Here is a 57,671-nt window from a genome sequence, read left to right on the forward strand (position 1 = left end):
GTTTTTCAATTAAATCAATTTTGAAATTATATGTAGAATTGATGATACAATTTTGATAACAATTGATTTAAAACAGTATAAATCGTTTTAGTTGATGAGTGAATATAGGTAATATTTTACTTAGAAATAGAAACAAAATGAAGAAATATTGATACAAATTGATTGAAAGGTGCTTCCCAAAATCGTTCATATTTGGTGCATAATAATTCAGGTAGCAAAAAACTACTTGATTAGTAACTAACCAAATAACCTAAATTTTATGAAAAAAACTTTATCCTCTTCCGGAGGGGAAGCTATGAATTCTTCGTGGCGTTCGCCTCAGAAAAACGGTTTTAAGAAGTATAATTTTTCCCTCATAGGAAGCTGCCTCTTAATTTTAATCTGTACAATTAATTTCCAAGCCTTTGCTCAAACCGTTATTACCGGAACCGTAGCTGACGAAAAGGGCGAAAAAATTTCAGGAGCAAGTGTTAAAGTGAAAAATGCCTCAACAGTTACCAGCACTAACGAAAATGGTGAATTTAGAATAACCGTTCAGGATAAAAATGCAACATTAGTTGTTGCATTTGTGGGTTATAACTCATTAGAATATCCATTAAATGGTTCGAATACGCTTCGTGTTAGATTGGTTCCATCTACCAGCGATTTAAATGATGTGATTGTGGTCGGTTACGGTACACAGAAAAGAGAATCGATTACAGGTGCAGTGTCTACAATTACCAGTAAGGATTTTGAGCGTGTACATGGCGGTTCTACTGTTAGTACAGGCTTGGCGGGTAAATTGCCTGGTGTATCGTTCAGAATGCCCGATGGCAGACCTGGCGCAAGTGCTAATATTCAGATTAGAAACATGGGCGATCCGCTTTATGTTATTGATGGAATACAGCAAGATGCCGGACAGTTTAATAATATTTCGCCCAACGACATTGAAAGTATAACGGTTTTAAAAGACGCTTCTGCTGCTATTTACGGTAGTCGTTCGGCAAATGGTGTAATCATTGTAACCACCAAACGCGGTACAAACAGTACCAGAAATACCTTTAGCGTTGATGCTTATACCGGATGGCAAAACTGGGTTCGCTTTCCGGAAACAACCGACGCCTATACGTATATGTTAGGTAAAGCAACCGCAGAATTAAATGGTACGGGAACTACAGCCATTACCCAAGCTGAGCTTGATAAATGGAGAGCCGGAACGGAATATGGATATCAAAGCCAAAACTGGAAGGATATTATCATTGCGCCAAATGCACCGCAATACTCGGTTAACTTAAATGCTTCTGGAGGTACCGATAAATTAACCTATTACATTTCTGCAACCCGTTTAGATCAAAAAGGTGTTTATGGAACAGCGAGAGAATTTGAGTTTAACAGAACCAATATCCAGAGTAATGTTTCGGCAAAAATTACCGACCGTTTTAAGGTAAGTATGTTAATGAATGGCAGGATTGAAACCAGAGACCAACCAGGTGTACCAGGAGGTGATGATTATTTTGCTGCAAGATTTGCATTATTGCGTAATCGCCCAACAGAGCAAGCATACGCGAATGGAAATCCACTTTACCCAAATGATATTGGACACAATACCGAGCAATTTGCTGTACAAAGCAAAGCTTTAACAGGTTATTGGCGTTCTGATTGGCGTGTGTTGCAAACCAATTTAACTGCCGATTATGACACCCCAATTAAAGGTTTAAGTTTAAAAGGTTTATACTCTTACTATATTGCAGATAATGTAATTAATGGTCACGAATATACTTACGATGTTTATACCTATCGCCCTGAAACGGGTATTTACGAAAAGAAAGTAGGTAGTTCAAATCCGTATCGCGAGCGTAGAAATGAGAAAGTGATAACCAATACTTATCAGCTTCATGCTAATTACAACCGTACTTTTGGTAAGCATACTGTTGGCGCATTACTATTAGCAGAGCGATTGGATCGTTTCCGTACTTACACTTTTCAACATGCGGTTCCGAAAACAAATGTTTTGCCGGTGCTACAATTTGCTGATTTAGATGGTCAGGATTATACCGACCAACAACAGGAAGAAGCTCGTATTGGTTACGTTACCCGTATTAATTACAACTTCGACAATAAATATTACTTCGAATTTTCTGGAAGACGAGATGCATCATGGAAATTTTCTCCTGATCGTCGTGTAGGTTATTTTCCTTCAGCATCAGTTGGATGGAGAATCAGTCAGGAAAATTTCATGAAGAAGTTATTAGGTGAAAACAGCATCTTAACGGACTTCAAGTTCAGAGGTTCATACGGTGTTTTGGGCGATGATAACATTAATATCGATCCTTTCGCTTACTTACCAGGTTACACTTATAATGTTGGTACGGCTATTTTAGACGGACAGACTATTGTTACTTCGAGAGATAAAGGACCGATAATTAATAATTTAAGTTGGTTTAAAAGTAAAATAGCAGATGTTGGTGCCGATTTCTCTTTGTTTGGAGGAAAACTTAGTGGTTCTGCTGATTACTTTTATCGTAAACGTACAGGTTTAAGGGGTACAAAAAATGATATTTTGGTGCCTGTAGAGCTTGGTTATAATTTAAGTGATGAAAACATCAACAGCGATGCGCAATATGGTGGAGAGTTTATGCTTAGCTATAGAAACAAAATTGGCGAGTTAAATTATAACGTTAGCGGTAATGCAGCGCTTTCTAGAAGTAAATTTTTAGATTCTTACAAGCCACGTTTCAACAACTCGATAGATCAATATCGTAATTCTAGAGAAAATAGATATAACAATATTTTCTGGGGTTATGAGGTTACAGGACAATTTCAGAGCATAGAAGAAATTAACAATTCGAAGATAAATATGGATGGACGAGGTAACCGCACCTTGCTTCCCGGAGATTTAATTTATAAAGATCAGAATGGCGATGGTGTTATAGATGGTTTGGATGAACGCCCGATTGGTTATACCACTACTGGTCAGCCGAATTTAATGTTTGGGTTCTCCATCGGGTTATCTTATAAAGGATTTGATTTTGTAGCCGATTTTTCTGGTGGTTCAATGTATTCATGGAATCAAAACTGGGAGCAGAGATGGCCATTCCAAAATGGTGGTGCATTGCTTCAAAACTTTGCTGATGATAGCTGGCACAGGGCTAATCCGTACGATTTAAATAGTCAATGGTTGCCAGGAAAATATCCGGCACTTAGATATAACGACAATTCGTTGAGTAATTACAATAAGAATTCTACTTTTTGGTTGCATAACGTTACTTATTTAAGAGCAAGAACAATCGAATTTGGTTACACCATTCCTAAAAAATGGTCGGAGAAAATTAAAATCCAAAATGCCAGAGTTTATGTAAATGGTTACAACCTATTCTCATTAGATAATTTAAAAAGCTACGGTGTAGACCCAGAAATTGCTGATGATAACGGATTACAATATCCACAGAATAAGTTTATTAACGTAGGTTTTAAATTATCTCTATAAACTTCAAATCGAATACAATGAAAAAATTTATATATACATTATCAACCGTTGCCCTGTTATCCTTTTCGCAATCGTGCAAAAAAGATTCAGAGTTTTTAAACAAGCAGCCCACAAATACATTAAGTGTAGATGCAACCTGGAAAGATGCCAATCTTGTACTTTCTGTAATGGGCGATTTGTATGATCGTTTTCCAGATTTTCAAAGAGTAGAATCCTGGTGGTTATATGCCGATTTTGATGAAGGTTTCGGCTCTGCCGGAGGCGATTATTTCCGCCATCAAAATATAGAATATAATTACGACTCCTGGAATTACTGGGATTATGGTTATATCCGCGATTTAAACTTATTTATCAAACGAGGCTCAGAACCAAATGCATTATCGGCAACTGATAGAGATCGGTTTATCGCCGAAGCAAGATTTATCCGTGCCGGAGTTTATTTTGAAATGGTTAAAAGAATGGGCGGCGTGCCGATTATAACCGAAGTTTTAGAATATGATTATAGTGGCGATCCAACTTACCTACAACGTGCTCGTGCTAAAGAATCAGAAGTTTATGATTTCGTAATTTCTGAGCTTGAAGCAATTAAAGGCATATTGCCAAATGCGGCTAATGTACAAAGTCGTGCAAGTAAAGCAGCCGCATTAGCAATGGAATCCAGAGCTGCACTTTATGCCGCATCTATTGCAAAATATGGCGCATCTACACCTTCGGTTTCTTTGGCAGGTGGAGAAGTTGGAATTGCAGCAAGTTTAGCACCAGCTTACTACAAAAAATCTCTTGATGCTGCGAAGGAAATTATTGCTGATGGCAAGTATGCTTTGTACAATAAAAATCCAAATTTATCTGAGAACTTCGCTTCTTTATTTACCGATAAGGGTAATAATACTGAGATGATTTTTGTTAAGGATTTCAAACTTAAAACAAATAAGGTTCATGGTTATACTATTGATAATCAACCAAGATCATCAGCAGAAGAACAGCAAGGCGGAAGGTTAAATCCATCGTTAAATCTTGTTCAATCATTTGAGAAATTAGATAATACTTTTGCTTCTCTACCAAATGTAGATGCTGCGGGCAATACGCTGTATTACACCAATATCGGCGATATTTTTACAGGTAGAGATGCCAGATTAGCTGGAACTGTTATTTTACCTGGTTCGCAGTTTAAAGGTAAAACCGTTGATATTTGGGCTGGTTATCAACTTGCTAACGGGACAACAGTTACCGGTGATAATTTCGGACAGATTAAAACGAATGTTTTACCCGGAAACGCTGGTGCTGTACAGGTTGTTGGTGGCGATGGACCAATCGATGGACTTGAATTTAGTGCTCAGTCTGGTTTCTACGTTCGTAAATTTTTAGATCCTGCTGCAGGTTCTGGCCAAATCGGAACAAGAAGTGAAGTTTGGTGGGTACGTTATCGCTATGCTGAAGTATTACTAAATGCTGCAGAAGCAAGTTTTGAAATGGGAGATTTAGCGGCAGCAGCTTCTTATCTAAAACCAGTTAGAGACCGAGCTGGATTAACGACTGCACTTTCAGGCACTCAAATTACTTTTGACCGTATTGTACATGAACGCAAAGTAGAATTGGCTTTTGAAGGACACGAACTTTGGGATATGAAAAGATGGAGATTAGCCGATAAAGTATGGAATGGTAATGCAATGAGCACAGCCGATTTTACAAATGCATCTAATATTGGTTCGTCTACTAAACAAAGCACACAGGTTTACGGTTTGTGGCCGTACAAATATTATAACCCTGGAGATGCAAATCACAATAAATATGTTTTTAAGGTTGTTAAACCAAGTCGTGTTACGGCGGCACACCGTTTCCGTTTAGGAAATTATTATTCATTTATCAATCAGGATATCATCAACAGAAATCCGAAGATTGTTAGAAATCCAAATCAATAATATGTTACCAAGATATATAGATATGAAAACCAGATATTTTTTAGCCATAGCACTATTGGTTGCAGTGTTTGTTAGTTCTTGTAAAAAAGATAACTATGATGCACCGGAGGTTGATTTTAACGGAAGGCTTGTGTACAAAGGGGAGGCCATTAATGTACAATATGGGAACGTGAATTTCGAATTGTGGCAACCGGGTTTTGGGAATAATGGAGCAATTAATGTAAACGTTAATCAAGAGGGTGGTTTTTCATCAAAACTGTTTAACGGTAACTACAAACTTGTTTTTTCAGCGAATCAAGGTCCGTTTTTGTGGCCTAAAAATGCAGCAGGCAGGCAAGATACGATTCAGATAAATCTCAACGGAAGTAAAACAATGGATATCGAAATCGTACCTTATTACATGATTAGAAATGGCGTTTTAACTGCTGCCGCAGGAAAAGTGAACGCAAGCTGCAGGCTCGAAAAAATTATTACCGATGCCAATGCCCGAAATATTGAAAGTGTTAGCCTTTATGTTAATAAAACACAGTTTGTAGACGGTACGAATAGCCTTGCAACACAAACATTAACCGGAACAGCAATAGCCGATTTGAATAATTTAGCTATGGTGGTTAATATACCAACAATTGTGCCTACTCAGAATTATGTTTTTGCACGAATTGGTGTAAAAATAGCCGGAGTAGAAGATTTAATATTTACACCCGTTTCCAAATTAACATTTTAGTTTTCTCATTTGACCATCCGGTATTGCGTATAATTTGCAGATTTAGCGGTTGCAAACAATCACAAATTCGGATGGTCATTTTTAATTTTAAAATATCTGTTAAAAAGATAAGCGCTATTTCTGTGCCTTTTATTTAACTCAGATGAAAATTTTCATTGCACATTTTAGAACGGTATTTTTTATTCAATAATTAATTAGTGTTTAAATAAAGCAAATTAAGGGCGTTTTATATTGATACGTAATGTTGAAATTTTGAAACAATGCAAGTCGATATTCCGTGCAAAAAAGCTTTGTTTTGAAAAGTGATGTTTTTTTATTCATCAAGCAAAATGTGATACAATCTGAGTATCTCCAAAACCAAATAATTATGAGCCACTATCCATCGCTACCCGTTAGTCGAAAACCAAAAATCATATCAATCAGCTAAAAACTGAACATCTAAAAATCTCATTCAATTCATTCTTATACACAACACAATGAAAATCAAAAATTATTTATTAGCTGCCATATTTTTATTATCGGGCGCTGGTATTGCTTCCGCACAAAAAGCTAAAAAAGAACCAGGTAAAATTTGGTCGGTAGAAAAGGCTAACGAGTGGTATAAAAATCACAAATGGTTAACGGGTGCAAACTACATTCCTGCAAATGCTATTAATCAATTGGAAATGTGGCAGGCAGATACTTTTAGTCCTGATTTAATTGATAAGGAATTGGGCTGGGCTGAGGGTTTAGGCTTTAATACGTTAAGGGTGTTTTTATATAGTAAAGCTTATAAACAAGACCCCGAGGGGTTTTTGAAACGTGTTGATCAGTTTTTAACCATCACAGAGAAACATAAAATTACCCCAATGTTTGTGTTTTTTGATGATTGCTGGAATAAAACCTCTGAAATTGGAAAGCAACCTGCCCCAAAAACGGGCATTCACAATTCGGGTTGGTTACAAGATCCGGGAGATCCGGCATCAAAGGAAGAAGCAAATTTCGCAGAACTTGAAGTTTATGTAAAAGCAGTTTTAAACAGATTTGCTAACGATAAACGCATTTTACTTTGGGATTTATACAACGAGCCAGGTAATAGCGGCAAACTCGAAACCACGATTCCACTTTTAAACAAAACTATTGAATGGGCTAGGGCTGTAAATCCAAGTCAGCCGATTAGCATTGGCTTATGGAACTGGGGTTATGAGAAGTTAAACAAAATTCAAATTGCGAATTCTGATATTGTAACTTACCATAATTATGAGGCTCCAGAATGGCATCAACGTACAATTGATTTATTAAAGTCAATCGGCCGACCGCTTATTTGTACTGAATACATGGCTAGAAGTCGGAACAGCAGATTTGCGAACATCCTGCCATTGCTTAAAAAAGAGAATGTTGGCGCAATTAACTGGGGTTTTGTTGATGGTAAAACAAATACAAAATTTGCATGGGATACGCCTTTAGCAGATGGGAGTGCGCCTATTGAATGGTTTCACGAAATTTTTAACCAAGATGGTACGCCTTACCGTAAGGACGAAACTGATTTAATTAAAAAATTAAACGGAAAATAGTTGATTTGAAATAGCCATGTTTCTAAACATATATTATAGTAACTTGGCTATTTCATATTAGCATTAAAAACAAAATATCTACCTATGAAATTTAATATTTTAGCCGGATTATCATTAGTTATGTTGGCTTGGGGCTGCAGTTCGGGCACAAGCGAGAAATCATCTTTAGATTCTACAGATAGAAGCACGCAACTATCTTTAGTTGCCGATTCATTTAAAAGCACTTTAGATGGAAAGCAAACCGCACTTTATGTGTTGAAGAACAAAAATGGAATGGAAGCCACTTTTACAAATTACGGCGGTCGTTTGGTGAGTTTAAATGTTCCGGATTCGGCAGGTAAATTTGTTGATGTAGTGGTTGGTTTCAAAAGTTTAAATGATTACATAAATTCAACCGAGCCCTATTTCGGTGCAACAATTGGTCGTTTTGGTAATCGCATAGCGAAAGGAAAATTTGTGTTAGATGGTAAAACCTATACTTTATTTACCAATAATGGAGTGAATACACTTCACGGCGGTAAAAAAGGATTTCAGGATGTGGTTTGGGATGCAAATCAACCAAACCCACAAACTTTGGTATTAACTTACAAAGCTAAAGATATGGAGGAGGGTTTTCCGGGCAATATGGATATAAAAGTAACCTATGCTTTAACTGGTGATAATGAGTTAAAGATGGATTATGAGGCAACAACCGATAAAAAGACAGTTGTAAACTTAACTAATCATGCATTTTTCAACTTGAATGGAGAGGGAAGTGGCAGCATTTTAAAGCATAAAGTTGAAATTTTTGCTAACGAATATACGCCTGTTGATTCAACATTAATCCCTTTGGGAAAAATTGCTACGGTTAGCGGAACGCCTTTCGATTTCAGAAAATCAACCACAATTGGCGAAAGGATCGAAGCTAAAAACGAGCAACTTACTTTTGGCAAAGGTTACGATCATAATTATGTTTTGAATAAAACCAAAGCTTTAGGCATGTACCATGCAGCAACTGTTAAAGGTGATTTATCAGGCGTTGTAATGGATGTTTACACGCAAGAACCAGGTTTGCAGTTTTACAGCGGCAACTTTATGCAAAGCAAAAACACATTTAAAACTGGTAGCAAAGATGATTTCAGAACGGCTTTCGCAATGGAAACACAACATTTTCCTGATGCTCCAAATCAACCAGCTTTTCCATCGACAGTTTTAGAGCCAGGCAAAACTTACAAAACCAGTTCGATTTATAAATTTTCTAAGTAAATCAAATAGATATTATCCAGGTGCTTTTAAAAATTCAAGATAATTTTAAAGAAATATTTGGTGGCGATGCCATTGTAGTGCGTTCTCCAGGCCGTATAAATTTAATAGGAGAACACACCGATTATAACGGTGGTTTTGTTTTACCTGCCGCTATTGATAAATATGCTTATGTAGCGATTGCCAAACGAAGCGACAACATAATAAAATTGTTTGCCGAAAGCTATCAAGAATACCATGAAACTAATATTTCTACTGTAAAAACATCAGAAAAAGGTTGGCCAAATTATGTATTGGGCGTTGCCGATCAGTTTATTAAAAAAGGTGTTGAACTCGGGGGCTTTAATCTTTATCTGGTTGGTGATATTCCTACCGGAGCAGGTTTGTCGTCATCGGCGGCTGTAGAATGTGCCACGGCTTATGCTTTAGCTAAATTATTTGATATACAAATTGAGTCGATGGAACTGGCGTTGTTAGCACAAAAGGCTGAACACGTTTTTGCTGGCGTTCGATGCGGAATTATGGATCAGTTTGCTTCTGTTTTTGGTAAAGAAAAACATGTTGTTAAGTTAGATTGCAACACACTCGAATACCAATATGTTCCATTGAATTTGAAAGGTTATCAGCTTGTTTTATTGAACACCAATGTTAAACATAAACTTGCCGAATCTGCATATAATGATAGAAGAAACCAGTGTGAGCAAGGTTTGAAGTGGGTTCAGGAACAACATCCAGAAATTAAAACCATAAGTGAAACTACGCCTGAATTGCTGGAAAAATATGTTTTACCACACGATGAAAACGTATTTAGAAAATGCAGTTATGTAATCGCTGAGAATGAGCGTTTAGAAGGCGTAATTAAGGATTTGCAAAATGGCGATTTAAAAGCTTTGGGTGAAAAGTTATATCAAACGCATCAGGGTTTAAGCGTAGAATATGACGTAAGTTGTAAAGAATTAGATTTTCTGGTGGATAAAACCAAACAACTTCCGCAAGTTTTAGGCGCCAGGATGATGGGTGGTGGTTTTGGTGGTTGTACGTTAAACTTAGTTGCAGACGAATTCGTAGCCGATTTTGAACAGATTATGAAAAGTGCTTACGATGGTAAGTTTGAAAATAAACTATCCGTTTACGCAGTAAATATCGCGTCAGGAACATCAGAAATTTTTATGCCAAAAAAACTAAAAAGCCAGGAAGCGTAACGGTAATTTCAGCTATATTTAAAAATAATAGAATATTAAATCATGCCAAATAAATGAATAATTCACTTTTATCTACAAACGATTACATAATTTTTCTGGTCTACTTTGTAATCGTATCTGCCTACGGTATCTACATTTATAAAAAGAAGAAATCTGCCGAAGGTGGCTCAAAAGACTATTTTTTAGCCGAGGGTTCCCTTACATGGTGGGCCATTGGAGCTTCTTTAATTGCCTCAAATATTTCTGCCGAGCAGATGATTGGCATGAGTGGCTCAGGGTTTAAACTAGGTTTAGCAATTTCTGCTTACGAATGGATGGCTGCTGCTACGTTGATTATCGTTGCGGTATTTTTTATGCCTGTTTATCTAAAGAATAAAATTTTTACGATGCCTCAGTTTTTGAGTCAGCGGTATAACGATAAGGTAGCCATGATTATGGCAATTTTTTGGCTTGCGCTTTATATTATCGTAAACTTAATGTCCATACTATATCTAGGCGCATTAGCCATTAGTGGGATTTCTGGTTTTAGCATTACTTTTTGTATAATAGCATTGGCCGTTTTCGCGGTAGTAATTACATTGGGTGGAATGAAAGTAATCGGTTACACTGATGTTATACAGGTTTTTTTCCTGGTGCTTGGCGGTTTAGTCGCAACATATATTGCTTTAAATTTAATTTCTGGCGGACAAGGAATAACGAAGGGTTTCAGTATGCTGCAATCTGGCGCATCAGAGCATTTCCACCTAATATTCAAGAAAGACAATCCAAATTACATTGATTTACCGGGTTTAAGTGTGCTTATTGGCGGTATGTGGATAGCAAACCTGAGTTATTGGGGCTGTAATCAATACATTACACAAAGGGCTTTAGGTGCATCTTTACCAACGGCTCGTGCGGGTTTATTATTCGCTGCTTTACTTAAAATGTTGATGCCGGTTATTGTTGTAGTACCTGGTATTGCGGTATATTACATCATAAAAAATAATGTTGGGGGTATCAGTCCTGATCATTTGCTTACCTCTTCTGGCGTACAAGACCCAAATAAGGCATATCCTGCTTTGCTTACGCTTTTACCTTCAGGTTTAAAAGGACTTTCATTTGCTGCCTTAACTGCTGCGATTGTGGCGTCGTTAGCTGGTAAGGCGAATAGTATTGCTACAATTTTTACCCTTGATATATATAAAAAAGCTTTTAACCAAAATGCAAGTGAAGTAAGGCTTGTTAATGTGGGTAAAATAAGTGTTGTAGTTTCCGTTTTATTAGCCGTTGCATTATCATTTGTAGTTGGCGAGGCTTTAATGGGAGAGGGTAAGCAAGGGTTTCAATATATTCAGGAATATACCGGTTTCGTTTCGCCGGGTATTTTTGCCATGTTTATTTTTGGTTTCTTTTGGAAAAAAACAACTTCAAATGCAGCATTATTTGCTACAATTGGTGGTTTCATAACTTCTGTAATTCTGAAATTTTTACCTCGTTGGGTAGATTTATCTGGTTTGTACAATTTCGGTTGGGCAGTAAAAAACGGCGATGGTATTTACGAAATTCCATTTATGGATAGAATGCTTATCGTATTTGCGGTTTGTGCGCTTGGTATGTACATCATCAGTATTTACGAAAATAAGAAAGGAATTATAGCCAAAGGACTTGAAATAGAGCCTAAAATGTTTAGAACCAACTGGAGTTTCGCAATTGGCGCAATTTTAACAATTGCACTTATTACGGTGCTTTATACCATTTATTGGTAAAACATTGATTTTATAAAATATAGCCTCGGCAAAATGCTGAGGCTTTTTTATTTAATCCGATGTTGTTTTCTAACCAACAAGTTAATCGTTTTTAATAGCTTTTCAAATGATAGTGGTTTGAGTAAAAAAGCATCGCAATTTACGTGGAAGGCTTCAATGGCATATCTTTCATGTGCGGTTACAAAAACTAAGAAATTTACTTTATCTCGAACTAAATTGGCCGTTTCAATTCCATTCAGAACTTGCATGCTAATATCCAAAAATAAAAAATCGATGCGTATTGGAGTGCTATTGATAAAGTTAATGCCATCAACAGGCTTTAAAAATGATGCAACCAGTTTTAATTTTCTAACTGCAGAGATGTAATCACTTAATTGATTAAGGACATGATCTTCATCATCAATTACAACACAGTGATAAGATTTGTTGCTTTTAAGAGCCTTGTTTAACAGATGTTTCATTTACCATTGAGGATAATAATATGTTAAAACCCTGAATATGATAAAATGTTCTAATAGCTCTTACTTAAAATGCTGATACACAGTTTTCTGATGTACTTAGTAAGAAAGGGAATAAGTACATTAAGCTAACAATAATTATTGTTGATTTGCTGAATTTTCAGACGTTCTTTTAGAATATAACCAAAATGCAACACCCCAAATTACAAATATTGTTGCAATTCCGAGTTCAGGGTCGGCTATATTTAATGAAAGTAACATAAAGCCCAAAGATATCAGTGCTGCTACAAAGAAAATGCTTATATTTTTCATAACTTTCTGATTAATTGGTGGTTGATGTTTAAAAATAGGCAATTATCTGTTTAAAACCTAATTTCTAATGTCGGCTTAATGTAGAAACTGGGTGAAATTCATCTTTCTAAGATTTAAATGACACATGGATTTACAGTACTGGTGAATCAATCGTTGTCTCAAACGATTCTGACGACATATTATAAATTTTGATATCTAATTATCAAGAAAAAATAATGAATACAGTGAACATAAATTATTTGCTTAAAATGAAGTTTGTTCATTAAGTGAATAATAGTTCCTTTATTTTTATAATAATTTGATTTATAATAATTTGTGTTTTTTTATTATTCGTTTAAGCAGTGTTTTTATTTGACGACCAAAAACCATTGAGTATATGTGCGTGTTATAAATCTAAAAGCTATAACGTTCTCAATTTGCATAGTCGATAAATATTAAATACTTTTCGAAAGTTATAACATTTATCTGTTGCGAAAAAGCCAAATATTTGTTATATTAACTAATCATTCCTATAATATTTTACAAAACATAATGCCGGATACTCTTTATTCAGCTATTTTTAACTCGATTACTGAGCCATCGCTGATTTTGAAATTTTCAGAAAATGGCGTAACCGTTCTTGATGCATCTATAAGCTTCCTTAATTTTTTTAATCTCGATAAAGACGAAGTAATTGGAAAGCCTTTTGCCGAATTAAATGATTACTATAAATTAAGTGAAAGCCAACAAAATATTCTAAGTGCTAAAATTGAAGAAGCCGTAAACTTAGCTTGTGGCGTAAAATTTAATTTTTACTGCGAAGCCGAAAAAAATCTCTGGACTTTCGAGTTTTGTAAACCATCACCTTCAAACAACGAGTATCATATACTTCATAAATTTTGGTTAAAACCCACTGATGATGAAATTCCGGTTTTACCAAAAACAATAGATGAGCAAACATTTAAGTTTTTGGTTCAGGAAGGAATGGATATGATTGCCGTTATTGATAGAACAGGTAACTATCAGTATGTTAGTCCAACATCTCTTAATATTTTAGGTTTAGGTCCTGATTTTTTTATGGGAAGAAATGCCTTAGAGTTTATCCATGAAGATGACATCTCTACAATAGAATCGATTTTAACAAATATCAAACCCGGAGAAACCAAAACTTTAACACCATTCCGTTTTACCGATAGTGAAGGTAATTACAGGTGGATAGAAACCGTACTTACCAATTTAATTGATGAACCGGGCGTTTTGGGCATTGTAGCAAATTCGAGGGATGTTACTGAGCGCATAAATTTTCAGAACGAAATTCTGTTGGCAAATGAGCGCTATGATTATGTTACTAAAGCAACTGCCGAAGCCATTTGGGATTGGGACATCACCACAAATTCGCTTTATTGGGGCGAGGGCTTTTGTACGCTTTTTGGCTACAGCGAAGCTGATTTAATTAACGATAAGGATATGTGGTCTGTAAAGATTCATCCCGAAGATATAAACCGCGTGGTTAGAGGGTTGGATAATGCAATAGAAAGAGGCGATACGCATTGGAGAGATGAATATAGAATGGAGCGTAGCGATGGCACTTATGCAACCGTAATTGATAAAGGACTTGTAATTTTTAACTCGGCAGGGAAGGCCATAAGGGTTGTAGGTGCGATACAGGATATTTCCAGGCGTAAGGCTGAAGAGGAGCAACTGGAACTACTCGAATCTGTTGTGTTAAATACAACCGATTCTGTGGTAATTACCTGGTATAACCCCGATGATAATCCAATAAGTCGCATTGTTTATGTTAATGATGCTTTTACTGAAATGACAGGATATACGCTTGAAGATGTTCTAACGGCCTCACCAAGAGTTTTGGAAGGCCCACGAACCGATCAGGAAGAAGTTTCAAGAGTAATTTCAGAATTAGTTCAGGGCAGACCTGTAGAATCCACATTAATCAATTATAAAAAAAACGGAGAAGAATTTTGGACAAACTTTTCTGTAACTCCAATTGCGGATGACAGAGGTAAATTTAATCGTTGGATTTCGATTCAGAGAGATGTAACTGATAGAAAAATAGAAGCGGTTAGAGATAAATTACTGTCTGAAATTGGATTGTTGTTTAACCAGCATTCTGATTTAAAGACCATTATGTACAAGGTTCTATCTACAATTAGTAAATGTGGTAACTTTTGTATTGCTGAAGTTTGGCTGCCTAATAATGAGCAAAATGAACTGGCTCTATATTCCTATATTGTTGCTGATGAGCAAATTGCCGAGTTTTATGACAGTACAAAAAGCCATAGAAAGGCAGCAAAAGGAGAAGGATTGGCAGGTAAGGTTTGGGATCAAGATAAATTGGTATCGTGGAGGCTTAATGAAGAATCCGGTAATATTGTACGTTTATCAGCAGCTAAAAAAGCTGGATTAAGAACTGCGTTTGGTTTGCCAATGATTGATAATGGCGTATTAATTGGTGTATTGATTTTAGCAGGTAGAGAGCAACACCGTTTAGAAGGCATGGCGGTATTATCAAACGATTTTGCCGAGCAATTAGGGATTGAAGTAAGTAGAAAGCAGCTTGAGCAAGAGCTTACAGAGATTTTTACTTTTGCACCGGATATACTCGCCATCATCAATAAAAATGGATTTTTCACTAAAATTAATCCGGCCGCTGGAGAATTGCTCGGTTATACCGAAGCAGAGCTTTTAAAATATCCGTCTCGATCTTTTGTTCATCCAGAGGATAGAAAACAAACCGTAAAAATTATTAAAAACTTAAGCACCGGAGGCGAAGCAAACAATTTCGAAAATAGATTTATAACTAAATCTGGTCAGATAAAATGGCTTTCGTGGACTGCTAATGCGGTTTCAAACGAAGGGTCGATTTTTGCTGTTGCTAAAGATATTACAGAAAAGAAATTTTTAGAGGAGTTGCTGCTTAAAACAAACAGTTTAGCTCGCGTTGGTAGTTGGGAAATTGATATTGCTAACAAATGGATATTTTGGTCGGATATTACGAGGGAAATCCATGAAGCACCATCTTATTTTCAACCCGATTTAATAAACAGTACCGATCATTTTAAGGCGGGTCGAGATAGAACGCTTATTGAACGTAAATTTCAGGAATGTGTTGAGTTTGGGCAGCCATGGGACGAAGAAGTAGAAATTGAAACCTTTAAAGGCAATTTTAAATGGGTTAGAACAATAGGTCAGGCTGAAATGTTTAATGATAAATGCACGAGAATTTTTGGTAGCGTGCAGGATATCGACGACCGTAAAAATGCCGAAATTTTAAATAAAAGGATTCAAATCGAGGTTGCAGAATCAGAGAAACGTTACAGTGAACTTTTCCATTTCTCTCCGCTGCCCATGTGGGTTTATGATTATGAAACCCTAATGTTTTTGGATGTGAACCTGGCTGCCGAAAATAATTACGGTTTCAGTAGGGAAGAATTTTTATCGATGAACCTTCGCGACATCAGGCCGGATTCTGAATTGCTCTATTTGGAAAATACTGTTCAATTTACAAAATACAATAAGAGTTTGTTTCACCAGGGAGTTTTTAAACACAAAACTAAAAGTGGAGATATTTTAGATGTGGATGTAAAAAGCAATTTGATGGAATACAAAGGCCGAAAAGCGAAGTTGGTCGTTGCTACTAACATCACAAGCCAGCTAAAGCACATCAGATCTATCGAAGAAAAAAATGCGCAGCTAAAAGAAATTGCTTGGATTCAATCGCATACTGTACGTGCGCCATTAGCTCGTATTATGGCTTTAGTTCAACTTGTAGAAATGGGTAATCAGCAAACCAAGTTTACTTTCGATGAAATTATCAAACATATAAAACAATCGGCAAACGAGTTGGACGATATCGTTAAGGAAATTAGTGCAAAATCTGATAAGGCTGAAAGCGAGATATGAGCAGAAAGATATTAGTAATTGATGATGATCCGCTAATCTTAATGATTCATGAAGCGATCTTAGAAACTCAGCATCTTAGTTGCGGTTTAGAGTTTTTTGATGATGCCGGAGAAGCTATACTTTTCATGGAGAAGGAGGAGCATTTGAATACCAAGTTTTTATTGCTCTTAGATATAAATATGCCAATTATCAGTGGTTGGGATTTGCTGGACGAAATTCAGGATTCAAACCTAAGAGATAATGTGGCGGTTGTGATGGTTACCTCTTCAGTTAATGAAGGCGATAGGCTAAAAGCTAAAAACTATAATAGTGTTGTTGGTTTTATTAGTAAACCATTGAAAGATAACGACTTTTCGATTTTGAAATCAATTGATAAGGTTAATCCCTTTTTCAAAAATTAATAAAAACTTAAAACGATTTTACCTTTTTTAAAGGTTTTTAATTCTAATGTATATGTAATTGTTACAAGTGTTTAATAATTCCCAAATTGTGGAAAAAAATATTATTTATCATACAACTTTTCAGAATTTTTGTTTGTGATTTTCATTCTTACTCAGTTATTTAGAGTATGGAAAATAAAAGTTTGATGATTTTTAAGCTTGCACCCAAAAAATTTAACGAAGTTTCAAAACTTGTAGATTTGAACGTTAAAACACTAACCATTTTAACTGAAATTGATGAAACTCCTAATGAAGCAGGAGCAATTTTCGTAAAAAAAAGTAACTTGGAAGTATTGTTAGAGGAATACGAAAAGTCTTTGGAGGAAAATATTTAACCCCTGTAAACGATTGGAATAGTATAAATCTATTCTAAAAACCTAAAAAATATTGTTATTTAATTAATGAACAGCTTATAGATTTGTTTTTTTGATAATAAAACATATTTTTATGAAATAATTAATAAAATAAAATCTAAAATGAAAAACGGTACAGTAAAATTTTTTAATGAGGAAAAAGGCTTTGGCTTTATCAAAGAAGAAAGTGGTTCAGAAATTTTCGTTCACGTAAGTGGACTTATAGATAAAATTGGTGAAAATGATAAAGTAGAATACGAAGTGCAAGAAGGCAAAAAAGGCTTGAACGCAGTAAAAGTAAAACTGGTTTAAAAATTACCAAAAAACTTTAAGGCAGACTTTTTTTAAGTCTGCTTTTTTTGTTAAAAATTTTTGAGAATTACAATCTTTGGAAAAGTTTTTGTTTAGTTTAAAATCCCATGAAAAATATAAAACTAATCATTCTAGCGGTTGCAGTTTTGTTTGCCGCCTGCAGTCAAAATCAAAAAGCTGTTAGCGAAAAAGGTAGCATTGATAGCACAAACACCATCGCTTCTGTAGCGAATCAAACCGATTCTTTAACTGCTAAAATGCAAATCAAAGATCTTATTAAGAATAGCGAACCTGTAATTTTAAAGTTTTCGGTTGTCAACCATGCCGATACGGCTAAATCATTTTGTAAATGGCATACTCCATTCGAACCCTTCATTAGCAAATATTTAGATATTACCGATGATAAAGGAAATGACGTTGCTTACAAAGGTGCAATGGCAAAAAGAATTATGCCACCACCAGCAGATGGTTACGTTTCAATAGCAGCAAAAGATAGTGTTTCTGCGGAAGTTGATTTATTACAAGCCTACGATTTAAAACCTGGAAATAAATATACTTTGAGCTATAATAGCAGTAGCATTAGCGGCATTTCGATTGCGAGTAAACTAACATTTGAACTAGAAAAGTAATTTCTCTTAATTTTTCTTTTGACAAAGAAAATCTAATTAATATGGATGTTAAATTATTGTAAAGGCAATTTTTATTTAATGTAAATGTTTATAATTTCTGTTAAAAAAGATTGAAAAGCTGTATGAGTAATTAGTCGTTTTTGTTATTTTTGAGTTATTAAAATGGAAAAGCGAAAATCTGAGTTAACATCTTTCCTTCAAAAAGTTAAACAATTAAGAGGCTTTGGCGATATGGATTCGTACAAAGTTGTTAATGAGTTCAAAGAAATTGCTGGTGAAGAACACGAAGAAAAGCTAACAAACATAATCGAAGATTTTTCTAAACCGCACACTTACCAAAATGGCAAAGCCAGTTTGATAAAAAATGTAGAGTCTGAATTGAAAAAATAAATCAATTTCTACAAAAACCAAAAATTGATTATTCGCGTATTTACATTACTAACCTTAATTAAATACGATATGAATCATTTTACAACTGCAGCCATTTTAGGCGGTCCCGAAATCATCATTTTACTAGTAGTTGTATTACTACTTTTCGGTGGCAAAAAAATTCCTGAACTGATGAAAGGCTTTGGGAAAGGTATAAAGGAATTTAAAAACGGCCAAGAAGGGAAAAATGAACCGGTAACGGAAACCGTTAAAAAAGCATAAAATTGTATATATGTGAAACCAGCAAGAATATATTATAATTTATAATCTTGCTGGTTTTGCTTTTAGCCTAAACTATATTCTGCACTTTTCTTTTGTATGACCAGTAAAACACAATAGGGTACACAAACAGGTTAAATAATGTATTTGTAATTAATCCACCGATTACCACAATTGCAAGTGGTTTTGAAGCTTCTGAGCCTATTCCGGTCGATAACGCTGCAGGCATTAAGCCAATTGCGGCCATTAGCGCGGTCATTAATACGGGTCTGAATCTACTGGCAATTCCATCACGGATGGCATCGGCAAAAGTCCAATCCAGTTTGTGCTTTAATTCGACAATGTTTGTTTTAAACTTGGTAATTAAGATTACCCCGTTCTGTACGCAAATTCCAAAGAGTGCAATAAAGCCAATGCCGGCAGAAATGTTAAAGTTTACACCAGTTGCTAATAAAGCCAAAATTCCACCAATCATTGCAAATGGCACATTATTTAATACTAAAAGTGAATCTTTAATATTGCCAAAGAGTACAAAAAGGATGAAAAATATCAATAATAAACTTACAGGAACTGCTTGTGATAACCTTGCAATTGCTCTTTGTTGGTTTTCAAAATCTCCAGCCCATTCTAATTTATAATCTTTAGGGAGTTTAATTTCTTTTCCAACTTTTTCCTGGGCTTCAGCAATCACACTGCCCATATCTCTGCCTCTGATAGAAAATTTAATTGCGCCATAACGTTTATGTTTATCACGATAAATCATACTCGGTCCGGTTATTTTTCTAATGGTGGATATTTCGCCAAGCTGTACGTTTGAACCACTTAAAGTAGGAATACGTAACCTGCTAATTGAAGTTTCATCATTCCTAAAATCTTCAGGGTAACGAATAATCAAATCAAATTTCTTTTCGCCTTCAAAAATTTCGGTCGCTGCCTTACCACCAATGGCCATTTCAATTACCGAATTTGCGTCAGCTGTGCTTACGCCATATAGCGCCATTTTCTTTTGGTCGAGGTTTATTTGTAACTCCGGCTGACCAAGGTTTCTTAAAATTCCTAAATCTTCAATACCATCAACGGTTTTTAAAATCTTTTCTATTTTCTCTTCCTGTTGCTCGATGTATTCGAAATTTTCGCCGAACATTTTGACTACAATAGAACCTTTAACACCAGAAACGGCTTCCTCAACATTATCAGATATTGGTTGAGAAAAGTTTAAACTTATGCCAGGGAAACTTTTTAATTTTTCCTGCATTCTTTCAATAAGCTGTTCTTTAGTTTGCTTGCGTTTCCACTCTTTTTTAGGATAAATATCAACATGAAATTCCATGTTGTAAAAACCTGTAGCATCCGTACCATCATTTGGTCGCCCAGTTTGCGACATTACCTGTTTTACTTCATCAAAGGTTAAGAAAATCTTTCTCATGTCGTTTGAAAGCTTCTTTGTCTCATTTAATGAAATACTCAGCGGACCTGTAGCACGCACATAAATAGAGCCTTCGTCTAAGCTTGGTAAAAATTCTGTTCCCAAAAATTTAAAGCTCAATGCACCAAGCAATAATACAATCATTGAAACTGAAAATACAAGTCTTTTTTTCCTGAAGCATACATCAAAGAATTTCAAAGTAGCTTTTGTCATCCATTCTAAAAAAATGTTGTGCTTTTCTTTTACATTCTTTTTGAGCAAAACGCTTGCTAATGCGGGTACTAATGTGAAGGTTAAAATCAATGCACCAAGAAGTGCGAAACTTAATGTCCATGCAAGTGGCGAAAACATTTTACCTTCAACCTTTTCGAAAGTAAAAATTGGCATTAAGCCGGTTATAATAATAAGTTTTGCGAATAAAATTCCCTTTCCGTTTTCTAAGCAAGCTTTTTTGATTGCGCCGAGTTTGCTCATTTTGTTAAAGCGTTCCATTCCGTATTTATGCGCCCGGGCATCTAATGCCACAAAAATACCTTCAACCATTACCACTGCACCATCAATAATAATCCCGAAATCTATGGCGCCCATTGATAAAAGGTTCGCAGGCATCCCTTTTAGTTTTAAACAGATAAACGCAAAAAGTAAGGCGAGTGGGATAATGATGGAAACGATTAAGGTTGTGCGCCAATCGGCCATAAAAAGGAATACGATTAACGTAACGAAAAGTATGCCTTCGAGCATGTTTCCCATCACGGTATGCACCGAATAGTTTACTAAATCTTCACGGTCGTAAAAGCCCTTAATTTTTACATCATCCGGCAGGATATTATTATTTATTTCACTAATTTTCTCTTTTAAACGGGCAATAACATCGCTTGGGTTACCACCTTTTCTCATTACAACAATGCCTTCAATAACGTCAGGGTCGTTATCTCTGCCAACTTGACCAAGCCTGGGTAGGGCCGATTCCATCACATCGGCAATGGTTTTGACATAGACTGGCGTTCCATTCACATTATCAACAACTACGTTTCTGATTTCATCTATATTATTTAAAACACCTATACCACGAACAACGTAAGCCTGTCCACTTTGTACAATTACGTCGCCACCAACATTGATATTGCTTTTAGAAACGGCTTCAAAAAGTTCGGTTGCGCTAACACCATATTGAATAGCCTTTTGAGGGTCGACCGTTATTTGGTAGGTTTTAACTTCTCCACCGAAACTGACCACATCGGCTATGCCCGAAACGGATAAAAGTTCGCGTTGGATAACCCAATCTTGCAAGGTTTTTAATTCCCTCACCGATTTTACATCGCTGGTTAAAGTGTATCGAAAAATCTCACCCGTCGGGCCGTATGGTGGTTGTACTTCTGGCTTAATTCCATCGGGTAAATCGGCTTCATCCAAATGGTTATTAACCTGAACGCGGGCCTGGGCGTAATCCACATCATCTTCAAAACTTACCTTAACAATTGATAAGCCAAATAGGGAAGAAGAACGAATGCTGGTTCTTTTTTCCGTTGGATTCATGGCAATTTCCAGCGGCCGACTTACAAATTTCTCTACTTCCTCGGCACTTCTTCCCGGCCATTGTGTTATAATGGTAATATTGGTATTCGTTACATCAGGAAAGGCATCGATTGTTGTATTTTTAAACGAAAGATAACCCGCCAAGATTAAAACAAAGGTTGCGAAAAATATGAAGTATTTGTTTTTCAGCGCAAAGCCGATAATATTTTTAATGAATTTATTCATTATTCAGAAATCTAAGGGATGATATTATTGAGCTTTAAGCGTTTCGAATAGAAAAACCTGTTTAGATGCGATTACACGTTCGCCAGCATTTAAACCTTTACTAACGTATATTTTGTCGGCTGTTTTGCGTCCAATTTCAATTTCCCTAATGGTTACTTTTTGGTTATTATCTAAAACTAAAACGTAATTTTTATTATCATCAAAAATCACTGCTCTCGAATTTAGAACGGGTAAATCTATACCTGAACTCGCTGTAACACTTACAGTTCCTAACATTCCGGGTTTTAAAAGGAAGCCCGGGTTGGCAATTACAACTCTTGCATTTAAGACCTTACTATCTTCATTTACCAGATTATAAATCTTATCTATTTTGCCATCAAATGTTTTCTCTGGATAAGAAAGTGTAGAAAGTTTTACATCATCACCAGTTTTAAGCCTCGAAATGTCTGATTCGTAGACATTAATCATCGCCCAAACGTTCGATAAATCGGCAACTGTGAATAAACTTTTATCATTATCGCCACGCAACTGCATATTATTGGTCACCTGTTTTTCAATTACAAAACCATTAATCGGCGATTTGATGGTATAAAGCCCGGCACTATTGCCACCATTTAAACGCAGAACCGATGAAGCCCTTTTTACCTCTGCTTTTTTTATCTGAAAATCGTTTTTAGCTTCTTCGAGTTCTTTTGCAGATGATAAACCACTTTGAAAAAGTGACTCTGCTTGTTGTAATGAACGTTCTGCATTTTTTAATTCGGCATTGGCCGAAATATATTCTTTATCAAATCCGGCCATTTCAGCACTTTTAACAGTTGCCAGTGTTTGTCCGCCTTTAACCTGGTCGCCCAGGCGTACATTTACCTGATTAACCGTTCCGCTAACCATTGGAAAAAGCTCTGATTTTCGTTCTTCATTTGACGTAATTTTTGCCGAAAACATGATGTTTGTTTTGCTGTTCGCCTGTTGAACGGTATCAATTAACAAACGATTTAAAAGCGAATCGGTGATGGTGAATTTTTCCTTAACAGGTTCGCTCTTAGTTTCGCTGCAAGAAAAATTTAGACCAATTACAGAAATTAAACAGCAGTAAGTGATGGTTTTATGGATGATTTGCATGATTTTTATTTAAAAATATTTGAACCTGTTACGTAATTTATTTCAGCTCTGGAGCTCATTCTTTCGAACTGAAGTTTATTTAATTGAAGCGTGTTTTGTTTGTATGAATCGTACAAATCGAGAAATTCTATCAAACTGATGTTTCTTTCTTTAAAGTTTTTTATCAGGGCTGTTATCAGCTTGTTAAAATCAGCGGTAAAATCAATATCGATTTCATCAATTAATTTTTCGTTTCTGAGTGCGGTTCTGTAACTGTTTAAAACTTCGTTTTCGAGCAAAATTTGCTGTCTGCTAATTTTGAGATTTGATTCATCAATAGAAAGTTTGGCTTTTTTAATTTCACCCTGATTTCTGTTAAATAACGGAATTGGAATCTTAATACCGATACCTGTATATTTCTCTGGGAAATTTCCTTTATAATCGTAGCTCAAAGCGAGTTCCACATCAGGTATTGCCATTGCCTTCTGCAAACTTAAATTAGCTTCGTTAAATTGTAAATCGGTTTTAGCAAGCTTCAAATCCGGTCGGTTTGCCCGGGCAGAATCTAGCAAAGCTGCTATTGGGAATTTTTCAATATTGGCTTCTAGATTGTTATTATGCTCAACAACTGGTTCTATCGGCGTTGCAGCAGTTATACCGCAAATCAATTTTAAATCCCTATAGTTATCTTCCAAATCGTTTAAAGCTTCCACGCGTTCGGCTTTTAAGCCGATGAGCAGCGATTTGATTCTAATTAAATCTTTCTGAGCAACATTACCCGATTTAAATTGCAGTTCGTAAGCTTTTAATAATTGCGCTGTTGAGGTAATCTGTTCATCAAAAACCTTTACAGATTGCGTAGCATAGTAGGCCTTGTAGAAATTGTTCGTTAGTTCAAATCTGAGTGTTCGCATTAACTCGAAATACTCCATTTCGGCCATTTTTACACCAGCCTGAGCCAGTTTTATGTTTTTGTTTCGCTTACCAGCCAATTTGAATAGTTGCGAAACTGAACCTGCAAACTGACCAAATTCGGCAGAGGTTTGTAGAAATTTTTTGGTTTCGTGGTTGTAGAATAGATTTTCATATTCCAACTCCGGATTATCAAATAATTTGGCAGTAATAATTTCGGCCTTAGCCTGTTCTATTTGATAATTGCTGACTAAAAGGTCGTAGTTATTTTTTAAAAACAGTGCCTGTGCTTTTGGTAAATCTAACCTTAAGGTATCGTTTTGGCTTTTGGCAGTTAGGGAACAAAACCCTAAAAATACAATGAGTAATGCCGAATTTCTTCTCATGCGGCAAAACTATTATTAGCGAATTAAACGCAAATTAAATCGAAATTAAAAGCGGATTAAAGTACAGGAAGCTTGATAGTGAAAATGGCTCCTGATGGTTTGGCCGAAGATAACTCTATTGTTCCTTTAAATATTTCAAGAATTTTCTGAGTGATGTAAAGACCCATACCATCGCCATTTAAGCCTAAATCCTTTGATTTGCTGTAGAAAGGTTTAAAAATTTCATTGGCATCTTCTGAAGCTACACCAATACCATTATCTTCAATTTGGAAGGATATTTCCTGATTTTTATGCTCTAAAGTTAAAACAACTTTCTTGTTTCTCGAAAACTTAAAGGCATTAGAAATTACGTTATCGATGGCAATTGCAATTAGAGTTTTATTTGCAAAAATGCTTAAATCTTCAATATTCCCGTTAATGATTACTGTTAAATTTAAACCCTGCTGATGTTGCCAATCAGTTTTTATAGCCGTTAGCAAATCAGATATTAGAATTTTTGTTCGTTGAGCGTGAATCAGCTCCATATCCATTTTTGCCAAAGCCAGCAAACCTGTAATGATGTGTTCCATCTTCTCAGATTCTTCGAGCATCGAATGAATAGATTTTTTATAATCTGGCAAAGTCCGCTCTTTGGAAAGCGCAAGTTCAGCGCTCATCATCATTCGGGTAAGCGGTGTTCTTAACTCATGCGAAGCATTGGCAACAAAGGTTTTTTGTAAAATAAAGGCTTGCTCTAATTCTCCCATTAATTTGTTGAAGGTTTTGGCAATTTGATTTATCTCATCATTATTCGCCTTTTCCTCAACTCTAAATTCCATGTTTTTTGCATCGATTTGCTTAACATCCAAAAGGAATTTATTTAGCGGTTTTAGCATCTTTTCGGCAACCCAACGGCTCAGCAGTAAAACGAAGGCAGATATCAGGATAAATACAAAAATCATTATTTTCCATAGCTTGGTTAGCCGATTGTGCGAACCTTGGTCTTCGGCTGATGCCAGAATAACGAAATCGCCTTGGTTATCTTTATAATAAATGCCAACCACTTGCCTTTCTCCATCCGTATATTTTAAATGTTTGCGATTACGAACCATTTCTATGGTCGATTTTGACCAATACTGTGCAGAATCGCCGATAAAAGTTGCTCTGTTATGGCTGTCGTAAATCCTGGTTACCTCGCCATTTAGTTTTTGAAGATATTTATGGCGAACGGAATTTAAAGCATCGCGACTAATTTCATCGGCTTCGAGGTAAAGTTTTGCCGTAACCATTGTTCTATCCGTAAGCCTGTCAAAAAAATCGGCTTGCAAAAATTTCATGAAAGTAAAATAAACTGTAAAGAGCACGGCCAAAAGCACTGATGTACAAATCAGCGTAAAATACAGGGCTATGCGGTCTTTAATTTTCATTTATTTCAAAATATAACCCATGTTTATTTTAGTGTGAATGAGTTTTCTTTCAAAGCCCTTTTCGATTTTTTTGCGAAGGAAGTTAATGTAAACATCTATCACATTGGTACCTGTTTCGAAATTAATATCCCATGCTTGCTCGGCAATAAATTGTCTGGAAAGTAAGCGGTTTGGGTTGCGTAGAAAAAGTTCGAGTAAGATAAATTCTTTGGCGCTAAGTTCAATGCTTTTGCCTGCTCTTGTAACCTCTTTACTTGCTGTGTTTAGGCATAAATCATCAAAACAAAGCAAATTATTTTGGGTGTTTTCTAAATTGTTCGAGCGCCTTAAAAGCGCAGCAATCCTTGCTAAAAGTTCTTTTAAGTGAAAAGGTTTAACTAAATAATCATCTGCTCCCGATTCTAAGCCTGTAACTTTATCATCGACGGTTCCAAGTGCTGTAAGTAATAGGATAGGGGTTTTTATGTTTTGCTCACGAAGTAATTTACAAACCTGCAAACCGTTAATACCGGGCATCATTACATCAATAATAAACAAATCAAATTGCTCATTAAGAAAAAGTGAAAGTGCATCCGTTCCATTAAAAACACAGCTGGTTTGGTAGCCGTTTTCTTCGATGGCTGATTTTAACAGTCCCGAAATTTTAACATCATCTTCAGCTATACCGATTTTAAGCATTTACAAAAATAACCATCTCATCTTAAAATGAGATTAAAAACGGATGTAAAGTTATCGTTCAATTTTTGACGCAAAGGAATAAAATTGCATATTACATCATATTAGTAAAACGTTTTATAATTCTTACTAACTATATATTTCATTCTTAAAACAATAAAATGAATTCATATTTATCTAAAATAACATCTACGTGCTTACTTATTTTGTTGTTCAATCAACCGTGGGTTAATGCCACAGAAATTGTGAAGCTTAAGTGTGAGCATCTGGTAAATCCGATAGGGATTGATAATGCAAATCCCCGTTTATCCTGGATGATGGATGACAGTATAAAAGGAGCTGTTCAAAAGGCATATAGAATTATTGTCGGTACAGATTCTCTACAGCTAAAAACTAAAATGAACGTGCAATGGGATACTGATAAAATTACTTCTGGAAATAGTTTAATCACCTATAAAGGCAGAGCGCTACTGCCGTTTACAAAATATTTTTGGCGGGTTGAGGTTTTGGACAAAGACAATAAATTAATTCAATCGAAGATTTCGAGTTTTGAAACTGGAATGATGGGTGTAGAAAACTGGAAAGGTACCTGGATAAGTGATAGAAATGACATCAATACACGCCCGGCACCATATTTCAGAAAAGTTTTTGAACCCGCAAAACAAGTGAAATCGGCAAGGGCTTATATTGTTGCTTCAGGCTTGTACGAACTTTATATGAATGGAGAGAAGGTTGGCAACCATCGTTTAGATCCAATGTACACCCGTTTTGATAGAAGAAACTTGTATGTTACCTACGATGTTACCGCAAATCTGCAACAAGGTAAAAATGCAGTTGGCGTTATTTTGGGCAACGGTTGGTATAATCATCAGGCTATGGCCGTTTGGAATTTTGATAAAGCGCCTTGGAGGCAACGACCAGCCTTTTGTCTGGATTTAAGGATTACCTACACCGATGGTACAACTGAAACCATAACATCGGGTAGCGACTGGAAAACCAGTTTAGGGCCAATTATCTCAAATAATATTTATACTGCAGAGCATTACGATGCCCGTTTGGAGCAAAAAGGATGGAACAAGGCCGAATTTGACGATTCAAAATGGCGTGGCATAAACCTTCGGGCAACGCCTTCCAAAAATATTGTTTCTCAAACCATGCACCCAATCCGTAATGTGGAGGAAATTAGAGTTAAAAGCCTGCGCAAATTCAACGATACAACTTATCTGTATGATTTAGGCAGAAACATTGCTGGTGTGAGTAAAATAAAGGTTTCTGGTACAAAAGGAACAATAATTAAATTAAAGCACGCAGAGCGATTATCTGCAAATGGAAGAGCAGATTTATCAAATATCGATGTTTATTATCGTCCGAAAGATGATGCCGATCCATTTCAAACCGATATTTTTATTTTAAACGGAACGGGCGAAGAAGAATTTATGCCGCTGTTCAATTATAAAGGTTTTCAGTATGTGGAAGTTACATCCAGTGAACCTATTAAGTTAGAAGATCGAAACCTGGTGGCTTATTTTATGCATAGCGATGTTCCATCAACCGGTAAAATATCTTCCTCAAACCCGTTAATCGATAAAATTTGGTGGGCAACCAATAATTCATACTTATCCAACCTGTTTGGTTTTCCGACGGATTGTCCGCAAAGGGAAAAAAACGGCTGGACAGGAGATGGACATTTTGCCATCGAAACCGGATTGTACAATTTTGATGCAGTAACCGTTTACGAAAAATGGCTGGGCGACCACCGTGATGAGCAGCAGCCCAATGGCGTTTTGCCTGATATTATTCCAACGGGTGGTTGGGGTTATGGTACCGCGAATGGCACCGACTGGACCAGTACAATTGCCATTATTCCATGGAATATTTACATGTTTTATGGCGATACGAAAGCATTATCCGATAATTACAAGAACATCAAACAGTATGTAGATTATGTAAATAACATCAGCAAGGATGGTTTAACCACTTTCGGAAGGGGTGATTGGGTGCCTGTTAAATCTACATCAAATTTAGAATATACATCCTCTATTTATTTTTATGTTGATGCTGATATTTTGGCTAAAACTGCAAAGCTATTTAATAAGCAAAACGACTATCTGATTTACAGCGCATTGGCAGATAAAATCAAAAAAGCGATTAATGCTAAATATTTTGACGCGGAGAAAGTGACTTATGGCTCTGGCGTACAAACTGAGCTAAGCATGGCGCTACAATGGAATATTGTTGAAGAGCAATACCGCTCAAAATTAGCTGAAAATCTGGCTAAACGTGTTGCGGCAGATGGCATGCATATAGATGTTGGTGTTTTGGGTGCAAAGGCAGTTTTAAATGCTTTAAGTGATAACGGACAGGCAGAAACAGCTTACAAACTTGCTGCACAAGATACCTATCCGGGTTGGGGTTGGTGGATCGTAAACGGCGCTACCACACTCCACGAAAATTGGGATATGCAGGCCACCAGAGACATTTCGGATAACCACATGATGTTTGGGGAAATTGGTGGCTGGTTTTTCAAGGGAATCGGTGGGATTAAAGTTGATGAAAAACAACCAGGCTTTAAAAATATTTTATTGCAGCCCCATTTTGTCGAAGGATTGGAGCATTTTACCGTCAGCCATGAAAGTCTCTACGGTACAATTTTATCTTCGTGGAAAAGAACAGCGAAAGGTGTAAAATATGACGTTAAAATTCCGGCCAATTCTAGCGCGAGTTTAACCTTGCCAGAAATAGCCGGAAAGCAAGTTTATTTAAATGGAAAAGTAATTAGCAACAAGCAAGAATTACCTGCCGGAAGCTATATATTCGAAATTAGATAGAAATAACGTTTTTAGTTGCAAAAACAAACTATATCATTAGAATATTTTTAATGAAAATGGAATGCTAGGTTATGATGAATTGGGGTTGTAAGTAAAAAGAATTAAACAAAAAAGGATTGGCTATTCACCAATCCTTTTTTATGTCCAAACAAAAATTAAAGTTGCTTAATTTTAATATTTCTCCATTGGCTAGAGCCTGGGTGCTCTTGTAAGGCGATTTTTCCTTTTGCAACTTTTGCAAAATTTGCGAATGCCTTATCTTTAAATTTACTGTTCTCGACTAATTTATTCCATTCATCGCTTCCAATCTGGCCTTCAAATGTTTTTATCCCGTTTAGGTAAAAAGTTAAATGCCCTTTATTTTGAATTAAACGAACTTTGTTCCACTCACCAACGGGTTTAGGCTTCGATACAGTTGCATCGCCCGACATATCATATAAACATCCTGCTAAATGGTTCTCTTTTTTATTGTCTGCGGCATCAATGTTATCTAAAACCTGCATTTCAGGGCCAGTTAAATAAGTCGCTCTGAACTTTGGGTCTTCCTGAATGTCGAAAATAATTCCACTATTTCCACCTTTGGAAATCTTCCACTCCAGGTTTAGTTCATAATTTTCAAATTCCTGGTTAGTTACGATATCGCCACCACCATTTCTTGGTTGGTTAGGATCGAAAACAATTGCACCATTTTGTACCGTCCATTTTGAACCAACGGTATCTCTTAAATAAGTATGCCAGCCATTTAATGATTTACCATCAAACAGCAATTTCCAACCTTTTTTTACTTCTTTTTTTGTTAGTGTGTTTGCTTCCTGCGCCATTATTGTGCTGCAAAACACTGCGAAAAGGGCAAAAAGAATGATCGATTTTTTCATTGGTTTTCGTTTTTTATTTCGAAAGTAATAAATTTTAAATAGATAAGTTTAAAGAAGATAGTATGCGTTGAAACTGTTACAAATCGATTTAGTAAAGAGATTTCGAACCGAAATTAGTTCGATTTGTAAGATTTGAGAATCTTAAAACTGTGGTTGAATTTTTCGTCGTTCAGGTTTACAAAATCGGGCAAGGTTAGTTTGTTAACGCTTAAGTAATTTAATAAATCTTTAATGGCTTGCGATACACTTTCCGAATCATTAATGTGTTTTAAAGCATCAATTTTTATCAACTGAAACGACATTTCAAAAATCTGAAGTTTGTGATGAGCGGCTACTTCCATGCCGTTATTAACTTCAATAAGTACATTTTTATAATTGCCAGTATAGTTAGAGAAGTTTGCCTTGGCTAAAATATAAGAAGCTAAAATATACGGAGTATAGTAACTATTCGGATTATTTATAAGCTTGCCCAATAAATTAATTACACGCTGTGCAGTTTTTAATTTGTTCAATTTTAAATTATTTTGGGCAATCGCAACCAATAAAAACGATGGAAAAACAGATGAACGCAAGTAAAAAATGTTTGGATATTTTTTAATAATTGCCTCACACAAATCAGCACATTCTTTATAGTTTTTATTGCTAAACAGTACAATGATGGATAAACGATAAGCAATCATCTCGTAACTGTTTAATAATCTGTTCGGTAATGGTTTACTCTTGCAAATTATTTGGCAAAATGCATCTATTTTTTCGAGCAGGGTTTTGCTGTTATTTGGTTTGCCAACGAGTATGTTGTTGAAAAACAGAATCAAATCGTAAGGATTTATCGGGAAAAGCTCTAGCAATTCTTTGTTATATCGCTTTAAAACCTGCATACTTTCTGCAAGTCCGGCTTTATCCATATCCACAATGGAAATGCTACAGCTTATTACGTTAAGAATGATTTGAATGTTCTCATCAAAAACCTTTTCTGATAATTGTTTAATTACAGATTTATAATGTTTGCTCATTATTCTGCCGCTAACCATGATATCAATGAAATTAATATCAATGGTGTGGGCATTAAATTTAGAATCGGTTTTACCCAATTCAAAAAGGGCTACATCACATATAAAATTAAATGATTTGTTTTTTTCTTCGTTTGTAAATGGAAGTTTAAAAATATCTTTTAAGGCTTGTATTTCGTTCCTGTTAATGCAAAAACGAATGCTCCAGTTTAATAAATGTTCTCTTATAGCATGTTCTTCGGCATATTTCGATAAAATTTCTTCAAAGAAACCTTTGCAAGGCTTGAATTGGAATTTTTCGGTAAGTTGAAGAAACAAGAAATAGGTGTAAATGTCATCATTAAGAAACTTCACAATTTCTGTTGGAATTGCCGTTGTTAGCCTTTTTTCTTCAATCAAAATACCACCAAACAACAGCTCCTGATAAGCCTCGGGATAAGCGCTTATATGAGTGAGAATATCTTCTTTTGCCACTCTATGCCCAACCGCACCTTGAGTAATTACACGACTAATTTCTTTAAGAATGAATATCTTTTCGGTGCTATTTTTTGATAGGAAAATTTTATTCTCTAAAAAGTAGTTTATCAATTCGAGGCAAAGCAATTGGTTGTTCAGCTCAAGGGTTTTTACTTCTTGTTTTAGCTTGTAATAAATCTGCAACCAAAATGGCGTTTTAAACTGGGTTAACAAACCATGATGCAAATCGTTTTCTGTAATTGATTTCCCTTCTATTTTGCTTAGCGTATATAAAACTTCTTCTTGGTTAAGCGCCGGAACGCTAGTGTTTTTATCCTCATCAAAGAACAAACCTTTGTACCAAGCATTATTTAAAAAAGCCGAACCAGTGATTGCAGGCTGTAAATTAACCCAATTGTTAACCCTTAGTCCAATAACAACCTTAATGAAATTGCTGTGTTGTATGCTGTGCAATAAATCAATGAAGATTTTAAAATATTTATCTACAGATAAATATTGGTCGATACCATCGATGATAATAACGATACGACCTTTGCACTGTTTAGGATGCTTTAAGAAATATGCAATTAGCTCACTTATGCCCGAAAATTTAAACTCTTTTAAAAACCAATCTTTCAGCGATAAACCATTCTGAATGATATCGATAATCGTTCCTGAATTGATTAATAGTACAATGTCGGATTTGTAAGGTGCATTTTCATTGTAAAAAAAATGCTCTACTAAGTGGGCGATTAATATAGATTTTCCTTGACCAGGTTGGGCACTTATGGTTGTAAACTGGTAGTCGTTTTTAAGAAAGTAATCGAAATCGCTGTAAAGAAAATTCCGCTTTGCGGTGGCATTGAAAGGTACTCCTGAACTATTTTTTTTCGCGATTAATGAAATATCGGTTATGGCCTGGGTTCTGATTTTTAGTCCTTGCCAAACATCGTCTACATCTGGTACTTCGTTTTCTTTTTCTTTACAAAAGGCTTCCCAATCAGAAAAACCAACATATTGAGATAAACTATTTAATGTGAACAGGGAAAATTTATGCAAAGTTTGGGCAAAGCCAAAAAAACGTTTAACGGTAGTTTCGCTGACGTAGTTCTTAGTTTCTTTGAAAATTAGCTCAGAAATAGTCTTACAATGCGCCGGATCAATATTTCTGAGTCCAGATTTTATAAGAACGAATTTCTTTAATTGAGAGAGCAATTCGTTTGTATTCATTAAATAGAGGATGATAATGCTAATGTCATCAAAATTATGCAATAGCCGAAATGATTTTAGGTAACAAATATCCTATGAACAAAATGAACGGATGAAAACGCCTTTTAATGAATAATAATGGATAAAACTTAATGATTGTAACTAGCGTAGATTTGAAAAGTAGAATAAGAAACACTCCATAGAGGGATAAAAAAGCTCATTCTCTAGAAACAAAAATCAAACCTAATAACGCCTGATATGATGAAAAACTCTACTTTTTTTTCCAGCTTTGGGAAACTCATTATTATCCAAATTTTTCTTGTAGCTGTTTTTATAACGATATCGGTTCTGAAATCGTATGCTCAAACTAAAGTATATGCCAATTCTGTCAGTTCGGTTTCGCCGAATGGAATGTCGAGTTTATTGGGTTGCGGGCTTTCGCCGTGTTATAATACACCAACTGTTGATGACCCAAACAATGCCATAACGGCTGATGAAACAACTTTTGCAACGGTAAAATCATCTGGCGGTTTAGCTGTTGGCATTGGTGCATATGCTGGAGAGATTGAATTGCAGTTTCCAAGCACATTACCTGCTGGTACAACATCTTATATCAGAATTGATGCAGACCCAACACTATTGAACCAATTATTAGGTGGGAATTTAGGCGGGTTGTTAAGTAGTGTAGTAGGTGGAGTTGCCTTAGGTAATCATTCTATTGATGTTGGTGCAAGAAATTCGAGTGGCGTTACAGTTTTATCAGGCAGCACTGTTAATGGTTTTACTAGTTCTAACTTGCGTTTGGTAAGGGATGCAAACGGATATTTTTATGTTGCGATAAGACCAACTCAAGATTATAATAAAGTTTTTGTTAGGGATGTTACCAGTGCGCTTTTATTGGGTACATTGAACAATACAAAGGTTTACCACGCATTTTACACTTCTGGTATTGATGCCTGTGCACAAACTTTTGCAACAGGTTTTGAAGGTAATGGCTTAACGCTCGATTTATTAGGTTTAGGGAAAGCAGGTGTTACCAACCCAAGTTTTGCAATTGATGCCAACCGCGATAATTATTCGGAGTTGAGTTTGGGGGCTTTAGGTGTTGCAGGTTCTATCAGTCAGAATTTTTATTTTAATACTGCATCTAACGTAGGTGATGAAATTAATTTAAGAATCGGGGCTTCGGGTAACTTGGTTAATGCAGGTGTTTTAAGCAGGCTCACTGTAACTGCCTTTAATGGAAATAATCAGGTTTTTAGTCAATCGGCTGGAAATGTATTAAGTGTTGATTTGTTAAATGCTTTGGGTAGTGGACAGCCTATAACTATTCCTTTTGCCCCAGGAGTAGCATTCGACAGGGTTCAGGTAACGTTATCATCCTTATTAAATGTTAACCTTACACAAACTATTTTAATCTATGGCTTAACACGTTCAGCTGCAAGACCAACCTTTACCGCACCAAGTTCAAATGCTGTAAATGCTTGTTTTGGAGCAACGGCAAGCTTATCTGCAACAACCTTAAATACTAATGATTTACGTTGGTACGATGTGCCTGAAGGCGGAACGGTTTTAGCCACAACCGCATTTAATGGTATTTTTACAACTCCAGCTTTAACGGCAAATAAAATCTACTATGTTGCCGCTAGAAGACTTAACTGTACAGAAGAGTCTGTTCGGGTGCCGATTTCTATTACCGTTAATCCGCAGATTGTATTTAATACAACATTATTATCAAACGGAACCGTTGGATTTCAATACAGCAAACAAATTGATTTAGCTACTGGCGGAACACCAACATTTACTTATGCTTTGGCAAGTGGAAATACCTTGCCAGCAGGTTTATCCCTAGGTGCGAATGGAACAATTTCTGGTACACCAACTACTTCGGGAAATTATAACTTTTCGATTTTGGTAACCGATATTCAGGGATGTACGGCAACCGCAACTTACAATTTAATTATCACAGCATCATTGGTTTTAACGCCAGGAAATTTGCCAGATGGTATAACTGGAATTTTGTATCCTCCACAAACTATACCAGCGGCAACAGGTGGAACAGAACCGTATGTTTACTCGGCAATTAATCTTCCTCTGGGTTTAACTTTCGACCCAACGAACCGTCAAATTACAGGTACACCGACCACAATTGGTACTTATACTGTTCCGGTTACGGTTACAGATGCAAATGGTAATTCGGTAACCTCTGGATATGTTATCAGGGTTATTAATCCACTGGTTTTGCCTTCGGCTACTTTAGCTAATGGGGTAACTGGAAGAGTTTATACTCCGCAAATCATCCCATCAGCAACTGGTGGGGTAGGGCCATATACTTACTCTGCAACTGGTCTTCCAACAGGTTTAACATTTAATCCTGCTACAAGAGAAATTGTTGGTACGCCAACAGTTAGTGGGACTTACACCGTTCCAGTTACAGTTACCGATGCTGAAGGTAGAACCATTACAACTAATTATACAATCGTAGTTACCGACCCGCTTGTGTTGCCAGCTGCGGCATTGGCTAGCGGTACAGTTGGCTCAGGTTATCCTTTACAAACTATTCCATCTGCTACAGGCGGTGTTGGAACTTATACTTATGTTGCCACAGGATTGCCTCCGGGTTTAACATTTAATCCAACTACCAGGGAGATTACCGGAACACCAACACAAGCAGGTAACTATGCTGTTTCGGTTACAGTAACAGATTCACAGGGCAATACGGCAAATAATACCTACCCAATAAGTGTAATTGGCGTATTAACTTTACCTACAGCTTCGTTACCAAATGGAACAGTTGGCGTTGGCTATCCGACACAAACCTTACCAGGAGTTACCGGAGGAACACCACCATACAGTTATATCGCTTCAAATTTACCTCCCGGATTAACTTTTAACACGTCGACAAGAGAAATTTCTGGTACACCAACGCTTGGCGGAACATTTGTAGTTTCCCTAACTGCAACAGATGCAACGGGTAATATTGTAAATTCAGATTACAGTATCCTGGTAAATGTAAATCAGCCGATTGTGGCTAGTGTTTCAGCATGTGCCGGAAGCACAGCTACCTTGAATGTTAGTAATCTTCAGGCTGGTGTAACTTACAATTGGTATGCATCAACAGGAAATGCACCTTTAGTAACGAACAATAACGGAGTATTTACCACACCTATACTTACTTCAAATACAACTTTTTATGTAGAGGCTATTTCTGGTACTGCTATCAGCGCAAGAACAGCCGTAAATGTAACCATCAATCCAGATGCAAATCTGGCTGTTGTAACTACAAATAATCAAGTTATTAACGCAGGACAAACCACTACCTTGAGCGCCACTGCAGATGCGGGGAACACAATAAGTTGGTTTGCTGCCCCAACCGGCGGAACTGCATTGGCAACAGGCTCAAGCTTTACCACGCCTGCATTAACTACCACCACAACTTTTTATGTTGAAACTGTAAATGCAAGTGGTTGTGCAAGCCTAACTCGTGTTCCTGTAACCGTAACCGTAATCACTGGCGGTGGAAATACAGATTGTAATGCTGCTGGTACTCAAAATTCGGGTATTACAGGTATTTGTATTTTATGCGGAATTACTGGTGCAGGAAATTCAACGGATGCTAATCCAAGCAATTTTACCAGAATAACATTAGCGGTTGGTGCACTATCTACAGGCTATCAACAGTTAATATTTAATTCTGCAGGTACCGCAACGGATAGCGTACGATTAGATTTAGGCTTACCTACTGGATTATTGGATTTATCGCTTTTAGGCAACATTACCGTAAACGTGATGAACGGCACAACTGTTGTAAATAGTTATCCGTTAAATTCTTCATTATTAAGATTATCTCTTTTAGGAGGAAGTCGTTTTCAAGCTACTTTACCAACAACGGGAGCTTTCGATAGAGTTGAAGTTAGGCTTGGCGGCTTAGTTTCGGCAATAACCAGTCTGGATATTTACGGTGCAACGATTGTGTACCCATCGCCAACAATAACGAGTGGCACACAAACTGTTTGTTCGGGCGCAATTGTTAACTTATCGGCAACTGCAAATGCTGGTACTACACTACGTTGGTACGATGCACCAACTGGCGGAACACTTTTGGCTAGCGGTGAAACATTTACCACACCAGCACTTACCACAACTACAACATATTATATCGAAGTAAGTAGAGGCACTTGCCCAAATCCGATAAGAATTCCAGTTGTGGTAACAGTTGTTCCAGCTATAACCACTCCGGTTTTAGCACCAATTGCGAATGCCTGCATAGGTTCATCAGCAACACTTTCAGTTAGTAATCCTGATCCAACCTTAACTTATAACTGGTATGCGGCCAGTACAGGTGGAACGCCAATATTCACAGGCAGCGTTTTTACAACTCCAGTTTTAACTTCAAATATTACTTATTATTTAGAAGCGGCCAATGGAAGTTGTGTAAGCAGTAGCAGAGTAGCCGCTGTTATTACTGCTAATCCAACTCCGGCAATTCCTGTTGTAGCTGCATCTTCTTTATCTGTTCCATCAGGTCAAACTGCTACCATTACGGCAACATCTACGGATGCAAACGTAACTTTTAATTGGTATGATAGTGCTAATGCAACAAGTCCGATATTTACAGGCGCAACTTTTGTAACGCCTCCAATTACTGCAACTACAAGTTTTTACGTAGAAAGTATATCTGCAAGTGGTTGCCCATCTGCAAGCAGGGTACAAGTTACCATAACCGTAAGTGGACCAGGCACACCAGTTATTGTACCATGCGAGGCCGCTTCTACCCAAAGCAATGGTGTTTCTGGAATTGCTATCGGCGCAGGTGTTATCAATCCTAATCTTGCGATTGATAACGATGCGCAAACTGCATCAACTTTAGTAATGCCTTTAGGAATTACAGGTGCATCAGTTTATCAGAATTTATCATTTCCTGGAGCTTCGAGAGCAGGTGATACTTTAAAAGTTTTAATATCATCTCCTGGAAGATTATTATCAGTAGGCTTATTGAGCAATGTTCAAATTACAACATACTTAAATGGGGTATCAAATAACGATGCAGTTAGTTTAAACAACAGTTTGCTTAATGTTCAGCTTTTAAGTGGAAATACTCAAGCATTAATTACCTTAATACCAACAGCAAGTTTTGATGGTGCAGAGTTGCGCATAAATTCTGGCGTTGCAAGTGCGTTATCATCAATCAATTTAAATTACATGCAACGTGCTTTAAAAGCACCAGAAGTTGCATCATCAAGTGTTGCCATTTGCTCTGGAGCTACAGCAACCTTACAAGTTGCAAATCCGGTTACAGGTTTAGTTTACAGGTGGTTTGATGTAAATGGAACTACTTTAGCGGATGGAGTTTCATACACTACGCCAAACTTAACCGCTGATGCACAATATTTTGTTGCGATTGTTACCTCAACAGGTTGCGTAAGTGCAAAAACAGCCGTAAATGTTACAATTTCTGCTCCTCCTGTTCTTCCTGAATTATTAGCGCCAATCATTAATGCTTGTACTACGGGTCAGATTATATTACAAGTTAAAAACCCAGTACCAGGCATAACCTACAGATGGTTTACTGTTGGTAATGTTTCTGCTGGTCCAGACGGATCATCATTAACCGTATCGCCATCAAATACAACTTATACTGTAGAAGCGGTAAATAGCTGCGGTACAGTATCGGCTAGGGCTACGGCAACAATAACAACAGGTACTACTCCAGATGCGCCAATAGTTTCGCCAACTTCCGTAACAATTGTAGCAGGAAATACCGCCACTTTAACAGCAACATCATCAATTGTTGGAAGTACTATAACTTGGTATAGCGATGCAACCCTTACAATTCCAGTAGCTACCGGAAACGTATTTACTACACCAGTTTTAACTTCGAACACTACATATTATGTTAGAAATGAAACAGGAGTATGTGGAAATTCGACACCGGTTGCAGTTGTTGTGAATGTAATTCCGGCAACGCCAGGTACAACAGAATGCGGAACTGCAAGTGTAGCATTAGCCGATGGTATCTCTGGGATAACAGTTGGTGCAGGTGTTTCAAATCCAGCCGCTGCGGTTGACACCGATATAAACTCAGCCTCTACCTTATTTATTACAGCAGGTGTAGCAAACGCATATGTTTATCAAAGAGTTGGTTTTACTGGCGGATTATCAAATATTGGTGATACACTTCGTATTAAAATATCTTCGCCAGTTAATTTATTAAGTGCTTCGGTTTTACCAAGTATTACATTAACCACTTATAATAATTTAACCAGCAATGCTGATGAAGTGAACTTAAGCAGCCAATTTATCCAATTGGATTTAGTTTCAGATGGGAGCGAGGCTACTTTAAGTTTTATCCCAACAAAACAATTCAGCGGTGCTGAAATTAGGTTATATTCTGGATTAGTAGGTGCACTAACTTCTGTAAATCTTAATTATGCCCGTCGACTCATAACATCTCCTGAAGTAAGTTCTACAACGGCAAGTGCATGTTTTGGTTCATCAGCTGTGCTGAGTGTAAATAATCCAAAACCAAATATAACTTATAGATGGTACGAAGGAACTACATTCCAAACTACTGGCACAACTTTCTTAACGGATGCAACTTTAGCCATCGGAAACCATACTTTCTCGGTAAGCGCTGTGGATGCGAACGGTTGTGAAAGTCCAAAGGTTGAAGTTATTGTGACTATTACAGCGCCGCCTGTGGTTCCGGTTATTGCATCGGCAAATCCGGCTAGTGTTTGTGTAAATAACTCAACAACAATTAATGTACAACCTGTTGCCGGCGTAATTTATAATTGGTACGATGCTGCAACTGGCGGTAATCTTTTAGTAAGCAATAGTACAAGTTTCACAACTTCTACAAGCTTATTGCCTGGTGTTTACAGCTACTATGTTGAAGCTGCTTCAATTTCAGGTTGTGCAAATGCAACAAGAACATTGGTAACTGTAACGGTAAATCAAAATGCATTGGCAAGTGATATCACAGTTACCGGTAATACATTACTTTGTAATGCCGGAATAACGATGTTAACAGCAAGTAGCACTACGGTTTTAAATCCAATATTTACCTGGTATAGTGATGCTGCGTTAACCAATCAAGTAGCTACTGGCAGCACGTTTACTACACCACAAATAAATGCTGCCACAACTTATTATGTTACGGTAAGTGGTTCAAATCGTTGCGTAAATAGCGTTGGAAATGCTGCCGTAGTAAACATTACTATCAATCCATCTTCAACTGCTGCGGACATAAATGTTGCGGGTAATAACTCAATTTGTTCGGGTTCATCTGCAAGTTTAACAGCAAGCAGCACAACGGTATTAAATCCGGTGTTTACCTGGTATAATGATGCAGCCTTAACAAGTGTAGCATTTACGGGGGCAACATTTAATACCGCTTTATTATCTGCCGAGACTACATTTTATGTTACGGTAAAAGGAACTAATAAATGTGAAAATGCACCTGCCGATGCGAGAGCAATAACTGTAAGAGTTAATCGTATTTCAACAGCTGCTGATATTAACATTACTGGTGCAAACAGCATTTGTAGCAATGTTGCTGCTTCATTATCGGCATCATCTACAACTGTAACCAACCCGGTGTTTACCTGGTATAACGATGCAGCATTAACAAGCGTAGCTTTTGTTGGCTCATCATTCACAACTGCGCCGTTAACCGCTAACACAACTTACTATGTAACTGTTAAGGGTGATAATAGCTGTGAAAACACTACAGGCAATGCGGCAGTAGTTACTGTTACGGTTAAAGCTTATGCTACAGCAGCAGATATCACCGTAAATAATGCAAATATCTGTTCGGGTAATTCTACAACATTAATGGCTTCTAGTTTGACCGTTTTACAACCTGTATTTACTTGGTATAGCGATGCATCTTTAACTATTCCTGTTTTTACCGGACCAACTTATAACTTAACTTCAGTAACCTCTACAACAACATTCTATGTTACAGTTAAAGGAAGCAATAAGTGTGAAAATAGCGCTGCAGATGCAAAAGCCGTAACCGTAACGGTAAATCCTTTGGCAACTACAACCGATATTATTGCAACTGGAACGACAGCTGTTTGTGCAGGAACTTCAACCGTTCTTACGGCCAGCAGTACAACGGTTACGAATCCTATATTTACTTGGTATAGTGATGCGGCATTAACAAATATTTCCTTTGTAGGTGCAATATTTACAACACCTGTATTAAATGCAAATGCAACTTATTATGTAACAGTTAAAGGCGATAATAAATGCGAAAATGCTGCGGGAAGTGCGAGAGTTATTGCCATTACCATAAGTCCTGTTCCAGCAAGCCCAGTAATTTCTAGTGCAGGTACAACCATCTGCGCTGGTGATGCAACAACTTTAACGGTTCAAAATCCGCAAAGCGGGATAACTTACCAATGGTACAATAGTGCAACCGGAGGTAATCTTTTATTTACTGGTACATCGTACACTACAACAGTTCTTACTACTAATACAACCTATTTTGTTCAGGCAGTTGGCGCAGCAGGTTGCGCTAACGCTACAGGCAGGACAATGGTTACGGTTACTGTGAATACTCGTCCTGGAACAACATCTGTTGCCTCATCTGCAGTTAATGTTTGCTCAGGAAGCTCGGCAACATTAAACGTTACAAATGTTCAGGCTAATTATACTTACAACTGGTATACTGTACCTACAGGTGGAAGTATTGTAGGTTCTGGAGCTAATTTTAATACGGGTGCACTTACAGCAAACACAATTTTTTATGTAGAATCTGTTTCAGGAACATGCGTTTCATCAACGAGAACACAGGTAAATGTAACGGTGCTTCCGGTTCCGTTAGCTCCGGCGCAAGCAATTGCAGCTAGTAATATAATTTGTTCAGGCAGTACAGCAACCTTAAGTGTTGCAAATCCTGACCCAACCTTAACCTATAATTGGTTTACTGCAAGCTCTGGTGGTACTTCAATTGGTCAAGGAACAACAATAACTACTCCTGCAATTACAGCTACCACAATATTTTATGTAGAAAGTACGAATGCTTCGGGTTGTTCAAGTGCTACTCGTACACCAATCACAATTACTGTTCTTCCAGTACTATCTGCTCCAATAATTAGAGTAGAAAGTACAACAAGCAGCAGCGTAATTTTTGAATGGAATAATGTTACAGGTGCAACCGGTTATGAAATATCATTAAACAATGGAACTACATGGCAGCAACCATCAGAAGGCGCTAATGCCAATAGGCACGTTGTTTCTGGTTTAATGCCAGACCAAAGTGTAACAATTGTGGTTAGGGCAACCGGACAAATCGCTTGTCAAACCAGTGCAAATTCTACAGCATTAACGGCTAAGGCTGCAAATCCATTAGGAAATGATGTTTACGTTCCGAACGCTTTTACGCCAAACAATGATGGTAAAAACGACATATTCTTGGTTTATGGAACAACCATAGCATCGGTAAAAATGAATATTTATACCCAGTGGGGACAGCTGATTTTTCAAGTTGATTCTACTACGACAGGGTGGGACGGAACTTTCAGAGGTGTTCCGCAACCAAGTGGGGTTTACGTTTACATGATTGAGGTCATTTCTACGGATGGAACCAAAGTGATGAAAAAAGGAACGGTAACATTAATCAGATAGCCAAATAATTAAAGATAAAATACAGATACCATGAAAATATTCTCATCAGTTAAATTATATATTGTCGTTTTTACTTTGTGTGTTTTTACTTCAAAGTTAAATGCACAGACAGATCCACATTTTTCGCAATATTATGCTTATCCACTTTGGTTAAATCCTGCACTAACTGGTGTTATTGATGGCGATTATCGAGCATCCCTAAATATTAAGGAACAATGGGGCGCAATTTCGAGTAATTTTTTAACCGCCGGAGCATCATTTGATGTTGCACCAACCAAAAATTTTGCATTTGGCGCAACTATTTTAAATCAAAGGGCGGGTGAATTAGATTTTAATTATCTAACGGCCTTGGTTTCGGGTTCTTACCGATTACGCTTTGGAATTGAAGGTTTACAAATGATTAGTTTTGGCTTGCAGGCAGGTTTTGTAAATCGAAGTTTCGATCTCTCTAAGGCTCGTTTTGGTAGTCAGTTTGATCCTTTAGGTGGCTTCAGTGGTGGAATTAATGATGAAACACTTGCTTCTACTTCCTCATTTGTTCCCGATATAAATGCAGGTGTAATGTATTTCGATGGAAATCCTAATCAAAACGTTAATGTATTTGCTGGTTTTAGCGCGGCACACTTAAATCGCCCTATCGAACGCTTTTCTGGTAACAGTATACGTACGCCAATTCGTTTTACAGCACATGGCGGTGCAAGGATAAGAGCCTCAGAAGTTTTCGATGTTGTGCCTAATGCATTAGTTATGTATCAGGGAAATACTCACGAAATATCTTTGGGCGGTTATGGTCAATTAATGATTAATAATCAATCCAACATTCTTTTCGGCGGAAACTATCGTATAAAAGATGCGGCAATTGCATTTGTTGGTTTGCAATTTAAAAATATGGTTTTTGGTTTGAGTTATGACATTAATACGTCTACATTTCAACGTGCATCAAATAGTAATGGTGGTTTAGAATTGTCTATTTCACTAATTGGCAGAAACGGAATTATTGGTCCGAACTTCTTTTGTCCTCGTTTATAAGAAAAATATGAAAAAATTAATTATTCCTCTCCTTGTTTTATTTACCTGCTTAAGTGTTGATGCTCAGTATGTAGTTAACTATAAGAAAGTTGCAGATGCTTATTTTCAAAATAAGGATTATTATGCAGCTTCAACATTTTATAAAAAGGCATTAAAAATTACTTCTGATAGTAGCCAGATTGTGCTTCCATATACAAAAGATAACAAGCAAAACATTAAGGATAATGTGATAGAAGATTATGAAGGCTCTTTATACAATTTGGCAGAATCAAGCCGTTTGTACCGCAACTTTTCAGAAGCAGAAAAGTATTACGCTGTGGTAAGTACTTTTGATAAGCCTAAGTATAAAAATGCTTTATTTTATTATGCTGAGAGTTTAAGAGCAAATAAAAAATTTTCCCAGGCAATTACCGCTTTTGAACACTTTATCGCTAAACATAAAACAGATGTTTTGGTAAAAGCGGCTAATCTGGAAATTTTATCCTGTAAATATGCAATTATAGAAATGCGTTATCCGCGAATGTTACAGATAAATAAAGTGCCCGAAAAAGTAAACGGCTTAGGTTCTAACTATGCAGCTGTAAAAACTAGCGATGGTTTTTTCTATACATCTTCAAGACCGATTTCAGTTGCTGGTAAGCCTGATGTGATAAAAACGATTAAAGGCGAAACCGTTGTAACCACCAAAGCGAATCCTTTTATAAACAATATTTATATCGCTAAAGATGAATTGACGGCGAGTGAAATCTCTGTTAAAACCCTCGAATTAAATTTACCCAAAGAGATGGAAACGGCCGCAATTAGTTTTAATCCTGATGGTTCGGTAGCCTACTTTACAGCGTGGAAAGACAAGGAAAAATATGCCATTTATCAATCTAAAAAGATTGATGGTAAATGGTCAAACCCGGTTTCATTAGGTTTACAAGTTAATGATAAGGATTTTAATTCTGCCCAACCATTCGTTACTTCAGACGGTAAATTCTTAATTTTTTCTTCTGATAGAAGCGGTGGATTTGGAAAGTATGATTTATGGTATGCTTCTATCCGAGCCGATGGCTCAGTTGGGCAACCTGTAAATTTGGGTCCGGTAATTAATACTGAGGCTGATGAAAAGGCACCATACTATAATACCCAAACAAAGAAATTGCTTTTCAGTACAGATGGGCGAGTAGGTTTTGGTGGCTTCGATTTTTTTGAATCGGATGGCGATTTCGTACATTGGACAAAGCCTGAAAACATGGGATACCCTTTCAATTCATCAAAAGAAGATGTTTATTTTACGGCAACGAATGCCGATGGAAGTAAGGGTTACATCAGTTCTGATAGGGAATCGGCTTGTTGTTTGGAGATATTTGAGATAAAAAGAGAATTTATTTCCATTAGTGGAATCATAACTGATTGTAAAACAAAGCAACCACTCGGAGGTGCACTGGTTAAAATGACCGACCCGGATAGTGAGAAACATGTATTTACTGATGCTGCGGGTAAATACGAATTTAAAATTGATAGCAGACGTCCCGTTAAATTACATATCTCTAAGGATAACTATTTTGCGTTGAATAAAAATTACACTTACGAGGAAGTCGCAAAAGCAGATACTTTACTGTATGCCGATTATTGCCTCAATTCGTTCAAAATTAATGTTCCGATAGTTCTGGAGAATATTTATTACGAATTTAACAGTGCTGAACTTACGGCATCATCGCAACAAACGTTGAATGCCTTAGTTGCCATTATGGAAGATAATCCTGAAATGGAAATCGAACTGGGGGCACACACAGATGATATTGGAACGGATGAATACAATCAAGATTTATCAGAAAGAAGGGCGAAATCATGCTTAAATTATCTGGTGAGTAAGAATATTGCAGAGAGTCGTATGTCATCAAAAGGATATGGTGAGGGTATCCCAATTGCTCCCAACAAATTAAAAAATGGTAAAGATAACCCTGAAGGTAGAGCCAAAAACAGGCGTACAGAATTTAAGGTGACAAAGAAATAATTTTCAGTTTAATGTTGGTTTGGTTGAGGCAGGATTTTTTAATTCTGCCTTTTTTATTTTTTTACTCAAATAAGTTGTTAGATGTATTTTAAATTATACGAATTAATTATACAAAATTTCATATAATTGCTAACTTATTATTTGTAAAACGCACACAATCAACCCTAATGCTTAGAAGAGGCAAAATAACATCTATTAATAATGATGGTTCTGGAATAATTACAGACGAAAATGAACAGGAAATTCCTTTTACATTAGGTGATACCTTTTATTATAATATAAAAGGGGTGGATGTGAAATTTGATATCAAATTAACAGATAGCGGGCTTGTTGCTGTTGATGTGCAACTCGCTACGGAAGAATAAATTAAACGTTTTCTTTTTGGAATAGTGCCGGTATCGTTTTAAAAATGAGTTTAATATCATTTTTAAAACTTTGTTGCTGTGCGTAAGTATTATCAAGCATTAAACGTTCGTCTTCACTCATTTCGCCTTTACCACGTTTTTCTACTTGCCATAATCCAGTAATTCCCGCAGGTGCAGCAAAGCGAAGCACGTACTTATCGGTTGTAAGCTTTTCTGCTTCATAAAGTGGCAGAGGTCGGTTTCCTACAATACTCATATCGCCAATAATTACATTCCATAGCTGCGGAAGTTCATCAATACTTGTATTTCTGATAAAATTTCCAACCTTGGTAATTCTTGGGTCGTTCTTTATCTTGAAAAAAGCAGAACCAGAGCTGGCTTGCTTAGAGTATTTGAAATCTTTTTCGCACCATTGGATATTATCGGCATAAAGCGGGTACTGACATTTGCCATCTGCTGCACACTGATTACACAAACTCTCTCTAACGGTTGTGTTTTCTTCAACTTTCGAAGCAGAATCTATATTATATTGGTTCAAGTGTTTTAAATCTTTAATTCGTTGGTCTGCGTTTACAAACATCGAACGGAATTTATAGAATTTAAAAACTTTAAAACCTGTACCTGCCCTAAGCGAATAATAAAATACTGGTCCTTTAGATTCCAGCTTGATTAAAATATAAATAATTAAAAATAATGGCGATAGAAAGAAAAGCGCCATACTTGCAAAAAACACATCGAATACGCGTTTTGCGAAACCAATATTTTTAATTGGCGGAACATCAGATTTAATACTGTCTTTAAGTTCGTTCCAATTATCCATCAAGAAATTGATACGCTTCTCAATTCTTTGTACTTTCAATGGTACTCTGAAAACATCAGAAATTCCGGCTGATAATGCTAATTTTCTTAAATTTGGATTGAAGTAATTTACCACCAAAAAAAATGGAACTACTGGTAAATCCTTTTTCTTTAGCGTTTCTACAAGTGCTAATCCGGCAGGTGCCATAATTTCACTGTAAGATATTATGGCAGTAATATTTAAATTCTGGTCGTTCCACGCCGAAGCCATTTTCATTCCATTATCGAAATGAATAAGTTCTTTATCTCCAAAATCGCAATTTGCAAACATATCGGCAAAAGCACTTTCGAAGCCAACTAAGGCAATTATTGGTTTTCCAGGCGGAGCGTAAATTCCTTCACTCATATTATTATGCACTCAACTTACCCATTCTTCTTAATACCACTCTAATTCTGGCTTCTAATTCGGCCGGATTAAAAGGTTTAACAACAAAATCATCAGCGCCTGCATCAAGGCATTTTATTCTTTTATCAGAACTTTCTTCGCCAGAAAGTATTAAAATAGGAACAGAATTAAAGAAATCGCTAACTTTTACCTGTTCAATCAATTCTAAACCATTAAGCTTTGGAGTATTTAAATCGGCAATTATTAAATCTGGAATATTTCCATTTTGCATAAATGCCAAAGCATCCATTCCGTTCGATCGTGTTTCAATTTCGTATGCCGAACTCAAAATTTCCTCCAGTATTGCCTGCATAAAAACGTCATCTTCAACGATTAATATTTTTATTGTTCTGGAACCTGATAAACTCATTTTTAGATTGTATAGTTTAAAACCTCAGTGTTTAATACGTAAATACTGAGTATAGGGTTTTAGTTATTAATGATTTTTTTTAAGGCCAAAAATCTGCAAACATGGTAAAAGCTTATAACTATGCTTGTTTAAGTAAATAGAATGGCGGCTTAATTTAGATAGAGCAATTTATTTTTATTCTATAATTATTAATTTCTGATTAAGTTTAATTGAACATCATCATAAATAAAGTACTCAAATTGCTATAAACATCTGAAACAATGATTGTAAGCTATGTATTCAGGTAACTATAGTTTTAGGTATAATAGGGCGATGTTATAGTGCAATAATAAAGAAATCCTGATGAAATATCAATCAATTTCAAATCAAAATATTTTGCAGAAATAATTTTTTGATGAAAACCAATAAAACAAGACTAATCGGGTAATTTCTAGCTTGTTTGTTATGTTTTTTTTGACAAAAGCCTAAAAACCATATTTTCAGTATTAATTCGAATGTAAAAAATGCTTCAGCGGTAATTTTTTTGTTTTTAAAGCCATATATTTAATCTTTTAATTTTTTTGTGAGGTAAAACCACCATCCTTGTTTTTGCCTGACTTTTTAATTAAAATACCCTATTAAAAACGCTCTAATAAAATTGTTGAAAAGCATGATTTCATCCCTTTTTTCATTTAATAAAGATCAGCTCAACAGGCTATTTCCTTATCATATTTTTATAAATAAAGATTTAACTATACAGGCATGTGGTAGCGGTCTTACCTCTTTAAATCAAAATCTTATAGGCCAATCTTTCACTCAAAATTTTATCGTTAATGATAAAAATCTGCAAGAAGTAAATTTTGAAGATTTAAAACTCTACTCAGATCAGCTATTAAATGTAAAATCGATATTCAACCTTAATAAAATAATTAATGGTTATTTAGAATTTTTTGATGGCAACGAATTGCTGCTATTTACTGGGAATTCTATTAGCGAAGCAAAGCCAGTTGACAACGAGGTTAAATTTACTACAAAAGAGCAAAGAGAACAGCTTTTAATTTTATCGCAAATTGCCGAGGTAAATACGAATACAGTAATTATTACAGATGGCAATGATATTATAACCTGGGTAAACCAAAGTTTTACTAATATGACAGGTTATTCTTTTGATGAAGCCATTGGAAGGAAACCCGAATTTCTTTTACACGGGCCAGCAACGAGCCAAACAACTCTAGATTATCTAAATAAACAAGTTTCGAGAGGCGAATCCTTCAGCGCTGATATCTACAATTACGCAAAATCCGGAAAACCTTATTGGGCTCGTATTAAGGGGCAACCGATAAATAACCAAAATGGCAATTTGACTGGTTTTTTTGCTTTAATAGAAGATATTACAGTCGAAAAGGCTGCTCAAGAATTACTAAAAGAATCTGAAAACAGGTTTAGGCTTGCTTTGGAAAAAATTGGTAATGTTTGGGAGCATGACTTTATCACTGGTAAAACTTTTTTCTCCAAAACGAATAACGATTTTTGGGGCTACACAGATAATGAGTTAGAGGAAAGCGAATCGAATTGGTGGGATAGGGTGCACAAAGATGATTTTCACCTTTTGGTTGATAATTTTAAAAAATATCGCCGCGGAAGAATTGATTCTCATAATGAAGAATATCGTATTCTACATAAAAACGGCGAAATCAAGTGGGTTTTAGACCGTGGTGTTGTTATCGAAAAAGACGAAAACGGCCGACCACTCCGTGTTGTTGGTACGCATACGGATATAACGCCGATTAAAAGAACAGAACAAGAACTTGAGCAAAGGGTTAAACAGTTTAAATCGCTTTCAGAAAATATTCCTGGTGTAATTTACGAGTATGAGTACCGCGAAGATGGTACGGATGGCTTACGATATATAAGTCCGGCAATTGAACGTGTTTTTGGAATTACCGCTGATGATTTCTGGAATTTAAAGTACATAACGCCTAAAGATCAGGAAAGAATTAATGAGAAGCAGCAGCATAGTAGAAATACGCTTGAATCATTTTATGATGAAACTGAAATTACGATACCAGGTTTAAGCGCCCGATGGTATGCTGTTCACTCTTCTTATTCTTACACCGACCCTGACAACAATGCGAAGGTATTTACAGGCTTTATGTCGGATATTACCGAACGCAAAGGTGTTGAGGAATCTTTAAGGGTTAATGAGGAAAAATACCGAAGCATTTTGGCTAATATGAAACTTGGCCTGCTCGAAATTGATAACGCCGGACATATAACTTACGCGAATAATAGTTTTTGTTATATGAGCGGTTATGCCATGCCAGAGTTAATTGGTAAAAGTGCATCCGAATTATTTTTACCTGCCGGAAAATCAGAAAGCGAAAAAGAAAAATGGAAAAGCATTGAAAAAGGTTTAGCCGATGCTTATGAAGTAGAAACTCAAGATAAAAAAGGGAATACCAAATGGTGGCTAAGTAGTGGTGCACCAAGATATAATGATAAGGCTGAGCTTGCAGGTTCTATTGGTATTCACTTGGATATTACCGATAAAAAGAATCAGGAATTAGAATTGGTTGATGCCAGAGTAGAGGCGGAGCAGTCTGCACAATCTAAAGAAACTTTCTTGGCCAATATGAGCCACGAGATTAGAACGCCAATGAATGCCATTATGAGTATGGCAAATCAGCTGGCTAAAACTAATTTGGAGCCGCAACAGGAATTTTATCTTGAAACCATACACACGGCCTCAAAAAATTTATTAGTTATTATTAACGATGTTTTAGACCTTTCAAAAATTGATGCAGGAAAGCTAAGTCTCGAAAATATTGGCTTTAATTTAATCGATGTGTTGCAAAATGCAATGCAGGTAATCACCCACAAAGGAGAAGAAAAGGGCTTAGACCTAAATAACTTCCACTTTGATGGTAATATTGCAAAGGTTTTAATTGGAGATCCTTATCGCTTAAATCAGGTATTATTAAATTTAATGACTAATGCAGTTAAGTTTACCGAGAAAGGTTCGGTTGATTTAATATGCAGAGTTATTGCCGATAAGCCAAATTCGCAAGTTATTCATACCTCAGTTGTAGATACAGGAATTGGTATGGAAGCTTCTTTCGTTAAACATCTATTCGAAAAATTTAGTCAGGAGTACGAATCGGTTAGTCGCAAATATGGTGGTACTGGTTTAGGTATGAGCATTTGTAAAGAGTTAATTGAGCAAATGGGTGGCGAAATTTTTGTTGATAGTGTTAAAGGTGTAGGAACAACAATATCATTCGTTATCGAATTTCAAAAAGGTAAATCTGATGATGTACCAGAAAAAGCTGAAACTACTTTTAGTGAAGACTTCTTAATCGGTAAAAAAGTTTTGGTAACTGATGATAATGATTTAAACAGGCTAGTTGCTTCAATTTTGCTTTTAGATTATGGTGCTACCGTTATGGTTGCCGAAAACGGAGAGGTTGCGCTAGATATGATTGAAAAGGAAACTTTTGATGTGATATTGATGGATATTCAAATGCCGGTGATGAATGGATATGACACTACACGTAAAATCCGTAAAATGGGTAACAATATTCCGATTATCGCTTTAACCGCATCGGCAATTAAAGGCGAAAAGGAAAAATGCATAGCAATGGGGATGAACGATTACATCACTAAGCCAATTAATGAAGAAGACTTTTTAAAAACTATAGATAAGTGGATTAAACAAGAAGAAAATAACCAAACAAATTATGAAGTTATGGAAGAAGATACAGAACAAGTTTTATACGATTTGTCTACACTAAGGCAAATTAGTAAAGGGCGTGAAGCTTTTGTTAAGAAAATGGTTGATATGTTTTGCGAGCAAACACCATTATCGGTAAAAGAAATGATTGATGCTTACCATGAAAACGATTTTCAGCAAATGGGTGCAATTGCACATAAATTAAAGCCAAGTATCGATAATTTGAATATCAGCTCTCTGCAAAAAGTAATTCGTGATATTGAAACTATAGGAAAAGAAGGTTTAGATGGTTCATCTCTACCCGGGGCTTTAAGAAATACTGAAGTAACAATTAATAAAGTTACTGCATTGTTAAAAGAAGAGTTTCCAGACGAAAAGGTTGATTAAAAGAAAAACGGGTTAATTTTTATTAACCCGTTTTTTATGTCAAAATATTAGTTGGCTAGTTTGCCAATCGTTTTCAGGTATTCGCTAACCTTTTCTAATACTGTACTTCGGCAGGCTCTAACTGCTGATTTTAAGGTTTCAATGCTTACACCTAAACGCTCAGCCCAATAATTCTGGTCAATCTCATCTGCGATAGCGATATATTCGTCAGTGGGGTTTAAGGCAAATTGTTGATTTATCATATAGCGTCTGGTTTTCTCTTTTCAGAGAAACAATAAACTAAATAATTTGTTTTCAAAAATTTAACTTTTTTTATTATTTAATTTCCGGCTAAAATTTGGTCTATTTTTTCGAGTTCATCCTTACTGAAATTTGTGTTTTCTAATGCTTTTAAGGAATCAGTAATTTGTTCAGCTTTGCTGGCTCCAATTAAAACTGAAGTTACGCGTTCATCCTTCAATAACCAGGCTATTGCCATATGTGCTAGTTTTTGCCCTCTCGATTTTGCAACCTCATTTAGCTTAGAAATTTTAGATAACACCTCTGGAGTTAAGTTATTTTCGTTCAAAAATATGCCGCTTGTTGCAACTCTTGAATCTGCCGGAATACCATGTAAATATTTATCTGTTAGCAAGCCTTGCGCTAAAGGCGAAAAAGGAATACAGCCAACACCATTTTCTTCCAAAACATCCAACAAACCGTCTTCAACCCAACGTTCAAACATCGAATATTTTGGTTGATGAATAATGCAAGGTGTTCCTAAATCTTTTAAAATTTTAAATGCTTTAGCAGCTTCTTCAGCTTGGTAATTTGAAATTCCCACATACAAAGCTTTTCCCTGTTGAACAATTAAGTTTAATGCGGCCATTGTTTCTTCCAAAGGCGTTTCGGGATCAGGTCTGTGGTGATAGAAAATATCAACGTAATCCAGTTTCATCCTTTTTAAACTTTGGTCTAAACTTGAAACTAGATATTTTTTTGAACCCCAATCTCCGTACGGGCCATCCCACATCGTATAACCAGCTTTAGATGATATTACCATTTCATCGCGATAACTTTTAAAGTTATCGTTTAAAATTTTACCGAAATTTTCTTCCGCAGAACCTGGAGGCGGGCCATAATTATTGGCTAAATCGAAATGTGTAATACCCTCGCTAAAAGCTGTGGCTATCAATTTATTGCTGTTTTCGAGCTGATTAACATGCCCAAAGTTGTGCCATAAGCCTAAGGATAATTCAGGAAGTTTTAAGCCACTTTTGCCGCTTCGGCGGTAAGTCATTTTTTCGTATCGGTTAGATAAATCTATATTGCTCATTTGATTTTTGTGATTACAAGAGATGGTTTGAAAAGCCAAAATAAGTTAAATTGACTAAAGATTTAAATGTTTATCTATTTCCGCTTGAGCTCTATAACTGTAATTTCTGGCCATATCCCAATTCTGCCAGAGAAACCAATAAAACCAAATCCGCGGTTAATATTTAAAAACCTGTCGTTTTCTGATTTTAAACCAGCCCAATGTTTGTATCTATATTTTACCGGACTCCATTTAATACCCAAAGCTTCAATCCCGAACTGCATGCCATGTGTGTGCCCTGCAAGTGTTAACTGAATTTTTGATGAGAAATTTTTCACCTGTGCCTCCCAATGTGTCGGATCGTGAGATAGAAGTATTTTGAAATCATCAACGGCAGTTCCGCTTAGTGCTTTCGTTAAATCACCACGTTCTCCAAAACCAATTCCCCAGTTTTCTACTCCTGCTAAAATAATTTTTTCTCCGTTTTTATGAATTTCAATGTGTTCATCCAACAAAAGTTTAAAACCAAGTTCTGCATGGTAATCTTTCAATTGCTGCAAATTATTTCGTTTATCATTTTCGGTTGGCCACTTAATATAATCGCCGTAATCGTGGTTGCCTAAAACGGAAAATTGCCCAAAAGGCGCTTTAATTTGAGCGAAATGATTGATGTAGGGTTTTATTTCTGCAGCAGAATTGTTTACCAAATCTCCGGTAAAAACGAATAAATCGCTTTTTTGAGCATTTATTAAATCGATACCCTTTTGCACCAGATCTGGTTTTGTAAAACTTCCGGCGTGTACATCAGATATTTGGGTTAGCGTAAAGCCATCAAAAGCTTGCGGTAAATCCTTAAAATAAAGTGTGTGTTTAATTACCCGGTAAGCATATTTACCCCTCGTAATTCCGTAGATAAACATACATACGGTCAGTAAAAACATTACAAGAGAAAAATTTATCCAAACCGAACTTCTTGCAATCCAATGAAATCCTTCGGGTTCAAAATTAGTGGCCAATCCGAGGAAAAACCGATAGATATCTCCTAAAAATAAAAAAACAGCGAAAATCAATTCGGCTACAAAAACAATTAAAAAGGCATGAGTGGCAATTGTAAAAAAACGATCGACACCATTTTTGCGCATTCTGCTAATGGCTAAAATAATTGATACGCTTAAGACAAAAACTGTTGTCCAAAATATTGGCACTAAAACTTCTGAACTCACTACAACTGCTAAACCGGTTAAAATATAGCCATTTAACAAAACAAATATTATCGCGAAAATTATGAAGGGGAGAAGATTTATTTTTCTTTTCATTTAATAAATAATGTATTGAGTAAAGTAAATCTAAATAATGCATAAAGAAATAATAATTTGGAGGCTTACTACTTTTTTGACCAAAGTTTGATGAATAGAGTATTTAACTTTTAGTCCATTTGAACATCATGCCCTTCAAATCATCAAAGGTAAAAGGCTTGGCAATAAAATCACGCATTCCGGCATTTAAGCATTCTCGTTTATCTTCTTCCATTGCGTTTGCACTGCAACCAATTATTATTGGCGCAATTTCATTTTTATCCTTGTAGTTTTTTAAAATTTTTCTCGTGGCAGAAATCCCATCCATTTCCGGCATTTGCATATCCATTAAAATAATGTTGAAATATTCATCTTCAACTTTTTTAATGGCCTCCAAACCATTGTTTGCTACCGAGTATTTATATCCCGATTTTTGTAGCATTTTAGAGGTAATAATTTGGTTGAAAATATTGTCCTCAGCAATTAAAACATTCATACCGACTACAGGGAAGTGCGTAATAATTGTATTTGATGGATTCTTAATCACCTCGGGATGAAATAAGTATTTTTCGAAAGGGATTTTAAAAGTGAAAACAGAACCCACGCCTTTTTTACTAGAAGCTGAAATATTTCCGCCCATCATTTCTGCAAGTTTCCTGCAAATCACCAAGCCCAAACCAGCACCGCCAAATTCTCTTGTGATGTATGGGTTTGCTTGCGAAAATGGCAGAAATAACTTCTGCATATCATTTTCATCAATTCCAATTCCAGAATCTTTAATTATTGAGGTTACGGTATTAACTCCGTTTTCAAAAGCACAGGTAATTTTTAAAGTAACTTCACCTTCTTTCGTAAACTTAATTGCATTACTCAAAAGGTTAATAATTACCTGTTTAAATTTAATTTCATCGGTAATTATCATTTTTGGTAAATCGGTATCAATACTAAAACTGTACTTTAAATTTTTATTTTTTATCAGCGGATGTACAATGTTTTCAATATCAGCAATCGATTTTCTGATGTCAAATGGATTCTTATAAATATCCATCTTATTTGCTTCAATTCGGGAGATATCTAAAAGGTCGTTAACAATATCAACCATTATACTGTTACTGGCCTCCAAAGTATTTAGCAGTTGCAGTTGTTCTTCATCAAGTTTGGTTAGTTTTAACAATTCTGCGGCTCCGATAATTCCATTTAGTGGTGTTCTGATTTCATGGCTCATACTGGTTAAGAACCTCGATTTTGCTTTCGTTGCAGCTTCCGCTTCTTCTTTTGTAATGATAAGTTCCTGTTGTGAGGTTTCTAAACGTTGCTTACTTTTTAGCAATAAAAAACGTTCATATTCAGTAACTTTTCTGTAAACCACAAGCATGAAAATCATCATGAACGACATGTTTAAGAAAGCAAAGAGAATATCTAATTTCCGTGCATGTTCGCTTGGATAAGGCACTACAAAATTTGGATAGTAATTCTCAATCAGCACACAACTTATCGCAATGCCAAAAAACGTTATAATAAATTTGAGCCTGTATTTCTTTGATAAAGAAAGCATCGCAATGCTCAAATAAAATATTAAAAATATTGGTGTTGAACCCATCGAGCCACCATTTAAAAACCATGCTGGAAGCATAGTGGCACAATTAAAAATGAAGTACCAGAAACGGCCACACTCTTTTATTCTATCAATTATAGCATAATAATAGAACGTTAAATGTACAGCGATGTTAAAGAAAATAGTTAGGTTTATTGTCCAGTCGAGCTGTAAAACTATATTCATTACGATAGCAAGCAATGATACAATTGTAACACAAAGACAAAGTACAGCAAAAAGTTTCGATTCAATGCTGATTTTTCGATTACGTATGTTTAGTATCTTTACGCTTTTAAACACGTTGTAAAATTTAATCTACAAAGATAGTTATATTTTGTGCATATTGAATTATAATGCGTTAACCTGTGGTAATGCGTTGATTTTATAATTATACTTAATTTATTAGCTTTGTACGATATATGCTATCCAAAAAGACTAAATACGCCATTAAAGCACTTGTTGCACTTGGCAAAAATGTAGAAAAACCACCGATGCAAATTTCAAAAATTGCTGAGGAGGAGCATATTCCTAAAAAATTCTTAGAACAAATTCTGCTCGATTTGCGTAATGCCGGTTTTCTTTACAGTAAAAAGGGTGCAGGAGGCGGTTACAGTTTAAATAAAAAACCAGAAGATATTCTTTTGGTGCAGGTTATGCGTGTTACCGATGGGCCAATTGCCATGGTGCCTTGTGCAAGCTTAAATTTTTATCACAAATGCGATGAATGTGTTGATGAAAAAACCTGTGGCATAAGAAGTGCATTTATTGATGTTAGAGATGCAACACTTAAGGTTTTAAGTGAAACCAGCATAGCTGATGTTATCGGTAGAGAAGATACCCTGAAACTAACCGTAGAAAGTTTGTAGCTACTTTTTCCCACTAAGATACGAAGAACACTAAGTTTTATTTGTTTTAATAAAATCAATATTCCGTCTGGTCAAAATCATTATATTTTTTGCTAAGGTGTTTAAGGTGGTGAAAAACATTTGAAACTATTAACTGCTGATAATTAATAACTTCCTGCATAAAATGATGTTTTTCAAAACTTTTTTCAGAAAAATTACTACTATTTCTATATACTTTATATATTTGACAGATGAAATTCAAATTTTCACTTAAAAATATTTGTACTCAAATGATGTATTGTTGTTATAAAATACAGTAGAAGAGGGTATTTGATAATTTTTAGGTCTAAAATATTGAAATGCTTCTCGGTAAAAAGAGAAGCATTTTTTGAATAAAGCTAACAACACATATGCAAAGTTTCAGAACAGAACTCGAAAACAATATTGTCGAGCAGGACATTATCGATTTAGAGAATAAGATTAAAGCTTTTCGCGATGGAACCATTCACGATGAGAAATTTAGAAGCTTACGCTTAGCCCGAGGTGTTTACGGACAGAGGCAGCCTGGTGTACAGATGATTCGCATTAAGCTACCTTTTGGTAAGGTTACGTTTAAGCAATTATTGCGCATTGCAGATATTGCCGACGAATATGGAAGTGGCAACTTGCACCTCACTACCCGTCAGGATATTCAGTTGCATTATGTGAGTTTGGATAGAACGCCAGAGCTTTGGGCCAAGTTAGAACAAGATGATATTACTTTACGCGAAGCTTGTGGAAACACGGTTCGTAACGTAACTGCGTCGCCAAATTCGGGAATTGATAAAGATGAACCATTTGATGTTTCGCCCTATGCGCAAGCGGTTTTTAAATACTTTTTGCGCAATCCGATTTGCCAGGAAATGGGTAGGAAAATTAAAATTTCTTTTTCATCGAGTGATAAAGATACCGCAT

General features: G+C 36.1%; 37 protein-coding genes (1 of these 37 only partly in view). 22 read left to right on the top strand and 15 right to left on the bottom strand.

The genetic code is table 11. The features are described from left to right. Positions 1-259: 259 nt before the first annotated feature. The 7 genes from R2Q16_RS18580 (at position 260) to R2Q16_RS18610 (ending at position 11,851) form a co-directional block, all read left to right on the top strand. A complete protein-coding gene (locus R2Q16_RS18580) occupies positions 260-3,466 on the top strand; it encodes a TonB-dependent receptor (RefSeq protein WP_316739340.1) in 3,207 nt (1,068 codons plus the stop codon). A 17-nt stretch (positions 3,467-3,483) separates the two neighbouring features. Further along, entirely contained in the window at positions 3,484-5,385 is a 1,902-nt protein-coding gene (locus R2Q16_RS18585; RefSeq protein ID WP_316739341.1) for a RagB/SusD family nutrient uptake outer membrane protein, read from the top strand. A 22-nt stretch (positions 5,386-5,407) separates the two neighbouring features. Next, the gene (locus tag R2Q16_RS18590; protein ID WP_316739342.1) at positions 5,408-6,109 is read left to right on the top strand and encodes a DUF3823 domain-containing protein; all 702 of its coding nucleotides are present in this window, start codon (positions 5,408-5,410) and stop codon (positions 6,107-6,109) included. A 476-nt stretch (positions 6,110-6,585) separates the two neighbouring features. Then, entirely contained in the window at positions 6,586-7,662 is a 1,077-nt protein-coding gene (locus tag R2Q16_RS18595; protein WP_316739343.1) for a glycoside hydrolase family 2 TIM barrel-domain containing protein, read from the top strand. A gap of 84 nt (positions 7,663-7,746) precedes the next feature. Further along, positions 7,747-8,907, top strand: a complete 1,161-nt coding sequence (locus R2Q16_RS18600) for an aldose epimerase family protein (protein WP_316739344.1) — start codon at positions 7,747-7,749, stop codon at positions 8,905-8,907. 20 nt (positions 8,908-8,927) lie between these two features. Continuing rightward, positions 8,928-10,106 (top strand): galactokinase, encoded by a 1,179-nt coding sequence (locus R2Q16_RS18605; protein WP_316739346.1) that lies wholly within the window; start codon positions 8,928-8,930, stop codon positions 10,104-10,106. 53 nt (positions 10,107-10,159) lie between these two features. After that, a complete protein-coding gene (locus tag R2Q16_RS18610) occupies positions 10,160-11,851 on the top strand; it encodes a sodium/sugar symporter (protein WP_316739347.1) in 1,692 nt (563 codons plus the stop codon). A gap of 47 nt (positions 11,852-11,898) precedes the next feature. On the opposite strand, the gene R2Q16_RS18615 is transcribed toward R2Q16_RS18610, so the two are convergent. Both R2Q16_RS18615 and R2Q16_RS18620 read right to left on the bottom strand, forming a co-directional pair. After that, positions 11,899-12,312, bottom strand: a complete 414-nt coding sequence (locus tag R2Q16_RS18615) for a LytR/AlgR family response regulator transcription factor (protein ID WP_316739348.1) — start codon at positions 12,310-12,312, stop codon at positions 11,899-11,901. 135 nt (positions 12,313-12,447) lie between these two features. Then, complete coding sequence (locus tag R2Q16_RS18620) at positions 12,448-12,621, bottom strand: hypothetical protein (protein ID WP_316739351.1); 174 nt, start codon at positions 12,619-12,621, stop codon at positions 12,448-12,450. Positions 12,622-13,152: 531 nt separating this feature from the next. Between R2Q16_RS18620 and R2Q16_RS18625 the strand changes: the two genes are divergently transcribed. From R2Q16_RS18625 to R2Q16_RS18655, 7 genes are all read left to right on the top strand, one after another. Then, entirely contained in the window at positions 13,153-16,521 is a 3,369-nt protein-coding gene (locus tag R2Q16_RS18625; protein ID WP_316739352.1) for a PAS domain S-box protein, read from the top strand. Beyond that, complete coding sequence (locus R2Q16_RS18630; RefSeq protein ID WP_316739353.1) at positions 16,518-16,922, top strand: response regulator; 405 nt, start codon at positions 16,518-16,520, stop codon at positions 16,920-16,922. The genes R2Q16_RS18625 and R2Q16_RS18630 overlap by 4 nt, the downstream gene beginning before the upstream one ends. A gap of 167 nt (positions 16,923-17,089) precedes the next feature. After that, on the top strand, positions 17,090-17,296 hold the full coding sequence (locus R2Q16_RS18635; protein ID WP_316739355.1) for a hypothetical protein: 207 nt from the start codon (positions 17,090-17,092) through the stop codon (positions 17,294-17,296). Between the two features lie 141 nt (positions 17,297-17,437). Next, positions 17,438-17,626 (top strand): cold-shock protein, encoded by a 189-nt coding sequence (locus tag R2Q16_RS18640; RefSeq protein WP_290244052.1) that lies wholly within the window; start codon positions 17,438-17,440, stop codon positions 17,624-17,626. Positions 17,627-17,733: 107 nt separating this feature from the next. Further along, positions 17,734-18,255, top strand: a complete 522-nt coding sequence (locus R2Q16_RS18645) for a protease (protein ID WP_316739357.1) — start codon at positions 17,734-17,736, stop codon at positions 18,253-18,255. Positions 18,256-18,417: 162 nt separating this feature from the next. Next, the gene (locus tag R2Q16_RS18650; RefSeq protein ID WP_316739358.1) at positions 18,418-18,645 is read left to right on the top strand and encodes a hypothetical protein; all 228 of its coding nucleotides are present in this window, start codon (positions 18,418-18,420) and stop codon (positions 18,643-18,645) included. A gap of 69 nt (positions 18,646-18,714) precedes the next feature. Beyond that, positions 18,715-18,906, top strand: coding sequence for a twin-arginine translocase TatA/TatE family subunit (locus tag R2Q16_RS18655; protein ID WP_316739359.1), 192 nt, complete (start codon positions 18,715-18,717; stop codon positions 18,904-18,906). A 67-nt stretch (positions 18,907-18,973) separates the two neighbouring features. Here R2Q16_RS18655 and R2Q16_RS18660 read toward each other — a convergent pair whose 3' ends face one another. Genes R2Q16_RS18660 through R2Q16_RS18680 form a run of 5 tightly spaced genes read right to left on the bottom strand, consistent with a single transcriptional unit; the run spans position 18,974 to position 26,573 of the window. Then, complete coding sequence (locus R2Q16_RS18660) at positions 18,974-22,090, bottom strand: CusA/CzcA family heavy metal efflux RND transporter (protein WP_316739360.1); 3,117 nt, start codon at positions 22,088-22,090, stop codon at positions 18,974-18,976. A 24-nt stretch (positions 22,091-22,114) separates the two neighbouring features. Beyond that, positions 22,115-23,212: an efflux RND transporter periplasmic adaptor subunit gene (locus R2Q16_RS18665; RefSeq protein ID WP_316739362.1), complete on the bottom strand. Its 1,098-nt coding sequence runs from the start codon at positions 23,210-23,212 to the stop codon at positions 22,115-22,117. A 5-nt stretch (positions 23,213-23,217) separates the two neighbouring features. Next, positions 23,218-24,489 carry a TolC family protein gene (locus R2Q16_RS18670; protein ID WP_316739364.1) on the bottom strand — a complete coding sequence of 424 codons (1,272 nt, stop codon included), beginning with the start codon at positions 24,487-24,489 and terminating at the stop codon, positions 23,218-23,220. Positions 24,490-24,545: 56 nt separating this feature from the next. After that, positions 24,546-25,895, bottom strand: a complete 1,350-nt coding sequence (locus tag R2Q16_RS18675) for a HAMP domain-containing sensor histidine kinase (RefSeq protein WP_316739365.1) — start codon at positions 25,893-25,895, stop codon at positions 24,546-24,548. Next, positions 25,896-26,573: a response regulator transcription factor gene (locus tag R2Q16_RS18680; protein WP_316739366.1), complete on the bottom strand. Its 678-nt coding sequence runs from the start codon at positions 26,571-26,573 to the stop codon at positions 25,896-25,898. A gap of 158 nt (positions 26,574-26,731) precedes the next feature. Between R2Q16_RS18680 and R2Q16_RS18685 the strand changes: the two genes are divergently transcribed. Further along, entirely contained in the window at positions 26,732-29,398 is a 2,667-nt protein-coding gene (locus R2Q16_RS18685; RefSeq protein WP_316739368.1) for an alpha-L-rhamnosidase, read from the top strand. Between the two features lie 155 nt (positions 29,399-29,553). On the opposite strand, the gene R2Q16_RS18690 is transcribed toward R2Q16_RS18685, so the two are convergent. Together R2Q16_RS18690 and R2Q16_RS18695 are read right to left on the bottom strand one after the other, a co-directional pair. After that, positions 29,554-30,273: a DUF1080 domain-containing protein gene (locus R2Q16_RS18690; protein WP_316739370.1), complete on the bottom strand. Its 720-nt coding sequence runs from the start codon at positions 30,271-30,273 to the stop codon at positions 29,554-29,556. A gap of 113 nt (positions 30,274-30,386) precedes the next feature. Beyond that, positions 30,387-32,969, bottom strand: a complete 2,583-nt coding sequence (locus R2Q16_RS18695) for a hypothetical protein (protein WP_316739373.1) — start codon at positions 32,967-32,969, stop codon at positions 30,387-30,389. 237 nt (positions 32,970-33,206) lie between these two features. Here R2Q16_RS18695 and R2Q16_RS18700 point away from each other — a divergent pair, with 237 nt between their 5' ends. From R2Q16_RS18700 to R2Q16_RS18715, 4 genes are all read left to right on the top strand, one after another. Next, a complete protein-coding gene (locus R2Q16_RS18700; RefSeq protein WP_316739376.1) occupies positions 33,207-42,584 on the top strand; it encodes a putative Ig domain-containing protein in 9,378 nt (3,125 codons plus the stop codon). 30 nt (positions 42,585-42,614) lie between these two features. Further along, complete coding sequence (locus tag R2Q16_RS18705) at positions 42,615-43,613, top strand: PorP/SprF family type IX secretion system membrane protein (protein WP_316739377.1); 999 nt, start codon at positions 42,615-42,617, stop codon at positions 43,611-43,613. 7 nt (positions 43,614-43,620) lie between these two features. Continuing rightward, on the top strand, positions 43,621-45,615 hold the full coding sequence (locus R2Q16_RS18710; protein WP_316739379.1) for an OmpA family protein: 1,995 nt from the start codon (positions 43,621-43,623) through the stop codon (positions 45,613-45,615). Between the two features lie 167 nt (positions 45,616-45,782). Continuing rightward, positions 45,783-45,980, top strand: coding sequence for a hypothetical protein (locus R2Q16_RS18715; protein ID WP_316739380.1), 198 nt, complete (start codon positions 45,783-45,785; stop codon positions 45,978-45,980). Position 45,981: 1 nt separating this feature from the next. On the opposite strand, the gene R2Q16_RS18720 is transcribed toward R2Q16_RS18715, so the two are convergent. Together R2Q16_RS18720 and R2Q16_RS18725 are read right to left on the bottom strand one after the other, a co-directional pair. Beyond that, positions 45,982-47,184, bottom strand: a complete 1,203-nt coding sequence (locus R2Q16_RS18720; protein WP_316739381.1) for a sugar transferase — start codon at positions 47,182-47,184, stop codon at positions 45,982-45,984. A 4-nt stretch (positions 47,185-47,188) separates the two neighbouring features. Further along, positions 47,189-47,593 (bottom strand): response regulator transcription factor, encoded by a 405-nt coding sequence (locus tag R2Q16_RS18725; RefSeq protein ID WP_316739382.1) that lies wholly within the window; start codon positions 47,591-47,593, stop codon positions 47,189-47,191. A 649-nt stretch (positions 47,594-48,242) separates the two neighbouring features. Here R2Q16_RS18725 and R2Q16_RS18730 point away from each other — a divergent pair. Next, positions 48,243-51,689 carry a PAS domain S-box protein gene (locus tag R2Q16_RS18730; RefSeq protein ID WP_316739383.1) on the top strand — a complete coding sequence of 1,149 codons (3,447 nt, stop codon included), beginning with the start codon at positions 48,243-48,245 and terminating at the stop codon, positions 51,687-51,689. A gap of 47 nt (positions 51,690-51,736) precedes the next feature. On the opposite strand, the gene R2Q16_RS18735 is transcribed toward R2Q16_RS18730, so the two are convergent. The 4 genes from R2Q16_RS18735 to R2Q16_RS18750 form a co-directional block, all read right to left on the bottom strand. Beyond that, positions 51,737-51,931 (bottom strand): DUF3606 domain-containing protein, encoded by a 195-nt coding sequence (locus R2Q16_RS18735; RefSeq protein ID WP_316739384.1) that lies wholly within the window; start codon positions 51,929-51,931, stop codon positions 51,737-51,739. Between the two features lie 77 nt (positions 51,932-52,008). After that, on the bottom strand, positions 52,009-53,004 hold the full coding sequence (mgrA, locus tag R2Q16_RS18740) for an L-glyceraldehyde 3-phosphate reductase (protein WP_316739385.1): 996 nt from the start codon (positions 53,002-53,004) through the stop codon (positions 52,009-52,011). Between the two features lie 74 nt (positions 53,005-53,078). Further along, the gene (locus R2Q16_RS18745; protein ID WP_316739386.1) at positions 53,079-54,299 is read right to left on the bottom strand and encodes a metallophosphoesterase; all 1,221 of its coding nucleotides are present in this window, start codon (positions 54,297-54,299) and stop codon (positions 53,079-53,081) included. A 103-nt stretch (positions 54,300-54,402) separates the two neighbouring features. Continuing rightward, positions 54,403-56,058, bottom strand: a complete 1,656-nt coding sequence (locus tag R2Q16_RS18750; protein ID WP_316739387.1) for an ATP-binding protein — start codon at positions 56,056-56,058, stop codon at positions 54,403-54,405. A gap of 233 nt (positions 56,059-56,291) precedes the next feature. Between R2Q16_RS18750 and R2Q16_RS18755 the strand changes: the two genes are divergently transcribed. Together R2Q16_RS18755 and R2Q16_RS18760 are read left to right on the top strand one after the other, a co-directional pair. Next, positions 56,292-56,738, top strand: coding sequence for an Rrf2 family transcriptional regulator (locus R2Q16_RS18755; protein WP_316739390.1), 447 nt, complete (start codon positions 56,292-56,294; stop codon positions 56,736-56,738). A gap of 389 nt (positions 56,739-57,127) precedes the next feature. Beyond that, positions 57,128-57,671: the 5' portion of a nitrite reductase gene (locus R2Q16_RS18760; protein ID WP_316739392.1), read on the top strand. The gene runs 1,550 nt beyond the window's last position; the window shows 544 of its 2,094 coding nt (coding positions 1-544); the start codon lies at positions 57,128-57,130; its stop codon lies off the right edge, out of view.

Origin of the sequence: Pedobacter aquatilis, from assembly GCF_032678425.1 — a bacterium.
GTDB lineage: Bacteria > Bacteroidota > Bacteroidia > Sphingobacteriales > Sphingobacteriaceae > Pedobacter > Pedobacter aquatilis_B.

Coding starts and splice junctions, on each gene's coding strand:
- R2Q16_RS18625 (WP_316739352.1), top strand. CDS start 13,153: ATGCCGGATACTCTTTATTCAGCTATTTTTAACTCGATTACTGAGCCA.
- R2Q16_RS18685 (WP_316739368.1), top strand. CDS start 26,732: ATGAATTCATATTTATCTAAAATAACATCTACGTGCTTACTTATTTTG.
- R2Q16_RS18670 (WP_316739364.1), bottom strand. CDS start 24,489: ATGAGAAGAAATTCGGCATTACTCATTGTATTTTTAGGGTTTTGTTCC.
- R2Q16_RS18585 (WP_316739341.1), top strand. CDS start 3,484: ATGAAAAAATTTATATATACATTATCAACCGTTGCCCTGTTATCCTTT.
- R2Q16_RS18725 (WP_316739382.1), bottom strand. CDS start 47,593: ATGAGTTTATCAGGTTCCAGAACAATAAAAATATTAATCGTTGAAGAT.
- R2Q16_RS18655 (WP_316739359.1), top strand. CDS start 18,715: ATGAATCATTTTACAACTGCAGCCATTTTAGGCGGTCCCGAAATCATC.
- R2Q16_RS18700 (WP_316739376.1), top strand. CDS start 33,207: ATGATGAAAAACTCTACTTTTTTTTCCAGCTTTGGGAAACTCATTATT.
- R2Q16_RS18690 (WP_316739370.1), bottom strand. CDS start 30,273: ATGAAAAAATCGATCATTCTTTTTGCCCTTTTCGCAGTGTTTTGCAGC.
- R2Q16_RS18680 (WP_316739366.1), bottom strand. CDS start 26,573: ATGCTTAAAATCGGTATAGCTGAAGATGATGTTAAAATTTCGGGACTG.
- R2Q16_RS18620 (WP_316739351.1), bottom strand. CDS start 12,621: ATGAAAAATATAAGCATTTTCTTTGTAGCAGCACTGATATCTTTGGGC.
- R2Q16_RS18630 (WP_316739353.1), top strand. CDS start 16,518: ATGAGCAGAAAGATATTAGTAATTGATGATGATCCGCTAATCTTAATG.
- R2Q16_RS18710 (WP_316739379.1), top strand. CDS start 43,621: ATGAAAAAATTAATTATTCCTCTCCTTGTTTTATTTACCTGCTTAAGT.
- R2Q16_RS18745 (WP_316739386.1), bottom strand. CDS start 54,299: ATGAAAAGAAAAATAAATCTTCTCCCCTTCATAATTTTCGCGATAATA.
- R2Q16_RS18720 (WP_316739381.1), bottom strand. CDS start 47,184: ATGAGTGAAGGAATTTACGCTCCGCCTGGAAAACCAATAATTGCCTTA.
- R2Q16_RS18735 (WP_316739384.1), bottom strand. CDS start 51,931: ATGATAAATCAACAATTTGCCTTAAACCCCACTGACGAATATATCGCT.
- R2Q16_RS18595 (WP_316739343.1), top strand. CDS start 6,586: ATGAAAATCAAAAATTATTTATTAGCTGCCATATTTTTATTATCGGGC.
- R2Q16_RS18635 (WP_316739355.1), top strand. CDS start 17,090: ATGGAAAATAAAAGTTTGATGATTTTTAAGCTTGCACCCAAAAAATTT.
- R2Q16_RS18675 (WP_316739365.1), bottom strand. CDS start 25,895: ATGAAAATTAAAGACCGCATAGCCCTGTATTTTACGCTGATTTGTACA.
- R2Q16_RS18750 (WP_316739387.1), bottom strand. CDS start 56,058: ATGAATATAGTTTTACAGCTCGACTGGACAATAAACCTAACTATTTTC.
- R2Q16_RS18660 (WP_316739360.1), bottom strand. CDS start 22,090: ATGAATAAATTCATTAAAAATATTATCGGCTTTGCGCTGAAAAACAAA.
- R2Q16_RS18650 (WP_316739358.1), top strand. CDS start 18,418: ATGGAAAAGCGAAAATCTGAGTTAACATCTTTCCTTCAAAAAGTTAAA.
- R2Q16_RS18580 (WP_316739340.1), top strand. CDS start 260: ATGAAAAAAACTTTATCCTCTTCCGGAGGGGAAGCTATGAATTCTTCG.
- R2Q16_RS18730 (WP_316739383.1), top strand. CDS start 48,243: ATGATTTCATCCCTTTTTTCATTTAATAAAGATCAGCTCAACAGGCTA.
- R2Q16_RS18695 (WP_316739373.1), bottom strand. CDS start 32,969: ATGAATACAAACGAATTGCTCTCTCAATTAAAGAAATTCGTTCTTATA.
- mgrA (WP_316739385.1), bottom strand. CDS start 53,004: ATGAGCAATATAGATTTATCTAACCGATACGAAAAAATGACTTACCGC.
- R2Q16_RS18715 (WP_316739380.1), top strand. CDS start 45,783: ATGCTTAGAAGAGGCAAAATAACATCTATTAATAATGATGGTTCTGGA.
- R2Q16_RS18600 (WP_316739344.1), top strand. CDS start 7,747: ATGAAATTTAATATTTTAGCCGGATTATCATTAGTTATGTTGGCTTGG.
- R2Q16_RS18705 (WP_316739377.1), top strand. CDS start 42,615: ATGAAAATATTCTCATCAGTTAAATTATATATTGTCGTTTTTACTTTG.
- R2Q16_RS18645 (WP_316739357.1), top strand. CDS start 17,734: ATGAAAAATATAAAACTAATCATTCTAGCGGTTGCAGTTTTGTTTGCC.
- R2Q16_RS18615 (WP_316739348.1), bottom strand. CDS start 12,312: ATGAAACATCTGTTAAACAAGGCTCTTAAAAGCAACAAATCTTATCAC.
- R2Q16_RS18590 (WP_316739342.1), top strand. CDS start 5,408: ATGAAAACCAGATATTTTTTAGCCATAGCACTATTGGTTGCAGTGTTT.
- R2Q16_RS18640 (WP_290244052.1), top strand. CDS start 17,438: ATGAAAAACGGTACAGTAAAATTTTTTAATGAGGAAAAAGGCTTTGGC.
- R2Q16_RS18755 (WP_316739390.1), top strand. CDS start 56,292: ATGCTATCCAAAAAGACTAAATACGCCATTAAAGCACTTGTTGCACTT.
- R2Q16_RS18665 (WP_316739362.1), bottom strand. CDS start 23,212: ATGCAAATCATCCATAAAACCATCACTTACTGCTGTTTAATTTCTGTA.
- R2Q16_RS18610 (WP_316739347.1), top strand. CDS start 10,160: ATGAATAATTCACTTTTATCTACAAACGATTACATAATTTTTCTGGTC.